Raw genomic sequence first — 57,671 nt, forward strand, 5'->3', positions numbered from 1 at the left:
CATTGCTTCAATGCGCGTCTTCGCCCGCCAGCTTCGGCGACCTGCGCGGCGACATAGGAGGCCAACGCCTCCCGCGTGACCATCCGGCGCCGACCAATTTTGAACGACTGTAACTGCCCCAGTTCGATCAGTCGGTAGGCATAGCTGAGGCCGATTCCGATCATTTGCGCGCCTTGCGATAGGGGGATTGCAAGGCGCTCATTGCTAGCCGGATCTTTCTTGCTGGTCATCTGGGGCTCCTTTGGGTCGACGGTTAGTCATTACGGTTCTATACCAACACGCGGTGCACTAGGTGCATGTGAACCGTGTCCCAGTGTATGCGTAAGCTTTCGCGCGTGCAAGCGGCGAATATTGGCTTGTCCTGGCCAATGATTTCGGTCGATCGTGGCTCTGACGATGGACGTGTCCGCGGGCTTTGTGGCCAAGCAAGCCGCGGGCGGGTGCGCTGGAGCTGGATTGGGTGGCGTCGCTAGTACTGCGTGAATCGGAGGTCACGGAGCGGTTGTGAGCGCCGGTGATTCAGATGATCTGCACGCCGGCCTCAGACTTAGCCTTGTCTTGCGGGCGCTACGCTGGGCTTCAATCTTGGCTTAGAAGATCCCCCTGCGCGGGAACTGGTCAGGGAGCTACACAAGATGAGAGAATCACAAGATTCAGTAAGTGCAAACGGTGCCAAGGGCAACGGTATGGGTAGATCGAAGGCGACGAACGCAGGAAGAAAGGCAAGCAAGACGTCGAGCGCGAACTCCAAGGCGCTACATGCGCTCACGATCCGCATGTCGCCGAAGTTGAGTTTTGGGTTAGAACTGCTTGCTCGGCTCCAAAATCGGTCGCTGAACCAAGCTGTCGAGTGGGCGCTTCAGTACGCATTGGTCAGCACGAAAGGAGATCATGAGCCTGAAGCAGCATCGCTGTGGACGGTGCTCTCTGAGGCTTGGGACAACTACCAGGGTTGGAAGCGGGTCTTGTCGCTTTTCTACTCAAACCCGACCCTTGTGTCCTTCGAAGAGCGGCACGCGTGCGTGTTGGTTACGCAGTCGATGGAGCATCAATTTCTGCAATCTCGAGTCGACGGTACGCCAGCGTCCGCAGATCTTGAGAAAAACTGGGATGAGATTATTGCGTGGGCTTGGCCAAAGCTCTTGAGAGATGCCGGGGCAATGGAGCTTACCCGGCTGCAGACAGTGGGAAATCGGCATCCGCTCTGCGCAGATCTTGGCATTAAACCGCCCGGGTATTCGAAGATGTCTATCGAGCAACTTCTGCCAGCCGCGGCGAGTTTCTGCCGCGAACATGCTGACGGCTTGGAACCCGGAATGCCAACGATCCGGGATGTACTCTTTGGTCAAAATCGGCCCAATTAAGTGGGTGGCGGGAGCGTGCCGTTCGACATGTCAGCATGCGCTGGAACCAATAGTTCGACCGCCGCAGCTGTGTCTCTCGGCGCAAGGTGCGCATACCGCAGCGTCATCGTGAGATCGGCATGTCCAAGCAGCGCCCTGACCGTGTTCAGCGGCACTCCGGCCTGGACTAGCTTGCTCGCGAAATGGTGACGCAGGTCATGGAACCGAAACGCAGTGATCTTAGCGGTCACCATCAGGCTCGCCCAAGCCGTCTTGATGCTCACGACCTCAAAAACGCGGCCGGTCGGCTTCTGCTTCTTCCAGCGCTGGAGCACGGAGACAGCCTCGGAATTCAGCGGTACATGCCTTGCGGTTCCGGATTTCGCATAGCCGGCTCGAACGGTTACCAGCTTGCGCTCGAGATCGACGTCCGACCAGATCAATTTGGTGAGCTCGCCTCGGCGTAGGCCGGTATTCATGGCCACGATCACCATGGGTGTCAGGTGGTCCGCGAAACCGTCGGCCGGAATGACAGTGAGCTTGTCATGCTGCGCGCGCCCGCCAGCAACGGTTCTGGTTCGCGCCTCGATTGCCTCAGCGTCACGTTTCGCCAGTGCGTCGCGAAGGCGCTTTTCTTCGCCCGCATCCTCCGAGCCGAGGTATCTCACCACTCCAGAGTGTTGATCCTTGGAAGGCTTCACCTTCGCAAGTGGATGACTGTCGATCAGCCCCCACTCGAGGGCTCGGGACAGGGCTGACTTCAGCACGACCAAGTCACGGTTGGTGGTAGCGACGCTCACGCCGGCCTTTCGACGTGCGGTCGTGTGCAACTGCACTTCGTCGGCCGTTATTTCGCCCATGGGCTTGTCCATCAGCGCAGACCAAGTTGACTTGAGCCTTGCAAGCGTAGCAGTGCCGCTCTTGTTGTGAACTGAAAGATGGTCTTCAAGCCGGTGCTCGATGAATTCCTCAAGTGTCCGAATGGTCTGGCCTGTGGCGCGCGCCTGAGCCTCATCGCGTGCGGATATCGCCTTGGGTGCGCCCAATTCCGAGATCTCCACCAAAGTGCGCCTTGCAGAAGCACGAGCGGCCTCTAGCGTCATTCCAGGATGCCGTCCCAAAATGATGCTCTTGGATTGGCGCGGGCCATAGCGCAGTTCAAAGAGTTTGCGTCCCGTCGGTTGGACGCGAACCTTTAGTTCGGGTACCTTGCGGTCCGCCAGCCGGTAGGCTTTTGCTGCCGGCAGCGCGCGCTCAATGTCGGTACCGGTCAGGTCTTTGTTGGCCATCTTCTCTTCCTGCATTCCCGCAATGTTCCCGCGAGATGGTAAACGTCTGCGGTCACTGCTGGAACCAACGGGAAGAAGAAACAGATACTTATTTGCAAGTGATTGAGTCGCAAAGGGTATTTTCTGGTCTCCGAAGGCAGGGGTCGTGGGTTCGAATCCCGCCGGGCGCGCCATCTGGCTGTGACTTTGCCGTGATGTCGCTTCGAGCGTCACCCACTCGATCTTGTGCGCTCCATGGTCGCCCTTGGACTCAATCCGGCTTGCCGCGATGGGCGTGGACCCACCGCAGCTGTCGTGAGGATGGTCGGCGATCGGCGGTGTGGACTTGCGTCATTGGCCGGTCAGCTTGCGACTGATGCCAATGATGCGCAGCTCGGCGTCGACCTCCACACCGTCTGAATTCGGCCTGGGGAACAAGCGTTCCCAGATGCTTGCGGCTCCTGATGCCACCGGTGAGCGCTGCACGAGCACCACGCGAGCGATCAGATCGGATTCGTCGGGATCTAGCGGCTCGGCTCCGCTGGCGGCTCTGAAGGATGTGGCGTCGACAATTTCAAGTATGGACTTCGGCAGTTCACTGATGATCGACCCCGCGCCGCTCTGGACGCGTCGCGTCACCAGCAGCCAGTGAAAGAGCCGTCGGCCATGGCCTTGATCATCATGCTCGGCGAGCAGTCCATGAGGCTGCAACTCGCCGTCGTCGTTCCGAAGCTGCCATGCCCCGCCATCGTGAACCAGGTGGAGCGGCTGGTCGAGTAACCCCAGCCTTGCGCCATCCGGCATCAGATGATCTCGCCGCGGCCAGAACTGGGTCCAGCGACTCTGGTTCCAACGCGAATAGCGTGGCGCCACGATGACGGCCGATTCCGTGCCGGGTGGCGCGACGACCGTCACCGCATCCGCGCGTGCAGGGAGCATCAGTTCCGCCGATGCCAGCGCGAGGTAGCGATGATCCACCAGTGCCTCCAATCGCAGGCTCCAGACGCCTGGCATGGCATCCGGGCGCAGGTCGAACTGACGCACCAGCGTCAAGCGATAGAGCCGCGAGGGTAGCGGTTTCCGGGCCAATGCCGCGACCTGGTTGCCGTCAACGGAAATGACGATCTGCGCTGGGTGGACTTCGATCTCGATCCTGGTGGCATCGATCTCGAGGGTCAACGGCAACCCGGACGGGCTCTGCTGACCGGGATAGACATCGAGGATCAGATTGCCGCTGTTGGCGAAGGCGCTGATCTCGTCTGGGGAAAGGGCGCGCCTGCCGAGGGCTGCTCGTGAATAACCGGCAAAGGCGCTTGGCTCAAGCGCTCGCCGCATGCGCAGCTTGGCCAGATCGAAAGCGCTGGCTCCGCCCACCGTGAATACCGTTCCAACCTGGCGGCGATTGTTGATCTCGCGATCGAAGGTCAGGCCGAAAGGACCGGCCACTTGCAGCGGCGGAAGTTCGCCGCTCTGAACCCTGATGTCCGCAGACAAGATCGGATCCGCGCCGATTTCGGCCCTGGCGACGCGCTCGGTTATCTCGCAACGCGGCTCGCCGCCAATCTCGGTGCAGGTGGGCAACCCTTGTCCATCGATCGGGCACAGGTCGCGAGCGATGGGCTCGATTTCCACTTGCAGTCCCTCTGCCAGACCTCGCTGGTACCAGGGCTCCTGGAGTACCAGCAGCATGTCACCTGCCGTGCTCTCGCCTTCGCCATCCAGCAAGGGCAGCATCAGGCCCAAGGCGGGTTGCGTCAGGGCTGACTCGGCCATGGCCGGAAGTCGCAAGCGGCGGTAGCGGTCGTCATCGTCGCCGATCTCAAGCGGCTCCACCCGCAACTGCGGGGCATAACGATGATGCGCAAGGAAAGTGGCACGCACGACATCCTCATGGCGATGTGGCTTCGGCCATTGGTGCAGAACGAGGCTCGCCACGCCGGCGGGCACCGGGCAGAGCTCGCTGACCGGTGAGGCGCCCAGGCGCTCGATGTAGTTCGATGTTTCCCACAGCACGCCGCTGGTTTCGGCGCTGTCGCCCTGTTGCGGCACCCGGTTCCAATCCGGCTCAGCCGCTCGCGGGGGAGTCTCGACACCACGACCATCCCAGCGCCAGTGCTGGCGGGATACGGCAATCTCGCGAATGTTCTTGGCCTTCCCTGCGTTCGGACCGGCCGGTGCCGTGTATGTCACGGTCACGCTGTCGTCGTCGTCGTCGGTCAGCGTCAGCGCCTGCAACAGATCGCCGGGGGCCGGAAGCGACTGGTCAGCCGATTCGATCATCAAGGAGCGCGGGCTCAGCCACACGTGATCCGGATCGGCGCCCTCAGGCGCATACATGGGTTGCAGATCCGCCACGCAGCGCTGCGTCCACAGCTGGCGCTCGACGCCGGCGTACACCCGCAGCTGCGCGCAGGCATTGGCTGGCATGCGGATGGTGACGCGATTGCCTGCTTGCTGCACGGACACCAGCTCCCCGCCAAGCTCGATGGTCAGGATCACGGCTTCCGACCAGGAGTTGCGGGTCTGATCGACGAGAATGGCACCGTCGTCCAGATCACGGTGTTGCTCCGCCCTGTGGAGTGAAACACGCCGGCTGTCGATGCGTCGGGTTGTCGGCCACACCTCGTGAAGCTCGATCAGCAGCGAGTCAACCGCAGGGTCACAAAAGCTGAGCTGGCTGCGCTCGCGCTGGGGCAGTTGCTCAAGATCGAGATCCCGCAGCCGCTCGAAGGCCACCCGATAGTCGGCACGCGCATCGATCGGACCTGATGCCCGCTCATCGGCCGCCAGCCACCGATCCAGCACCGAGTAGCTGGTAGCTGGCGCACGCAAGATCAAAGTTCGATTCGGCGCTCGGCCGTCCAGCAGCAGCAAGGAGGTACTTGGCTCCCGGTCAATCTTCAATGGAAAGTGTTGGGGTGGCAGCTCGTGTATCGCCAGATCAGCGCCTTCTGCCAGCAGCACCGGATCCTCGTCTGGACGCGGTGGTGCCAGGCTCAGCTTCGCAGGCGTGGTGTACAGCGCCGTGTCGAGCAGACAGGCTGCAACCGGTGAGCGTCGCAAGTAGCGTTGGCTGGCGATGGCGTGGGCTGGCGGATCGAAGGCGGCACCGCCAGCGTCGATATGCGCACGCAAGGCCGTGGGGTCGACGGGGTCCTGCAGATCTGCCGGCAACACGCCGGCATTGCCAACCAGCAGCAGCGCCGCCTCGACGTCAAATCCGTATCCCAGCGTAGGCTCGAAACTCCAGGGCGAGTCTGAATCGACCAGCGGCAACAAGGCCTCGCGATCGCTCTCAGATGCGTCGGACTCGCCTGTGTATTCGCTGGCCGCAAACAGACTGTCGCCCTGATAGGCGATTTCCACGCCATCGTGCGTATGCGTCTGCTGATCGCGTCTGACTTCGGTCAATGCCAGCGGTGAGGGGGCCAGACACAGTGTCTGATGACTCAACGCCTCGCTCAAGCAGCGCCATGCACGGGTCTCACCGGGGCCGTTGGTGCGCAGGAACAGGAGAGCGCCAGCGCTGCCTTCTGATTGTGCCTCGGTGGCAACGCCGGAGATGAAAACCGGTGCTGCTGTCGCTGTAACGGCGTCGTGGGGATCTTGTCCTTGCACGGTGTCGAGCTGCCGCGAGTACAAGGATGCGTGATCGAGCGTCGGCAGGATCCAGGTCGCGTTCTGGCGCGCGTCTACGCGCGAGCGCAGGAACAGGTTGGCTCCTTCGAATCTCACACCCAGATCCCAGCGGCGGGCGACGATGCCGTCGGCGCTGGCATCGGCGCCGGCGCCAGCCGGGTGATTCACGCTTGTTCCTGCAACATCGAAGGCGAGGGTGGCGATACAGTCGTCGCTGGTCACCGCTGCCCGCGCCAGCAACATGGTCTGGTACACCACCCGATTGAAGGGCGCGGGCTGCACCGCCAGGCCCGCCAGAAAGCGCGGCACAGCGAAGCGATCCTGATCGTCGATATCGTCTGCGCCGGTGAGCGCGAAGGTGGTGTTGCCCAGAAGGCCACGCTCGACCAGAAGCGCATCGAGCTGCCGTCGTATCGACTCTGCCGCCCTTATTGCCGGGCCCGTGATCTGCTGCGCCCGGGTCGGGATCTCGCCCGGTGCTCCGATGGCCAGGGACAGATTCCGGTAACGCCAGGGCGCAAAGATTCCGACACGATCGATCCCCTGCGCTGCCAGTGCCTGCCAGCTCGCATCCTCGTCAGCGCTCGTGGCCTGCACGCTGATGGCGACCGCAAAACCCAACTCGGCTCCGAGATCCAGTTCCGGCAGGCGAACCACGTCGGTGGTGATTTCGATGTCCATGGTCCGCGCTCCTATACCGCCCGCGCCAGCTTGGCGCGCGCTTCTGATTTCGACAGTGCTGATTTGCCGCCGCCCTTGGCGAAGGTGTACGTCACGCCGGTCGAGAACCTGACCTTGAAGAAGCGCGAGATGCGCACGGTGACGCTGATCCGGCCGGTGCCGATCAGCGAGCGGTTGGCGCCGTAAGTCAACACCAGCATCACTGCAACATCGATGTGCAGCCAGCCCCACACGGTGGCGTGACCGCGCAGCAGCAGGCTCAGCGCCAGCGTGAGCCCGCCCTGATTCGAGCGATAGCTGCCGCGCACGCTCAGCAACAGAACCACTGAACCGCGCATCGGGCCCAGGTTCAGTGCCGCGCCAGCGCCGGCACTGATGCCGAGTGTCACGGTGCTCGACAGCTGCTGGCTGCTCGGCACGTAGTCGACATCGACTTCGAGCCAGCCACCGCCGCCGAGAAAGGCGACAAAGATGGCAAAGGGCATGGATTCTCGGGCGAGGTTCAAGCCCACGCCGATCGAGAATTCGGGATGCACCCTGAGTTCGAAGCGCGCACCCAGGGCCAATCCAACGATGCTGACCGCACCCGCGCCGGTGGCCGGAATCGGCAAGTCGAGCAGCGCGCGCAAACCTACCGGACGGCCGGAATCGGTCAGCAGTTCGAGTCTGAACCCGTCCTCCTCGCTGCCGAAGGCGCGCACCGCATCGCCCATCCAGGCAATCAGCTGGTTCAGTTCGATCTGCTCGGGCTTCAAGTCAAAGCGCAGCCTGCCGTTCTCGAAGCGCAATGCGGTTTGTCTGAAGGTCAGCAGCGGTTGACCACTGATCTCCAGCTGCCAATCGGCGGTGATGGCGGCCGAGACGTTCTTCTGGCTGCTGCCATCGAGGGCGATGCGAAGCCGCGACTGCGCCTGGAATCGTGCGCGCTCCAGCAGCGAGAGTTTCAGCGGAGCGAACTCGAACATCGTGCCCTTGTCCGCGAGCTCGATGTCGATCGAGGCATTGAGCCACGCGCTTTGCGATTCCTTGTCGAAGCCGTGCGTGACGATCAGGTCCTCCGGCAGGACGTCCGGCATCGAAATGGCACGGAACACCTCGCGAACGCCGGCGAAGTCCGGAAGAATCTTGTCGAGATCAAACTTGGACAGGGCTTCAGGGATCAGCTGATCGGCCAACTCCGAGGTCGGCAGGCGCACGCCGAAGGCCTTCAGGTCGGCACCGGCGCGGTTGACCAGCGCTGCGATCGGACTGGTCTTGATCGCGTTGCGCGCATCGTCGAAGAAGTAGGCGATGCGATCGCGGTTGAAGCGCATTTCGGGCAGCAAGGGTCCCTCGCCCACGGCTCGGATCAAACGCAGAGTGCTGTCCGGGTCGGCGAAACTCGGCGCCTGGCCCAGGCGTCGCCATTGGTCCTCGGCTGCTTCGACCAGTTCGCGCGCGCCGCTGGCTTGATCGCCGATCCAGCGTTCAGCCCTGGACGCGATGCGCTCGATCTCCTGGGCCGGCTTGTCCAAGTCGATGGCGTCCAGATGCTGGCGGAGTCTTGCAATGGCGCTTCCCAGCAGGCGGTCGGCGGCGTCCTTGAGATCGCCGAGCGGTGCGAGCAACGCGACAAAGTCGCTGCACAGCGACTCGATGCGCACCAGGAGATCGGCAGTGCCGGCGACAAAGGCCTGATCGATTGCCTGCGCCAGATCTGCGCTCGCCGCGTTCATCGCCGCCCGCAGCTCGGCGATCTGGACCTGGCCGCCTTGTGCGACTGCCGTTACCTGCTCATTGAGGCGTTCGATGCTGCGCGCAGCCCATGCGTTCAACTCGAATCCGGGGGCAGCGGCGGACGCAATCCAGGCATCCGCGATCTGCTTGAAGCGCTGTGCCGCGGCTTGCGCGACGGCGAAAGGTCCCTTCGCTCCGAACCACACAAGCCGCCCGGCATCCAACGTCCGGCGGATGCTCGCTTCAGAGCCTGCGGGATCCAGCTGGTCCAGTTCCTGACGCACCGCGGCCAGCAACTGCTGCAGGGCGGCGATGGCGCGCCCGGCGAGCGGTGGCGGCGAGGGCAATGCCCGAGTCAACTGCTGGAGGCGGCTGTGCACCTCGGCCTGGAATCGCGTGATCTCAACGGTTCGCTGCGCGATGTCGCCAATCACGGCGAGAATTGCCTTCTCTCCTGCGTCGTAGGTCGTCAACGATTCCTTTTGCAGCGCATCGATGACTGTGCTGGCGTCGACGACCGCCACTTCGATGGCCTCAAGGCCGTGACCGACGGCGCGTTCCAGCGGCATCTGCAACTGTGCTCTGCGCGCTTCGTCCAGTGCGTTGATGGCCTGTTGAATTTCGCGATGGATGGTTTCAACGGCGATGCTTGCCTCACCGTCAAACAGCGCAAGAATGGCCTCGATGCGCGTCGCCAGGACTGTGCGCAGTTCCAGCCGCTGCCGGGCCAGATAGTCGGTGCAATGACGCTTCAGTGGCGCGCAGAGGCTCTGTCCCCCGGATTGGCCGGCGATCGCGCGCAGCTTCGCCGCTGCGTCAGCGATCGGCTTCGCGCTCTGGTCCAGCAGCCCGATCAGCGATCGCTTCTTCGCGTCAAAGTCTTCCTTCAGCCGAGTCGATCCGGCGCGCGCAGCGTGTGTGACCTCACCGGCCAGTTCGTGAGCCTGACGGATCAGATCGGCGGTGCGAGCCAGGGTGGTCGGCGTCGGGTCTGCCGCCGAGGGCCGCACGCGCCCACGCCCGATCGTCAGTGTCTGCAGCGGCGCGGCGAGGGTCGCCGCGCTGCGTTCGGCCAACAGATTGGCGGCGCGCTGGGCATCGATCCGGTGCGTGACGCGCTCGAATCCCGCCGGAACGAGCGGCGCGTTCGGCAGCGACTCGTCGCCGTTCTCGCCCATGTTCGGCAGGGTGTCCGGCAGAGGCGCTGGCCGGTCGATGTAGTCGATGCCGCTGAAGGCTGGCCAGCGATCGGTATCGGCGTCCAGTTGCGGATCGGTGGCGCTGAAGAAGTACAGGTTCTGAGGCTCGGTGAACGGCGCGCTGACCTCCGGGAGGTCGGCGTCCATGGGGCCGGCCAGGAGGGCCAGCACCTCGGGTTTCGGGTAAAGGCTGGGATCGGCGTTTTCGTTCCAGAGTGGAACCAGGGTGCCTTGCGCATCATCCTGACCCCAGCGACTGAGCACCGGGATACGCGTTGAGACAAAGCGCACGCCCCGGACCGGCCCGGTGGTGCGGAGATCGGCATCCGGATCTTCCGGAAATCGCCGTTCCGGTTGCAGGATCTCGATGTACTCGGCCACCTTCCTGAGGATGGGACGCCCCTCGTGGCGCGGTTGCTCGCAGCGCATCTGCTCACTGGGCAGGGTCGAGCGCTCGTAGACGATGACGTGCTTTGCCCGGTGCCAGTACACCGCAATCCGCCCGATGCGCTCAACGGCAACGATCTCGCTGCGACCGAGCGCGCTGCGACCCCGGATGATGGACTTGTCGAGCGCGAATCCTGCCTTGAACTCGCCGAAGCCACCGAGCGCCGTCAGCACCGGTTCGGCCAGCGAAGCCGAGGTCGAGTTTGGCTGGGCCCAGACTTCTTCGTAGACAGCGCGGCTTTCGAAGGGCCAGCCGACACCGCCCTTGAGTCCACCATCCGGCGCGTGGCTGCCTGCAGGCCGCGTGCCCACCGGATACTGGAGGTCGGCGCTGCTGCGCAGCATGAAGGAGACGCCGGCGTCGAGCACGGCGCGCGGCAGGGACTCACCGCTGGCAGCACGCGCACCATCGATGCCAAGCTCGAGAGCAGCTGGTCGTTGCGTCAGGATCGCACTGCCGGAAAGCCAGGATTCGGCACGCCGACGTCGTGCCAAGCGCCGAGGGTCGGCGTCTGCACCGCGTTCGACCAGATCGCTGTCGATGGGCGGGTTGAATTCGCCGCGCCGCGCGAAGGCTTCCACCCAACGCACACTGCTTGGCGTCAGACCGCCATCGATGCTCGCCTGCAAACCGTACAGCAGTTCGAAGCGACTCGAAACGATGGTGGCGCCGGGCGCGCGCTGACCCGGATAACCGAAAACCTGACGCCAGTTCCAGATCGCATCCTGCAGGTTCTGGTTATTGCCGATGGTCAGCGCGACGTGGGCCGGCGGGCTCAGTCGGTAGTCGAGCAAGGCGCCGGGGCTGATCGTCGGCGGGGTGCCGCCTTTTTCCATCTCCTCGCCCAGCACCTGTGGGGGCAATCGCAGGCTGCGCGCAAGATCCTGCTTGTCAAAGACCATGCGCCATCGCGGTCCCTCGACGCCTTCGCTGTAGTACGCCAGTTCCCCATCGACACGGCCACTTCTGCTGTTCGCCAGCTCGCTTGCCGGCAGCTCTGCAATGAACAGCCGCGATGGATCGATCAGCAGCAGGGGTTTGGCGGGCGCCGTCGGCGCGGCGACCGGTGTCAGAGAGATCTCGAAGCGTCGGTCCTTGCCGCGCTCCCAGTTCTCCTCGGATTGCAGCAGGGCGATGACCCGATCGTCGCTGATTGTCCCAGTGGGAAACAGCAATACGGGATCGTCATTGCCTGCGCCGGCCCGATCTTCATCGGGCAGCGGGTCGGAGGTGCCGGGCGTGATGGCCAGCACTGGCCAGTTGAACAGGACGACGCGCCCGGCCCGAAGGGCCAGCGGCTCGGTGGCTGGGGAGCCGATCTGGTAGCCCTGGAAATCGAGGCGCACCACGGCAGCGGCTTTTTTGGAAATTGCCAAGTTTTCGATCGAACCCAGGCGCAGGTCCATGCTGCCGATACGCACGGACTGCCGGGGAAGCATCGGCGCTGCGATGGCCAGATGCAGCGTCTGCGCATGGGCCGAATAGTCCTCGCTGGACAGCAGATCGCGCAACGCCACCTCCGGTGAGGTGGTCAGCAGGTCGCTCGGCGGAACCACCGCATCTGGGTCAGCAATAAGACCCTGGTACGAGACTTCCTTGCCATCGTGCGCACGAATCAGCGGAAATCGCCCGCTCCCGGCATCCACCGCCGCCAGATAGGGTTGCCGCAGCGCAAAGCCGGGCTCGCATTCGAACTCGTTCGCCTTGAGCTCGGTGCCCATGCTCAGCAAGCGTCGTGGTCGGCAGCGCCAGCGCAGGCGAGTCGTCGCCGACGTCAGCGCGGTGACGCTCGATAGCCCGCTCGACCCGCGCAGCGCATTCAAGGCCAGCGACAGAGGGGCAACGATGGCCTGATCGGCAATGTCAGCGGCGCTGTCTTCGGACTCGAACTCGATCCACTCAGTAGCCAGACCCAAGCGCTTGGGGTGATAGTCGAACAGCTCCGCCGATTGGATTTGCGTGATCGTTCGGCTGCGGATGTTGCGCAAGCGTTCGAAGCGATCCCGGATCCCGGCCACAAATCGGGTGTTCTCTCTCAGCAGCGCCGCCTGCAGGCCAAACAGCAGCGCCTCGCCGTCATCGCCTCGTCTCACAGATCTGGCGATCAGTACGACCCGGGTATTGGGTTCGCCCTGCGTGGTTTGCCAGCTGCCGTCGTACCCGGTCCCACTAAAGGAATCTGCGCCACACAGTGATGGTGTCAAGCGCCGAGCAAAGCCGCCGGGAGGGCGATAAACGTCGGCTTCATCGCCACTCCAATCCGCGCCTGCGCCCCTCGTCAACCCGAATGCCCTGGCCAAGCTCTCGATGCTCTCCAGACTGTCCGCCGCGATGCGGGTGCTGCCGGTTTCACGGGTGCGGCCCAGGGTGGCCAGCAAGGGGTGTCGATTGTCGTCGCTGGCGAAGCGCAACAGCGACCAGACCTTCAGCGCCAGCACGCCATCGCGCAGCGAGAGCGTGGAGTCGGACGCGTCCTCTTTCCCGAAGTAGGGCTCGATGACCAGGGCGAGGTTGCCGTTGGTTGTGTAGAACTCCAATCGACGCAGATTGGTGAGCGTGGACGGCGCGCCACTGATCGCAACAATGCTGCCACCCGTGACCTCGAAGGTGTGCTTGACCGGCGTCTTTCCTGCGTAAACAACCACTTGTCCACTCATGGCAAGCTCCCGGGATCAAAGATCGGTAATGGCGCGTTCAACCAGTCGTGCTTCGTCCTCACGGCGTCGTAACAGGCCGCCCAGACCCTGGCCCTGCCAGATTCGCTTCATCGACCGCAACTGTGCAGCGATGCCGCGAAGGCGGTCTGCGGCGTCCATGTCTGCATCACAGAGCACGCGAATCTCGCGCATCTCGCGGCGCCGATCGTCGCCAGGCTTGTCCACCAGCGAGGCACCGCGATTGAGCACCAGCGACAGCAGCGCGCCCTGCGCGCGTGACGGCAGCCGTCGAGCCTTGGGGAAGGCGCGCAAGGTATCGCTCCAGGCGGCATCGATCATGACTTCTACAAACACTGCCAGCGATGCCGATTGGCTGATCCGAATCGATTTCAGCGACAGCGCCAGCGCCTGCGCATCCGGGCCTATGCGACCGATGGCTACGCTCAGACGTTGCAACTCATCTGTCGCCAGATGGGGCTGCCAGGCACTCTCGAACTGATCGCGCGTGCGATAGCCGAGGTCATAGCCATAGCCAATGGTGATGCCCGAACGACCGCCAGGCCACTTGCCAGGCTGATTGACGCCTTCATGCTCGAGAATCAGCGCTTGCGCATCCGGGTGAAGCTCGTAGCTTGATGCAGATGGCGCAGCGCCAGGGGTAGCTGTCCCCATTGCTGCGACCACCAACGGGGCGACCGCCGGCGGCTTGGCCAGGGCGAGGCGCTCAGCGTCGTCGCGCACCACGCGCAGCAGATCATCGCCGCTGTCGCGAATCTTGATCCGAGCCGCCCTCGACAGAATGATGCAGCCATTCGAAGCCGTTCCCGGCGCCGCGATGCTGTCGCCGTGGATCAGAAAACCACTGCGCAGCGGCTTGCACATGAAATTGCCGGGATCAGGATCCAGCGGCAAGGTCACTGGCGTAGGGTTGTTTCGTTGGGCGCGGATGCGGTAGTCGCCGCGCGGTATTGGCCCCAGGTCCTTCACGCATTGCGAGTCCGGATGGTTCTTGTGCGGGTCCTTGCCCGCATAACCCTTCTCCAACTGGACGCCCTGCGGATCGAACATTGCGCCGGTGTCTTGCACATAGGTCCACATGAGCGGCTCCGCCTTGCCCTTTCGTGTTGGAAAGGAGAGTCGCGGAAGCGTTTTGTCACCGAGGACAATGTAAATCAAAGTATCGTTGGGACGGATTTGTCCTGCCCGATGGAGCCCTCCGATCGCCCCGGCGTCAGAGCCGCTGGGACCGGCCTCACCGGGTGTGGACGGCGTGGTATGGAAAGACACGGAAGCGCCAGCACGCCATACTTCGGCGCTCTCGTTGTCCGCTTGTCCTCCTGCGCATGGCCAAACTCTATTTCTATTACTCGGCAATGAACGCCGGCAAGACCACGGTGCTGCTGCAGAGTGCCCACAACTACACCGAGCGCGGCATGCGTACGCGGATCTATACGCCGCGTATCGACAATCGCTTTGGCGTGGGTCAGGTGCGCTCGCGCATTGGCCTGGTGGCGGAGGGCCATGTCTTTGATCGGGAGGATGACTTGTTGCAGCGGGCGCAGGCGGATATTGCCGAGCACGGGGCGCTGCACTGCGTGCTGGTCGACGAGGCCCAGTTCCTGAGCAAGGCCCAGGTCTGGCAACTGACCGATATCGTCGACAAGCTCAATATTCCGGTGTTGGCCTACGGCCTGCGCACCGACTTCCAGGGCGAGCTCTTCGAGGGTAGCCAGTACCTGCTGGCCTGGGCCGATTCGATCAGCGAGATCAAGACCATCTGCCACACCGGGCGCAAGGCGACCATGGTGGTGCGGGTCGATGACAACGGCCGCGCCGTCACCCAGGGCGCCCAGGTCGAGATCGGCGGCAACGAGCGCTATGTGTCCGTGTCGCGGGCCGAGTTCAAGCGCGTGTTTGACGGCGACGGCGCGATTCCGCTGAAGCAGGGCAATCTGTTCGGGGAAAGCTGATCGGCCGAAGCCTGTGGGCTCCGCCTGGGGCTAGGCTAGAAGCGGCTTTGAGGAGGGACGCGCGCCTGCGCGGCCGCTTTTGATCTTCAGACAGAACCAAAGCGACGCCGTGGCGCGGCGCCCTCCACTCCACAGCCGGCACACGCAGCAACAAGTTGCACCATGGCTTCGTCGAGAGCGCAGCGAAGCAGTCAGTAGCACAGTACCAGAGGCGCTTCGCTTCTCTCTATGAGCCCATATCGCAAGTCGTTGATTTGCTTGGTTCACATGTGGAAGCGCCCTTGCGCTGCGCCGCGACCGCTGCTTCGGACGTACGGCTTGCCGGTCGCGACGCGAGGTCGCTACAGGCGGGTTTGTGGTTCATGGCCCGGCCTTAACGTGACACAACAGTGGTTGTGTAAATCAGGGCGACCTTCGATTCCAAGTCATTGATTTGTCGACCGGGCGTTACCCAGGATGGGGTGAAAACAAAGACCGAACTGCGGAACTTGGGCTCGTTCATGGCCCGTGGGCAGTGTCGTGCCGAAACAGGTGGCTCGCAATGACGTATCAACAACCTATGACCTCGCTTAATCGGGGGGCGCCAGTTTCACGAAAACTGGGCGGTGACCCGGTTCTTCAGCTTTTCTCTCTATCAAATTGGCTGAGCAACTGACGATAATGTTCTGCTCTGGTTCTCAATGCTTCCGAGTCGTCGCGCCTTAGCCATTCGTCATACAGTCCGCAAAGCGCAGTCAGGCGAAGGCGCAAGTCTGATTTTGAAGAGCCGGGTACATTGGTCCATAGCGCATGTGCTTCCAGGAGAACCGGTTCGGCATTTTCAAAATCTCCTATCCCCGTTCTCGCAATGCCCAGATTCAATAACATTTGCGAAATCCGGCGTCGGTTTGAACCTGTACCGAAGGCGTTCCGTACCCGTTCTTCCGTCGGTTCCAGCAAATCTACCGTCTCCTGAAAGCGAGCCTGTTGATTGAGGATGTCCGAATAGTTGATTATTGTCTTCAACACAAAGGGGTGATCTGGGCCGAACAGTCTATTGCGCGTTGCCAAGACTTCAGTTACTGCTTCCTCTGCTTCGTCGAGCTTCCCTTGCCTCTCCCATATTATTGCCAACAAGCCGATCTGGGTTAATGTGTCAGGATGTTCGTTGCCAAGCGCTCGGCGACTCGCAGCGACGGACTTGACGGACACCTCTTCGGCTTCGTCCAATTTTCCGGCCTCCTTCAACACGGTGGATAGACCCATGTACGTATTGAGCATCTCGGGATGATCTTCGCCGAGGAATTTCCGAAGCCCCACGACAGCGCGTCTCATCATGGATTCGGCCTCGTCGAGCCGACCCAATCCGCGCATCAGATTTCCCATGTTGTTGTAGGACATCAATGTCATGGGGTGTTGTTCGCCGAGGACGCGCCGCCTCCATTCCAAAGATTCTTCGAAATATGGGTATGCTTCCTCAAGTTTTCCTAGCCCGAATAGGACAAAGCCTACATTGTTAATTGCGAGAACGGTCTCTGGATTTTCGTTTCCGAAAATTCTTCGCTTTCTATCCAGCGCGTCCTTGAAAAACGGTGCTGCTTCGTCGTATCTGCCCATCTTCTCCAGCAGCAGCGCTAGGTTGTTGGTTGCTTCGAGCGTCAACGGATCGTCATCGCCTAACAAGCGGCGAGCGACTTCAAGTGCATTCGTAAGAATCGATTTTGCTTCGGCCAATTTACCTTGAGACATGTAAACCGAACTCAGATCCAATTTGGCTCTCAACAATTGGGCTGAGTGGTCGCCGGAAGCGCGAACTAAGATTTCGACAGTACGTTCTGAAAGATTCTGTGCCTCGGCTAATTTTCCCAACCTAAGCAAAATGAGAACCATATTTGACGTCGACTCAAGTGTAGCTGCGTCCTTCTCGCCTAATATGGATTCGCGAATTTCGTAGGCGCGGCGATTGGGGGGTTCAGCTTCCTCGAATCTTCCGAGATCGCCATAACGGTTTGCCAAGACCTGATATAGCTTTGCTTCCAACAGTGGCTGGTCCACGAATCGTACGTGAATGGCTCTCATCGCGGGCGCGAGTATGGTCTGGTCAATCAAGTCCAGTGCCGCATCGGTGGCATTGATTTTTCGCCACTGTTCGGAAAAATTCCTGATTGACTCGGTTCGCTCGGCGTCAGCTAGGTGCTCATTGGCAAGTGCCTCTTTGAACTTCTTTTGAACGCTTTCACTGAGCAGCAAACCCGCCGCCGCCGGATCCACTTGGGCCAGCATGTCGGCCTGAAAGTTCGACACTGCCTCCAGTTCCTCCGCGCGCTTGTTGGCGACGTCGGCCTGCCAGGCAAAGGCGATAATGCCGACGATTAATGCGAACGCTGCCAGGGTGCTGGCCCAGACGGCGATCGCGTTGCGTGCCACAAACTTTCGAATTCGGTACCAGCGCTGACCGCCGCGTGCGCTGACGGGCAGGCCTTGCAGGTAGTTGTTGAGGTCCGCGTCCAGCTGCTCCACCGAGGCGTAACGTTCGTTGGCTGCCTTGCGCAGGCAGCGCAATACGATGCCGTCGAGGTCGCCGCGGAGCTCACGTTGCCACTTGGTCGATGCACCCTTGCTGGCGGCCATCTGGCTGGGCGGTGGGGGTGGGACCGAGGTGATCAGGCGCTCGATCTGACCGGCGCTGAGGTCGACAAAGTCGAAGGCCCGGGCATTGGCGAGCAGCTCGAACAACAGCAATCCCAGGGCGTAGACATCGCAGCCCACGCCAATGGGGGCGCCGAGTACCTGCTCCGGTGCGGCGTACTGTGGCGAAAAGTAGCGGTGCTGTGTCGCGGTCTGCTCGGCGGCAAGCTCCGCGGCGTTCGGAACCATGAGCTTGGCGATGCCGAAGTCGAGCAGTTTGGGCGCGCCGTCGGTGCTGACGAGGATGTTCCCGGGCTTGAGATCCCGGTGCACGATCAGATTGCGATGTGCCTGGGTCACGGCATCACAAACCAGACGGAACAGGGCGATGCGTTCGCGTATCGACATCTGCTTGCGTGCGCAGTAGTCGGTGATCGGCACGCCGTCTACGTACTCCATGACGTAGTAGGGCGTGCCGTCGTCCAGCTCGGCGGCGTCGATCAGGCGGGCGATATGCGGGTGGTCCATCGCTGCCAGTGTCTGCCGCTCCAGCTGGAAACGTCGGCGCATGTCGCTGTCGAGCAACTCGCGGCGCACCAGCTTGATCGCCACTTGTTGCTGCACGCTGCCATCCACGCGGTCGGCGCGGTAGACCACACCCATGCCGCCACGGCCGAGTTCCTCGCGCAGCTCATAGGGGCCCACTCTGGTGCCACTCAGCGATGGTGCCTCGGAGGATTCCGCCAACAGGCCTGCCAGCTCCGGCGCCAACGGGCGGACGGTGGTGCCCTGGACGCGTCGATCTTCTGCCAGCAGCGCCCGCAGCTCGTCAAGCAGCGCCGGGTCGTCTGCGCACTCACGCAGCAGCAATGCTTCTTGCTCGGCTGTGGGCAAATCCACCGCAGCATCAAAGAGCGCCATCAGGCGCGCGGCGTTCACAGCGGTCATGGATCCATCTCCAAGGAAAACGAGGTCTCAAGCGGCTGAGGGTTCGGCGCCCAGTTGCTTGCCCAGCCACGCTCGCGAAAATCGCCACTGACGGCCTACAGTCGCCACTGAACTGCCGAGTACTTCGGCGATCTTGTCGGTGGTCAGTCCGGAGAAGAACTTCAGCTCAACCACGCGCGCGCAATCACGATCCAGCTGAGCCAGGCACTCCATGGCCTCGTCGATGCTGAGCCAGTCGACACTCTCCTCGATCACCGGCACCTGGTCCTCGGACAATTCGTGCAAGGCAACCAGCGGCAAGGATCCACCGCGCTTCACGCGACCCTTCACGCGCAAGTGATCCACCACGACCCGACGAATCACCGTCGCGGCCACCGCATAGAAATGATTTCGGTCGGTCCAGTCCATCTGATCCAGGCGTACGAGCCGCTCGTAGGCTTCATGGGCCAACTCTGTTGCCTGCAGTGTCAACACGCCCGAGTTCCGCCGCGCCTGTGCTGCAGCCAACTCGCGCAGAACTGGATAGACCCTGGACATCAGTTCCTGCTCCACAGCCGGATCGCCGGCCCGCCATCGGCCCAGCAAATCGGTCAATGCAGGGCTGGATTCATTCTGCACACCGCGGCTCCGTTGACTCTCAAGCCGCGGATTGTAGAACCGAGCCCTGGTCGGCGCCACTTTCGGTCACAAGCGTGATCGAATGATGTTCGGGTTGAGGTCGGGAGTCGCTCAAGTGCGCGCTGGTCAGGTGCCTGGCCAGCGCCGTGACCGGCGCTATCACCAGACATGCCGTAGATCATTGATCTGAGGGCAGGATGGCGAGAGGGCACGAGGGCACACAAGATCAGAGGTTGCGGTGAGGCTGCCTCTTGCCGCCCTCGCGCCCTCGCGCCCTCCGACATTCGATGCGCGGATTGGCGCGCGCCGGAGGCAAGCGGGACTCCCACGGGTCAGCGGCGATCAGCAAGCCACTCGGGAATCAGCTGCCAGAAACGTTGCTGGGCTGATGTGGGCCTGGTTGGCGGACGCTGGGCCAGGCGCTGCAGGTCGTCCACGGTGTCGAGGTCACAGTGGCTTTCCAGTTGGATCAGCGGCAGGCCCGGGCCGACCTCGTCGAGGAAGCGCATGGCCGTATCCGGGGAGCCGTAGGGTACGCCGGACCAATCGTAGTGGGAGAGGTCGGCATTGCTGCCGAACAGCACGAATCCGCCGTCCTCGGCCAGCGAGATCACTCTGGCGAGATCATGTTCCAGCGCGCTGCTGGCATCGGCGATCTGCCAGGCATTGATGGCGGGTGCGTCGGCGCCGAGCAGGATGGCGCCCTGGTGCCGCTGCAGCAGGGCGTCGTAGACCGCGCTCATGCGAGCGCCCAGATCGCCCTCGGGTTGCACCAGCACCGGCCACTCGCCCCAGGAGCGCGCGCCTTCGGCTTCGGCTACCGCCCAATAGGGTTGCAGGGAACAGCGCGTCGAGGCCTGGCTGACACTCTCGCGCACGCAGGCCACGCTGGCGCGGTAGACCGACAGCGCGGCGTCAGCACCGATGGCCGCAGCCAATCGGGTCTTGACCGGACTCAGCGCCGAGGTCTTGACGAATACCGCCAGGCCGATGCTCATCGCGATCTGGACTCCTGCCAGGCTTGCACCCAGGTCAGTCGCTGGTGCCGCAAGGTGGTCAGCAACCAGCCCTGATCGCGATATCTGCGGGCGCTGGTGCCGAGCGCTGCCGGGATGCGCTTGATCGGGACGCCGCTGCGGCGCGCCTGCCAGATGAGCGCGTGATCCTCGCCGTAGGGCCGGGACTCGTCGAAACCGCCGAGTTCATAGAATCGATTGCGCGGCAGCACCAGCCCCTGATCACCGAAAGGCATGCCGAGCGTGCGACTACGCCAATTGGCGGCGGCGGCGGTCAGCCACATCAGGGCCGGGCCATCGTCGACAAACTTGAGGTCGAAATAGCCGATGGCGTCCTCGCCACGGCTGACAAATTCACCCAGGGCCTTGAGGGTGGATTGCTCGGGGCGGCTGTCGGCGTGCACAAACCATAGCCACTCGCTGTCAATGCCAGCGGCGCCGGCGTTCTGCTGGCGGGCACGGCCGCGACTGGATTCAGTCCATCGTTCGGACGGTGCGCGCGGACGCGACTGCAGATCGCCGTGGGCGAAGACCAGACGGCGTTCCAGCGTCGGCGCCAGTCGATCCAGTATGTCCAGCAGTGTGCGCCAGCTGCGATCACCCGGGCCTACCGGAATGATTACCGCCACGGACCCGAGTTCGGCCGGCGCTGTCCCTGTCGAATCGCGAGTCCCGTGCGCCGAGTCCCGCATGAGGCTTACTCCGGTCGTGCCAGTTCCTCGTCCGTGGGCAGTGGCTGACCAGTGTAGGCATGCAGGAAAGCCTCGGTCAGCAATTCCGAGATGGTTCCATGACGCAACTTCTTGATTTGCCGGCGTGTGCGCTCGTCCGTGAGGATCTTGAGCACGTGCACCGGGATGGTCACGGTGATCTTCTTCGTCGCCTCGGCGCGTTTGCCGCGCTCGATGTACGGATTGACGAACTTGTTCTTGGCCATTCCACCCTCCATTCGCGCCGAAGGCTACTGGCTTGAGGGGCTGCGGTCCAGCGGCGAGGCGATGTTCGGAAGGGCGGGCACCGTGAAACAACGCCAGCAGACCGTCGCGCGTGCCTGCGGGCAGCAGCTTCAACGCGGAGAACGCCGAGGACCGCGGAGAGCGCAGAGAAAAGCAACTTCAGATCCGCTTTGCTTCTCTCGGCGTTCTCCGCGTTCTCCGCGCTGCTCTGCGTTCTCTGCGTTGCTCTTCGGGCAACAACTAGCCGCGGTACCCGATCTTTGCCGCCGCGGTGTGAGATGACAGTCGCGACGCGAGGTCGCTCCTACTTGACGGGCTTTGCCGGCTCGCCTACGATTGCCGCTAACAGACGTCTAGACGTCTAAACATCTGCACCTCCAGACTGCCACGAGAGTATCGCCATGAGCCAGCAACCGGACTATCGATTCGAGACCCTGCAACTGCATGCCGGGCAGACGCCGGCGCCGGGTACCAATGCCCGCGCGGTGCCGATCTACCAGACCACCAGTTACACCTTCGATTCAGCCGAGCACGGGGCCAAGCTGTTTGCGCTGCAGCAGTTCGGCAACATCTACACCCGGATCATGAATCCGACGACCGATGTGTTCGAACAGCGCATCGCCGCGCTGGAGGGCGGTGTGGCTGCGGTGGCGACGGCCTCGGGTCAGGCGGCGCAGTTCCTGGCCATCACCACGCTGTGCCAGGCCGGCGACAACATCGTTTCCACCAGCCTGCTCTACGGTGGCACCTACAACCAGTTCAAGGTGACCTTACCGCGGCTGGGCATTCAGGTGAAGTTCGTCGAGGGCGACGACCCGGAGGCCTTCCGCGCCCTGATCGATTCCCACACCAAGGCGCTGTATGTCGAGACCATCGGCAATCCCGGCTCCAATGTGCCCGACTTCGAGAAGATCGCCAGAATTGCCCACGAACACGGCATCCCGCTGATCGTCGACAACACCTTCGGCGCTGGCGGCTATCTGGCCCGACCGATCGACTTCGGTGCCGACATCGTCGTCGCTTCGGCCACCAAGTGGATCGGCGGCCATGGCACCAGCATCGGCGGCGTCATCATCGATTCCGGCAAGTTCGACTTTGGCAATGGCAAGTTCCCGCTGTTCACCGAACCATCCCCGGCCTATCACGGGCTGAAGTTCTGGGAGGTCTTCGGCAAGGATGGTCCTTTCGGCAACATCGCCTTTGCCATCCGCGCCCGCGTCGAAGGTCTGCGCGACATCGGTCCGGCGGCGTCGCCCTTCAACAGCTTCCTGCTGCTGCAAGGGCTGGAGACACTGTCCTTGCGGGTGGAGCGCCACAACCAGAACGCCAATGCGCTGGCCCACTGGCTGCGTTCGCATCCGCAGATCAGCAACGTCAACTACCTGGGTTTCACCGAGCACCCCAGCCATCTGCGCGCCAAGCGCTATCTGCGTCACGGCTTCGGTTCGGTGTTCACCTTCGAGGTGCTCGGTGGCAAGGACGCGGCCGAGGGATTCATCAACAGCTTGAAGCTGGCCAGCCATCTGGCCAATGTCGGCGATGCCAAGACCCTGGTGATCCATCCCGCATCGACCACCCACCAGCAGCTGACCGATGCCGAACAGCGCAGCGCCGGTGTCACGCCGGGCCTGGTGCGGGTCTCGGTCGGCATCGAGCACATCGAAGACATCATTGCCGACTTTGCCCAGGCGCTGGAGGCGGTGGGGGTGCGCAAGTCTGCGTAATGCGGGAAAAGGGGAAAAGGAAAATGGAAAAGGGGAAGAGCCTGTACCCGCTTCGACTGCCTGATCCCTGCCCCCGGGCCATGAACTCGCCGACGTAGGTCATGTTGTCCGCGTCAGCGGACTACGTGACATCGAGATGCGTCACGTAGCTCGCTAGGCGAGCAACGTGACCTACAACGGCAAATCAATAACTGACGACATGGGTTCATGGAGAGGAGCGAAGCGACGAAGCAATCCAGTGCTCTTTGAAGCTGTGGGGCTGGATTGCTTCCCCCGGATCAAGTCCGGGGTCGCAATGACGCCTTTTCGAACTACTGCCGCCGGCATCGACGTAAACCCGCTCTTCCTTTTTCCTTTTTCCTATTCCCCTTTCTCCTTCCCCCAAGCCGCCATGACCTCGAATCTGCCGCTGCCACCCGCATTGCAAAGCTGGACTCCCGCCGCGCCGCTGCGTCTGGCCAGCGGGGAGATGTTGGCCGAGGCCACGGTGGGCTATCAGACCTGGGGTGAGCTCAATGCGGCCGGGGACAATGTGATCTGGGTTTGCCATGCGCTGACCGCATCCAGCGACGTGGCCAGCTGGTGGGCGGGAGCCTTCGGTCCGGGTCGAACACTCGACCCGACGCGCTATTACATCGTCTGCGCCAACGTGCTTGGCAGTTGTTACGGCAGCGCCGGGCCGAGCTCACTCGAACCGCAGGGCGGGCAGCGCTACGGAGCGGCTTTTCCGGAGCTGAGCGTGACTGATCTGGTCGAGCATCAGCGGTTGTTGGCCGATCATCTGGGAATTCGGCGTATTCAACTGGTGGTCGGCGCCTCGATGGGCGGTTTTCAGGTGCTGGAGTGGGCACGGCAGGAGCCCGTGCGGGTGCGGCGCATCGCCCTGATCGCCACCAGCTGGCGACAGCCGCCGCAGGCGCTGGCGCAAGCCCGTTTGCAGTGCGAATTCATCCGCAGGGATCCGAAGTTCAAGGGCGGCGACTACCCGCCGGATGATCCGCCGGCGGAGGGGCTGGCGCTGGCACGGCAGCTCGGTCATCTGACCTATCGCTCGGCGGGCGAGCTGGACCAGCGCTTCGGTCGCGAGCGTCGCGAGGACGGATATTTCCAGGTGCTGTCCTATCTCGATCATCAGGGCCAGAAACTGGTGCGGCGCTTCGATGCACTGAGCTATCTGCGGCTGACCGAGGCCATGAATCGCTTCGATTTCGCGGCGGGCACCACGGCCGAGGCGGCACTGGCAAGAATCCAGCAACCCGCGCTGGTGGTGGCACTGGATTCGGATCAGCTCTATTACCCGAGCGAACAGGAACGTCTGGCGCGGGCGCTGCCGCAAGGTCGGCTGCTGGGATTCGCCACGGCTTACGGCCATGACGGATTTCTGGTGGATGCCGAGCGCTTGGACCCGGCGCTGGCTGCGTTCCGAGACGAGCCGGTGGTCGAGTCGGTGCTGGCCAGCTGGCCGAAGGTCGCCCGCAGCAAACGGGCGGATGATCAGGGCGAGATCGCGCTGGCGCTGATCGGCGCCACCGGCAGGGTGGGGGCCGATCTGCTGCAGCTGCTGGCCTCTACACAGGTAGATCTGCCATTGCGGCTGGTGGCGGTGGCCAACTCACGTGCCGCAGTCTGGCAATCGGAAGGCTTGCCGCCAGGACTGGCCGGCGAGCGCCTCCGTGCGCAACACGGGGGACATGCCGATACGATCATCGACCAGTTGCTCGATGGCTCACGGCCGGCGGTCCTGGTCGACTGCACCGCGAGTGCCCAGATCGCCGCGCGCACTGGCGAACTGCTGGAGGCTGGCGTGGCCGTGGTCACCCCCAACAAGATCGCCTTCTCGGGCTCGCAGGCCGATTACACGCGTCTGAGTGTAGCCGCCAGAACGACGTCCGCCGGCTGGTCTGCAACCGTCGGTGCCGGCCTGCCAATCCTGTCGACGATACGCAGGCTGCGGGCGGCGGGGGATTCCTTGCTGTCCATCGATGCCGGTCTCTCGGGTACGCTCGGCCATGTGCTGACCCGCACTCAGGATGGCGCCAGCCTGCACCAGGCGCTGACCGAGGCGGTGCAACAGGGACTGGCCGAGCCCGATCCGCGAGCCGATCTATCGGGTGCCGATGTGCGACGCAAACTCGCCATCGTGCTGCGTGAAGCGGGTATGGCCATTGAGCCGGAGCACATCCGGCTGTCGCACTTGCTGACGCTCGCAGAGCAGATTCCATGGCAGCAGGCGCTGGTCGAACACGAAGACACCTGGGCGGCGCAGATGCAGGCGGCCGCGCGCGCCGGTGAACGCTGGGTTTATCGCGCCCGCTGGAGCCCGGCCGAGGGCGCTTCGGTGGCACTGGTCAGGTTGCCGCAGAGCGATCCGCTGGCCTCGGCGCGCGGCACCGAGAACCGAGTGGTCCTGAACAGCGAATTCCAGGCACCGACGCCCATCGTGATTTCGGGTTCAGGTGCCGGTGTGCGCGTCACTGCAGCGGCGGTACTGGCTGATCTGCAGGATTGTTGCCAGCGCCTGATCGGCCGCCGATCGGACCTTCAGGCGCCTGTTCTGCAGACGCGCAGCCGGCGCTTTGCCTGATCGGCCAAGCACCTGTCGATCACGCGATACCTAAGTTCGCTTGCCGTGCATGTCCCTTGGCGGACTACAATGACGTTCTATAGGAATCGCCCCCGAGTGTGATCGGCCCATGGCGGAACGCGAATTCGATACCTTGACCACACAGCGTGGCAGTCTGGCCAAGCTGGCCGAGGCGATCGCCACCAAGCAGAGTGCCTTTCTCACTGTGACCCAGGGCGAAAGCCAGGGGCGCAGGTTGAAGCTGGGTGATGTGCCGGTGACGATGGGTCGCTCGGCCGACTGCGATTTCCGTCTGCTCAATCGGGCCATTTCGCGTTTGCACTGCCGCGTCTGGCGTGACAACTCCGGGTTCTGGGTGCGCGATCTGAATTCCACCAACAAGACCTATCTGAATGATCGGCCGGTGGTGGAAGCGCGACTCAAGGACGGCGATTTCATCACCGTCGGTGGCACCGTGGTGCAGTTCACCCAGGAGAAGGATGTCGATCACGCCGCGCAGAGCGAGTTCTTCGATCTGGTCACTCACGATCAGCTGACCGGTTTGTCGCAGCGGCGCGTGTTCGAGCAGTCGCTGGAGCAGGAGATCGCCCGCAGCGTGCGTCGCGGCCGCGAGTTCGTGCTGGCCCTGCTCGACGTCGACGAGCTCTCCAGAATCAACCGCGAATGGGGCAAGGCCGCTGGCGACGATGTGCTCAAGCAGGTGGCGCGGGCACTCAAGGCCGGGCTGCGCGAAGAGGATCTGCTCTGCCGTTTCGGCGGCGAGGAGTTCGCCGCGTTGTTGCCGGAAACGGGCATGGAAGAGGCCGAGAAACTGCTCAACGCAGTGCGCTCGGCCATCGCCAATGTCGAGTTCTTCATCCAGGGCGAAAGCCGCAGCGCCAGCGTCAGCATCGGTGCCGTACTCTGGACCCCGGAGTTCAAGACTGCAGCCGCCACGCTCGAAGCGGCAGAGCAGAAGCTCAAGGCGGCCAAGGACGCTGGCCGCAACCGCATCGTCATCTAGCCCGCCGGGGTGGTGTGAGTGTTCTCGGCGCTGACCCGATTTCTGGATCGCCGTCGGCTGCGTGACCCACGCTTTCTGCCGCTGTTCGAGCCCTGCGCAGGTGGCGAAGTGGTGTCGCTGGATCTCGAAACCACCTCACTGGACCCGGCGCAGGCCGAGATTCTCAGTGTTGCCGCCGTGCCGGTGGATGCCCATGGCGTGCGCCTGTCACGGCGCTTTGTCCGCAGCGTACGAGGTCGTGGCGATTTCGGCATCGATTCCATCCGCGTACACCGCATTCTGCCGGGTGAATCGGCGCAGGGCGAGGGACTCGATGAGGTGATCGACGAGTTTCTGCTGTGGCTGGGCAATCGGCCCATCCTGGGTTACTTCATCGCCTTTGACCGTGGACTGCTGAGTCGGGAGACCCGACGACGCCACGGCTTTGCATTGCCCAACCGCAGCGTCGAGCTGGCCGAGCGCTACCGGCGCAGCCTGCCGGTACGTGAAGGCCACCCCGACCAGGATCTGCGCTTGGAAACGATTGCCGCCAAGGTCGGCTTGCCACTGATGGGCCGGCACACGGCATTGGGCGATGCGGTCAGCGTGGGACTGATCTACTGCGCCCTGCAGGCACGCGCGGGCCTGAGGCGGCAGGGTCCCGGTGAATGACCGCGGCCAGCGGCGATTCGCTGGCCAGGGCGTAGCTGAGCGGACCGCGGCGTCCATCGATCAGATGCAGTTGGGCGCGTTTGATCGGCACCCGGGCCAGTTGCCCCTGACGCAGAAAATGGATGGCGCCCAGCGCCGGCCACAGGCGCCAGTCCAGCGCCTTGACCACGGCCTCGGTGCAACAGAAACGGGTGCGCAATTGCTGCAACTGCTGTGCCGGTGCGCTGCGACTCCAGCAGGCGTACTCAAGGTCGCCGTAGAGCTTGCGCGCCAGACCTTGCGGATTGGCGAAGGGCCGGTCGCCGATCAGGTCCACGCCCAATTGCTCGACCGCCGCCACCGCCAGCACCGCAGCCTCGTCGTCATGGGACAGGCTGAACGCCAGATCCAGCTGCGGCGCCTGCGGTTTGCCGTTGGCGCTGCGCCGGATCTGGAGTTCGTGTTCGGCCAGCCCGGCGTATTCGGCCAGCCGCCGGCGCACCTGGGTCCAGGCCCAGCGTGAGCGCGCCAGCGCACCCGAGCGCTTCACTGCGGCGGGAAGGCGAAACCACCAGAGCTCGGCATGGCCGGGGTCGGGTGCAGGTCGAACCCAAATCTCCGAATTCAGCATCATTCAATCAGATCAAATTTCGACATTGTCGCCACCACCGTCAAAATCACGCCCGAGCCCCGAGCCCTCCCGCCCTCGTGCCATCGTGCCCTCCCGCCCTCGTGCCCTCCCGCCCTCGTGCCCTCCCGCCCTCGTGCCCTCCCGCCCCCGTGCCCTAGCGCCCACCGTGACGCCCGCAGCCTATCGGCGCATGATCGCAAGCGGCTGACCAGGAAAACACCCTCATGAAAATAGCTGTTTTGATTGTGCTCGCCGTGATTCTGCTGGTGATCGGATTGTTCGCCACCCGCAGCTATCTGTCGCGAAGTTCGCCGCCCACGCTGGATCTGGTGGCCGGCAAGCTCCGGCCGTGCCCGGCCAGTCCCAATTGTGTCAGCAGCGAAGGCGCAGACGCCAATCACGCCATCGAGCCCTTGCCCTATCGGGGTGACCGCACCGCCAGCGAAGCCGCCATGGTCCAGGCCTTGGCCAGCTTGCCGCGCACCGAGATCAAGCGTCGTCAGGGCGATTACTGGCATGCCCTGCAGATCAGTGGTCTGTTCCGCTTCATCGATGACATCGAACTGCGCTTCGATGACGCCGCCGGCCAGATTCAGGTGCGGTCCGGCTCACGCGTCGGCTATTCCGACCTTGGCGTCAATCGCAAGCGGGTGGAAGCGCTGCGCAAGGCCTATCTGGCCCAGCCCTGAGCGCAGTTCATGAGCTGGCGCCGCTACCTCAGCGCATTGCAGTTGCCGGCCACGGACGTCTGGCTGCCTGAGTTCTGTCAGGCAGCCACCGTCTACTCGGCGATGCTGCTGGCACAGATCGTGGTCATCATTGCTGTCCTTGCGCCGGGCTCCGCAGGTACCGACTGGTGGGCGGCCCTCACCACCGGAACCGTGCTCGCCCAGTGGATCGCGCTCTGCAATGTGGCCCTGCTGTGCTTGTTCCGACGCCATCTGTTGCGCATGCCCGCAGGCGTGGCCCTGACGCTCATGCTGGGTCTGCTGCTGACGACCACCTACTGCATGGCCTGGTTGGCGTTCATCGTCGACCGTGCGCTCAGCTTCGGTCTGATGGCATCGACCCAGACACTGGATCATTTTGCGCCTGGCATTGCCGCGGTCGCCTTGCTGATGGCACTGCTGGGTTTGCGCTACTCCTATGTGCACCTTCAATGGCGGCGACAGGTAGAAGCGCAGGCTCGGGTGGAGGTCGAAGCGCTCACGGCGCGTATCCGCCCGCACTTCTTGTTCAACAGCATGAACACCATCGCCGGACTGGTGCGGGTGGACGCCGATCTGGCCGAACAGATGATCGAGGATCTGTCCGAGCTGTTCCGGGCGGCACTGAATGCCGGCGCCGCCGAGCATTCGCTGCAGCGGGAATTTGAACTCTGTCGACATTACTTGGCGATCGAGCAGCTGCGCCTGGGCGAGCGTCTGCAGGTGCAGTGGGACGTGGATGCGGCACCGGCCGATCTGAAGGTGCCGCCGCTGCTGTTGCAGCCGCTGGTCGAGAACGCCGTCTACCATGGCGTTCAGCCGCTGCCGCAGGGCGGGCTGGTGAGCATTGCGGCGCGCATCAAAGGGCAAGATCTGGAGATCCGTATCCAGAATCCGCTGCCAGACAAGGCCGAGAGCGTTCCGGCCAGCGCCGCCAAAGGCCACGGCATGGCCCAGGAAAACGTGCGTCAGCGTTTGCATTACGCATATCGTGGTGCGGCGAGTCTGGCACTGGAGCAGCCGGGTGGATACTATGCAGTTACCGTGATCCTGCCCTTGACCACGTCACGCGAGAGCCGCACATGAAAGTGCTCATCGTAGACGACGAACCGCTGGCCCGGCGCCGTATGGCGAGCCTGTTGGCGGGCGTGGATGGGGTGGAACTGGTAGGCGAAGCCGCCGATGGCCAGGCGGCGCTGGTGGCGGTCGATCGTCACGACCCTGATCTGGTTCTGCTCGATATCCGCATGCCCGGTATCGATGGCCTGGAAGTGGCAAGGCGGCTGTCGCTGCGATCTTCGCCTCCAGCGGTGGTGTTCTGCACCGCCTACGACGAACACGCCCTCGCGGCCTTTGATGCCGATGCGGTGGACTACTTGTTGAAGCCGATCCGTCGAGAGCGTCTGCTGGCGGCATTGGAGCGGGTGCGGCGCTTCAACGGCGAAACGCCGAACAGCGCGGCAGCCGGCGAGGGCGGCGGCGGACGACACCGCAGCCATATCTGCGCCCGGGTGCGGGGCGAGATGAAGCTGATACCGATCAGTGCCGTCGCCTATTTCCTGGCCGATGCCAAGTACGTCGAGGTCCATTACGACGGCGGCGAGGTGCTGATCGAGGACTCGCTGGTCTCGCTGGAAGAGGAATTCGGCGAGCGCTTCGTGCGCGTGCACCGCAACTGCCTGGTGGCGCGCGAGCGCATCGAAGCCCTCGGCAAACTGCCCTCGGGCGAGACCACGCTACGGCTGCGCGGGCGCCCGGAAAACCTCGAAGTGAGCCGTCGCAACCTGCCGCAGTTGCGGCGTTTTCTGCGCGGTCTCTAGCCCGCATTTCTCACACCTGCGCGAGCAGATGCCCCCAATCTTCTAGTGGCACAAGACGATTCCGAGGCACGCGCCCGTCACACAGTGTTTGGCTGCATCTGCCCGCTTTGCGGACCTCGCTGGTTCTTTGCGACTATCGCTGCGTTGCTCCTCCTCGCAATGGAATCACCATTCCTCGTCGTCGCGCCTTGCGCTAGTCGCAAAGCCCTGCGCGATCCTCCGCAACAGGTGTGAGAAATGCGGCCTAGCGCGAGCTCGGGATACCGCGGCACAAAGCCGACCAGCGGTAGCTCCGCGCAAAATGGTACACCTTCAGCCCGACGGCCGCCGGTCCGGCTTCGCTCGGTATCGTGATCACCAACAGCGGGGGTGGCCCGGTGTCGCTGGTGCTGAACGGCACCGGCACCCAGGGTGCGTTGACCATCACGCCCACGGCATTGGCCTTCGGCAATCAGACGGTTGGCACCACCAGCGCTGCCAGCACCGTGACCCTGGCCAACACCGGCACGGTGGCGCTCAACGTGACCGCGCTGACCGCAGCCGCTGCGCCCTTTGCCCTGGCCGGTGGTACCTGCGGTGCGGTGCCGATCACGATTGCAGCCGGCACCAATTGCAGTCTCAACTACACCTTCACGCCGACAGCCACGGGTGCTGCTAACCAAACCCTGACGGTCACCGCGAACGCGCCGGGCAGCGGCACGATCACGCTCGGCGGTACTGGCGTGCAGGGCAATCTGACAATTACCCCAACCTCGATCGCCTTCGGCAACCAGAACGTGGGCACGACCAGCGCGGCCAGCACCGTCACCCTGGCCAATACCGGCAACGCATCACTGGATGTGACTGCATTGACGGCTGCGGCTGCGCCTTTTGCTCGCCTCGGTGGAACGTGCAGCGCAGTGCCGATCACGATCGCGGCCGGTGCCAACTGCACGCTGACCTACACCTTCGCACCAAGCGCAGCAGGCGCGGCCAACCAGACGCTGACCGTCACCACTGCCGCACCGGGTAGCGGCACGATCGCGCTGTCAGGTACGGGAGTGTTGAGCGCTGATCTGTCGATCGTTCAGACCGTCAACGAAGGGCTGATCTCGTCGGGGATGATTCAGTACACGATCACCGCGGCCAATGCCGGCCCCAGTGCCGTCACCGGCGCCACCGTGACCGACACCTTCCCGGCTCAGCTCAGTGGAGCAACCTGGACTTGCAGCGGTCTGCTCGGTGGCAGCTGCGCTGTCAGCGGCAGCGGCAACATCAGTCAGCTGGTGAATCTGCCGGTGGGTGGCAGTGTCAGCTTCTCGGTGACCGCGAACATCGTGTTGCCGCTGCCGGTCTCGATCAGCAACACGGCCACCGTCGCGGCACCGGCAGTACGACCGATCCGGACCCCGGCAACAACAGCTCTACCGTGACCACGGTGATCCTGTTGTTCGCCAACGGCTTCGAGGACGCCCCGCCACCGGCACCGGAGATGATCAAGCTCGGTGTCAGTCGGAATGGCGCATGGTCCGGACTGGCGCTGCCGCTGGATGAGCTACGCGGTCTGGCCGTGAGCGTGCATCCGACCGAAGTCATTCGCTTCCAGGTTGAGGACAGTCTGATCGTCGTCCAGACCCGTAGCTTCGGCGGCGTGGCCCAGGCGCGGCTGGTGCAGATCGATGCCCCAGGACGATGGACGGTCTCTGCCTGGAGCGACCTCGATCAGGCCCGCGGGCTGAGCCTGGACTGGTCTGCCCAGGCTGCCGAGGTGCCGATGGCGCGGTTGCGCCCGGTGCGCTGAAGCGTCGCCACCAGCGGCACGGAAACCGCCCCGATTCGGGGCGGTTTCCTGGTCAGGGATGGCGGGTTTGGGTCACGCCCGACCGTGCCTGATCAGACCGGCAGGTCTGGAAAGATCGCTGGCGCCATCTGCACCGCAAACTCCTTGAACAGCCTGAGCACCTTCGGAATGTGGCGGTTGCTGAGGTGGATCATCGACAGCGTTTCCGGTGCGAGACGCCAGTCTGGCATGACCTCTACCAGGCGTCCTGCCCTGAGCAGTTCGGGCCGCACGATGGGTGGCAGATCGCCAATACCGCTGCCGGACAGCAGTGCTTCTGCCAGTCCGGCGTAGTCATTCATGGCAAGTAAGGGAAGGTACTTGACCGTTTCCTTGCGTTTGCCCCGACTGAAGGACCAGCTGCGCTCATCGCTGCTGAAGGAAAAGGCCAACAACCGGTGCCGTCCGAGCTCACCTGGTTTTTTCGGCGGGGGATTTCTGGAGAGGTACTCGGGACTGGCGACCAGTTGCCGCCGGTAGCTGAGCAGCGTCTTTGCGACCAGCGACGAGTCCTTGAGCTTGCCCACCCTGAACGCAAGATCGATGCCTTCCGAAATATGGTCGACGAAGCGGTCGGTGACCAGGACGTGGACCCGGACGCCAGGATACGAGGACTGAAATGCGGTGATGATCGGGGCCAACAGGCTGTCGCCGATACTGGGCGGGGCTGAGAGGCGCAACAGGCCACGCACCTCCGACAGCTGATTGGAAACGATGCTGTCCACTGCCTCGTCGAGCTCAACACCCCGTTGGGCCTCGACCAGAATTTCTTCGCCGATGTCCGTCAGCCTGAGCCTTCGTGTCGAGCGTTCGAGCAGGCGCACACCCAGTGCGTCTTCGAGGTCTGCCACCTTTCTCGACACGGTGGAGATCGGCATGTTCAGGCGCCGCGCCGCTTCAGAGAAGCTCTTCGCCTCGGCCACTCGGGCGAAAACCAGCAAGGCGTTCAGATCTGTCATGCACTTTCCCAAAGACGGGATAATCTTTCCCGGAGTCTCCTACTAATCCCTTCGGTAGAAAAGTTCTACTTTTTCATCGCGGCGATTTGACCGCAACCGAAGGAGATATCCGATGACCCGTTTCTTGACCTCGGCATTGCTGGTCGCGGGTGTGGCCAGCGTCTCGGCGGGCTTTGCCGCCGAGTTTCCGGCGGGCGACCGCGCCGCAATCGAAACCGTGCTTTCCCGTTACGAATCAGCCTTGAACCAGGCCGACGTGGAGTCGGTGTTGTCGCTGTATGCAGAAGATGGCGTGTTCATGCCGCAACACAGCCTCCCCAGCGTGGGCAAGGACGCGGTTCGATCTGCCTATGAGGGCGTGTTCAATGCGATTTCGCTGGAGATCGCGTTCACGGTCGACGAAGTGGTGCAGCTGGCGCCGACCTGGGCTTTTGCGCGCACGCGTTCAGAGGGTTTCGTCAGCGTCCACGCCAACGGCGAGCGCGCACCTGAGGCCAACCAGGAGCTGTTCCTGTTGCACAAGTCTCCGGCTGGCGAGTGGCAGATCGCACGCTACATCTTTTCCACCACCAATCCGCCGCGGCAATAGTCCAGGCCAGGGGGAACGACCATGTTCGAGAAAATCATCCAATGGGCCGATCTGCCTGCGCGAGTGGCGATGTCGGCGATCTTCATCCTCTCCGGGCTTGGCAAGCTCAGCGCCTTTGACCTGACTCGGGGTTATATGGAGGCTTACGGTGTGCCGGCGGCGCTGCTGGTGCCAACCATTGCCTTCGAGCTCGGTGCCGGAGCGGCCTTGCTGGTCGGATTCGGCACTCGCTACGCTGCCCTCCTGCTGTCCGGCTTCTGTCTGGTCGCGGCCATGGTGTTTCATCGGGACTTCGGCGATCAGATTCAGCAGATCATGTTCCTGAAGAATGTGGCGATGGCGGGCGGCCTGCTGCTGCTGGCGAAAACCGGGGCGCCGGAACTGAGTCTGGAGAGGATGCTCTCGAAAACAAGGGGCATGCACTGATGGTACGCACCATGAAAGCCGTAGTCATCCGTGAGGCCGGCGGGCCCGAGGTGCTCAAGCTGGAGCGCCTTCCGGTGCCGACACCCGGGCGGGGAGACGTGCTGATCCGGGTCAAGGCCTTCGGCCTGAACCGCTCGGAGCTGTTCACGCGCCAGGGTCACTCGCCGAATGTGCAGTTTCCGCGTGTACTCGGCATCGAAGCGACCGGGCTGGTGGAGGCGGCACCGGGCGGAGAATTCGAGCCCGGCGACGTCGTGGTCACGGCGATGGGCGGATTGGGTCGCGCCTTCGATGGCGGTTATGCGGAATACACGCGGGTGCCGGCGGCGCAGGTGCAGAAGCTGGAGACCAGACTGTCCTGGGAGGTGCTGGGCGCGATCCCGGAGATGCTGCAGACGGCCTGGGGCTCCCTGTTCAAATCGCTCCGACTCCAACAGGGCGAAACCCTGCTGATTCGCGGCGGCACAACCTCCGTCGGGCTCGCCGCTGCCGCGCTGGCGAAGCGCCACGGTGCTGTGGTGGCGGTGACCACGCGCAATCCGGCGCGAGAGGGCGCGCTGCGGAAGAATGGGGCCGATCAGGTTTTCATCGATAACGGCGAACTCGCCCCGCAGGTGAGGGAGATCTTCCCCTGCGGCGTGAACAAGGTGCTCGAATTGATCGGGACCAGCACGCTGCTCGACTCGCTGCAGTCGACCCGGGCCGGTGGCGTGGTCTGCATGACCGGCATGGTCGGCAACCGCTGGTCCTTTGCGGAATTCAGTCCCATGAGCGCGATTCCCACGGCGGTGAATCTGACGACCTATTCCGGTGGATCGGAGGACTTCATGCGCACGCCGCTGCAGGAATTCGTGGAACTGATCGAAGCGGGAGCGTTCTCGCCGCAGATCGGCAGGACTTTCTCTCTGGATGAGATCGTCGAGGCGCATCGGTGCATGGAGGAAAACCAAGCCGTGGGCAAGATCGTCGTGCTGGTGTGACCGGTCGGGCGCATGCCATCCAGGTCTGGCAGCTTCAGCCCCGGGTCTCGCTGGGGATCACAGTCCGCTCAGCTTGAAGCGCTCGCTGAGGCTGTCCTTGAACTGGTTGACGATGCGCAGCGCGTCGCGCAGCAGTTCGCGATCAAGCGTGCGCAGTGCGCGCACGTCGATGTGATTGTCGATGGCCTGACCCTGGCGCAGGCGCCGCAGCTGATCGCCCAGGCGCAGACGCATGAACACGCTCAGGGCCTGCTGGACGTCGCTGGCATCGCTGGGGTGGAGCACCCCGGCGTCGACCAACAGCTCGGCGCGGCGAAAGCTGTTGGTCTCGGCAATGCCGGATTTCAGGGCCAGTGCGCGCAGCCCCTGCACGATCGGAAAGATGCCGCCCTTCTTGATGTCCAGACCATGCTCATCGGTCTTGACCTTGCCGAACAGCGTCAACGGCGTATGGAAATTCAACGCCGGTGCCGCGAACTGGCGCATCAGCGCGTCATTGCGGCCCAGACTGTGGATCTGCTCGGCCACGGGCTCGAACAGCCTGGCGTTTCCGGCAATGGGTCGGGCGTCGACGGTGATCGCCAGTTCCAGCATGGCATTCGAATCGTAGTCATCGGCGGCCCGGATCAGGCGTTCGCGCCAGGCCTGCTGCGGCAGCCGCCATTTCGGATTGTTGACCATGACCTTGCCCGGGCAGGGCGGATAACCGAGCTGGGCGAGGGCGGCGGAGAACTGTGCCGCGAAATCCTCCAGACCCGGCCATTCCAGATCATCGGCCAGGATCAGGGCATTGTCCTGATCGGTCTTCAGCAGTTGTTCGCTGCGGCCCTCACTGCCCAGCACCAGCAGGCACACCTTCGAATGCAACTCGCGCGGCAGCAGTTGTTCGAAGACCCTGGCCATCAGCCGCGAATTGAGCGCGCTGACCAGTTCCATCAGATAGCTCATCTTGGCACCCTGCGCGTGCAGCGTGGCCACCAGTTCGGTCAGGCCGCGCCCGGCCTCGGCAATCTCCTCGATGCTCTCGGCCCGCTCCAGGCGCATGCCGATCAGGTGCGAGTGGCTGGAGTAATGACTGAGCACTTCGGTCAGACCCAGGGTGCCGAGAATGCGACCCTCCTCGCGCACGACCACACGCTCCACGCGATGGCGGGTCATGCGCACCAGCGCCTGAAACAGCACGGCGTGGGCCTCGACCGCGATCAGCGGCTTGCGCGCCAGTGGCCCTACCGGTGCATCGGGACCGGCACCGGCCAGGGCCAGCGCGTAGAGGATATCGGTGCGGGTGGCGATGGCCGGATCGCCGCGCTCACCCACCAGCAGGCAGCTGACATGCCGTGAGCGCATCAGCCGCACGCATTCGGCCAGAGAGGTGGCGGGATCGACGAACAGCGCTGGCGCCAGCTGTGCTTGCCCGGCCCGGGTCAGCATCAGCCGACCGAGTTCCTCCGGCGCCTGCTGCTCGGCCAGCAGTTTGCGCTTGGCGCTGAGTCCGGCATGAAACCAGGCAGCAAAGCGCGGATGGGCTTCGATCAGTGCCTTGAATTCGGTGGCCGCGATGACGTGGCACAAGGTGTCTTCCAGCGCCACGTAGCGGTAGCGGGCGCGGCCCATGATCACCGCCAGTGCCCCCAGCACATCACCCGGGCCGTAGTCGGCAAAATGCTGCTCGACCTCGGCCCGGATCTGCACTGCCTGCACCCGTCCCTTGAGAATCACGTAGACCTTCTCGGAGGGCTGACCGGCTTCCAGCAGGCAGTCGCCCGGTGCCAGATAATGCAGATCGACCGCAGCGCGCAGTTGCGCACGGGCGGCCTCAGGCAGCAGATCGAAGGGCGGCAGCGTGGTGTCGAGTTCAACCTGGACGGCGGTATCGGTCATGGCTGGGCTTCAGGTCGGCACGCCGGGATGGTGGCATGAATGAGCTTGGGTATCAGCTGCCGGCTTTGGTAGGAGCGCCCTTGCGGCGCGATCGTGGTTCGTTTTTCGTGGCGGTGCGGGTCGCGACGCGAGGTCGCTCCTACAGTAGATAAAAGGGGCGGCGCATCAGCGCCGCCCCTTGCAGACCTCAGTGGGCGCTGGCGGCGCCGGCTCCGCGCGGCACCCGGATTTCCTCAACGAGTTGCTGCACATGTGCTGGCGGCGCGGCGGTCATCTTCGACACCGCCCAGGCGACCACGAAGTTGATCACCATGCCGACCGAACCGATGCCCTCCGGCGAGATGCCGAACAGCCAGTTCTCCGGCTTGTTCTCGGCCAGCGGCGTGATGAACACCCCCTTGAAGTAAAGGATGTAGCCCATGGTGAAGACCAGTCCGGCGACCATGCCGGCGATTGCCCCCTCCTTGTTCATGCGCTTGTTGAACACACCCATGATGATGATCGGGAAGAACGATGCCGCCGCCAGGCCGAAGGCAAAAGCCACGACCTCAGCGACGAATCCCGGTGGATAGATGCCGAGGAGCCCAGCCACGATCACTGCGCCAGCGGCGCCGATACGGGCGTACAACAACTCCTGTTTTTCGGTGATATTGGGCAGCACCACCTTTTTCAGCAGATCGTGCGAAACGGCGGAGGAAATCACCATGAGCAGGCCGGCTGCTGTCGACAGCGCCGCCGCCAGTGCGCCGGCCGCGATCAGCGCGATCACCCAGGCCGGCAGCTGCGCAATCTCCGGATTGGCCAGCACCATGATGTCGCGGTCGATGGTCATCTCGTTGCGCTCGTCCTTGGCGTAGAACATGCGGCCGTCACCGTTCTTGTCCTCCCACTTGATCAGGCCGGTCTTTTCCCAGCTCTTGATCCATTGCGGCGAGTTGACGTACTCGGTGCCCTGCATGTCCTTGCCGTTGATGGTCTCGATCATGTTGACGCGGGCAAAGGCGGCCACTGCTGGCGCGGTCAGGTACAGGAAGGAGATGAACAGCAGCGCCCAGCCGGCACTGGTGCGGGCATCCTTGACCTTGGGCACGGTGAAGAAGCGCACGATCACGTGTGGCAGACCGGCGGTGCCGACCATCAGCGCCAGCGTGATGCAGAACACGTCGATCATCGATTTGCTGCCATCGGTGTAGGGCGCGAAGCCGAGTTGCGTGCTCAGTCCATCGAGCTTGTCGAGCAGATACATGCCACTGCCGTCGCTGACGGTGCCGCCAAATCCGAGCTGCGGCAGGAAGTGACCGGTGACCAGAATCGAAATGAAGATCGCCGGCACCAGATACGCGAAGATCAATACGCAGTACTGCGCCACCTGGGTGTAGGTGATGCCCTTCATACCGCCGACCACCGCGTAGAAGAACACGATGCACATGCCGAGAATGACGCCGGTGGTGATGTCCACTTCCAGGAAGCGGCTGAAGACAATGCCAACGCCACGCATCTGACCGGCTACATAGGTGAAGGAGATGAACACGGCACAGACCACGGCCACCAGACGGGCGGCGTCGGAGTAGTAGCGATCACCGACAAAATCGGGCACGGTGAACTTGCCGAACTTGCGCAAGTAAGGCGCCAGCAGCAAGGCCAGCAGCACATAGCCGCCGGTCCAGCCGAGCAGGTAGACGGCGCCGTCATAACCCATGAAAGAGATCAGGCCGGCCATCGAGATGAACGAGGCTGCGCTCATCCAGTCGGCAGCGGTGGCCATGCCATTGGCGATCGGATGCACGCCGCCGCCGGCGACGTAGAAGTCCTTGGTCGAGCCGACGCGCGCCCAGAAGGCAATGCCGATGTACAGCGCGAAGGTCAGGCCGACCATGATGTAGGTCCAGGTTTGAACGCTCATGGCTGTCAGTCCTCGTGTACGTCGTACTTGCGCTCGTAGGCATTCATGATCTTGCCGTAGGCGAAGATCAGGATGACGAACACATAGATGGCGCCCTGCTGGGCGAAGAAGAATCCGAGCTTGAATCCGAAGAAGCGGATGTTGTTCAGCGCATCCACGAACAGGATTCCGAATCCGAACGAAACCACGAACCAGATGGCCAGCAACACCGCCATCAGCTTGATGTTTGCGCGCCAATAGGCCAATGCGCGCTCAGTTCCCGCTGCCATGAGCAATTCCTCCCCTCGCTGAACGGTTGCGCGACGACCACGCCATCGCGTCAGGTGCAGCTTGTGGCCAGCGGCACATCGCCACAATTCGACTTTGGTGGACACCGCGGTTGGAGGAATCGCCGAAGATTCAGGCGTTGACGCCGCGCAGGTGGGGAACTTCATGCCTGGCATGTCCCAGGGAGTTACATTTTCTTCACCTTTCAACTACATTTGCGGCGTCTGCGGGGTTGGGCCCCAGACCCGACACCTCAATCCCGCCCGGAGTACGCATATGCGCGTTTTTGCCCTGATGTTTGCCCTTGTGCTGTCGCCGCTGGTCTGCGCCCAGGAAGCCCCTGAGGCGGCGGACGACCCGGCGCAAGCTTTTGTTGATTCATTGCGCTTCCAGGACGGCGAGATTGCCTTGTCCTCGGCACGGGCGACGCTGAAGCTGCCGCCCAGTTTTCGCTATCTGGATGCCGCCGACGCCGAGCGCGTCTTGACCGAACTGTGGGGCAATCCTCCCGGCAGTCAATCGCTGGGCATGCTGGTGCCGGTGGCGACCAGTCTGGCTGATCCCGATAACTCCTGGGCCATCGTGTTGCAGTACGACAACGACGGCTATGTGTCCGATGAAGACGCCAAGGACATTGACTACCAGGAATTGCTCGAGGACATGCAGGAAGGCGCCAGGGACAGCAATCCCGAGCGCAAGCGCCAGGGCTATCCGGCCATCGAAATCGTCGGCTGGGCCGAATCGCCGCGCTATGACAGCGGCACCCACAAGATGCACTGGGCCAAGGAGCTGAGCGTGGATGGTGCATCCGAGCACACCCTGAACTATGACGTGCGCGTCCTCGGTCGCAGCGGCGTGTTGACCATGCGTGCCATCGCCGGCATCAGCCAGCTGTCTGCGATCAAGCCGGGGATGAGTGAGGCCCTGGGCGCCGTGGATTTCAACCAGGGAGCTCGTTATGCCGACTTCAACCCGAACACCGACCATGTCGCTGAGTACGGTCTGGCAGCCTTGGTGGCCGGCGGCATCGCTGCCAAGACCGGTCTGCTGTCGAAGCTGCTTGCCCTGCTGATTGCGGGCAAGAAGTTGGTGATCGGCGCCTTCGTTCTGCTTGCCGCCGGCGTCTCCAAGCTGTTCGGCAAGAAGACCGAGAGCTGAGACTGGGCGACGCCCGTACCCTGCGCCGATCAGTCATGGCCTGCTGCCCGATCCGGGCAGTGGGCCGGTGCTCGTTCAGATTTCTCGGTGCCGACCGTGGCATCATGCGCGTCCGCTGAAGCCGGACCGACGGTGCCCGGCAGGCTGCGGTGGCACCTGCACTTGATATCGCAGGCGTGATCCGCTATAAAGCACGGCTCTTTGTCGCCCCGCCGGGGCGAAGCTCAACTTGGACGAGGTGAACCATGGCGCGCGTATGTGCAATTACCGGGAAGCGCCCCCTGGCGGGCAACAACGTATCGCACGCGAACAACAAGACGCGTCGTCGCTACTTGCCGAATCTGCAGTGGCACCGTTTCTGGGTCGCTGGCGAAAACCGTTTCGTGCGTCTGCGCCTGTCGATGGCGGCTCTGCGTACGATCGACAAGAACGGCATTGAGGCAGTCATCGCCGATTTGCGCGCCCGCGGCGAAAAGGTCTGATCAGGAGCTTCAGTCATGCGTGACAAGATCAAGCTGGTGTCGACGGCCAATACCGGCCACTTCTACACCACCACCAAGAACAAGAAGACCACGCCCAACAAGCTGGAATTCAAGAAGTACGATCCGGTAGCCCGCAAGCATGTGGCCTACAAGGAATACAAGATCAAGTAAGTGCGGCGCCTGCCTTGCCCTTGCGGCAACGCATAAGAGATGAGAGTCGTCGCGCCCTGCAGAACGACAGCCAAGACCCGCCGCAAGGCGGGTTTTGTGTTTCTGGCGCCATGCTGATGGGCAGCCCATGGCCGCGACCGGTGTCGCCGTGAAGTCGGACACTGCGGAGGAGTGCGCCCAGAAGCGGGACACTGAGCACACACCGGAAAGGCAGAGAGCACACAGAGACAGGGATAGGTGCCAGCGACCCCGCACCACGGCCGGCGCCGGCATGGCCCGCCCGGAATGGCAGCGAGCGAGCAAGATTCTCAACGCGGAGAACGCAGAGAATCGCTGAGAACGCAGAGAAAAGCTGATTCAGGACTGTTCCGGCTCTTTCTCTCTGCTTTTCCTCTGCGTTCTCTGCGTCCTGCTCCTGGTTGCAGATCGGCTCCGGTTCACGGTTTTCGCGATGGCAGCGCTAGCCCGCATTTCTCACACCTGCGCGAGCAGATGCCCCCAATTTCCTAGTGGTTCAAGGCGATTCCGAGGCACGCACCAGTCACAGAGTGTTTGGCTGCATCTGCCCGCTTTGCGGACCTCGCTGGTTCTTTGCGACTATCGCTGCGTTGCTCCTCCTCGCAATGGAATCACCATTCCTCGTCGTCGCGCCTTGCGCTAGTCGCAAAGCCCTGCGCGATCCTCCGCAACAGGTGTGAGAAATGCGGGCTAGCCAAGGTCGGCGTCCGCACCCAGCATCTCGATCACCGGCGCCAGTTCCGCCTCCAGTCGCCGCCAGCGTGCCACTGAACTGCGATACAGCGGCTGGCGCACCTGCACCGAACTGGCGGTGGCCACCGGCGCCTGATTGCGGTGAAACTCGAGCACGGTCGGATCCCAGGGCAAACCGCAGTGCGCCAGGATCCGTCGCGCCTGGGCCTCCAGATCGTCCACCACCTGCTCGTAGCGGACTTCGAGCCAGGCCTCGCCCAGGGTTTGCGACCAGTGCCGGCACAGGCCGTCGAAGGCCTGCCAGTAGCGGGCGGTGTCGAGTAGATCGTAGGCGTAGTTGTAGTAGGCAAAGCCGGTGGCAAACAGTTGCCGGTAGTTGCTGACGATGGCGTCCAGCGGATGCCGTTTCAGACAGAGGATGCGGGCGCCCGGCAAGGCTCTGCGGATGATCCCGGCATAGAAGAAGTTCAGCGGCATCTTGTCGATGAAGCGCGGTGTGTGCCCGGTGCGCGGCCGGGTGCTGTCCAGGTACATGCGGCCGACTTCGGCCAGATCGACATCGGCAGCGGCCGCCAGAGTGTCAGCGTCGAGCACACGGGCGCCGTGGGTGCGGCTCACGCGCTTGAGCGCCAGCGAGAAATGGCTGAGCTCACCGGCCGCGTAGACCTGGGGATGGCTGGAGAGGATGCGTTCGACCAGCGTGGTGCCGGTGCGCGGCATGCCGACGATGAAGATCGGTTCATCGCTGGCGTGGCCACCGCCGGCCTCGCAGAAGGGGCGGGTGCAGACCTCGGTGACGCGCTCGAACAGCCGGGCGTCATCAGCGAATCGATAGTCCAGGCTGGCGCGCTTGGCCGCCTTGCCCAGGCCCAGCAGCCCCCAAGCCTCGGACTGATTGCCTTGATCCTCGCGCTGCTTGGCAAGCGCATGGCACCAGTGCAGCTGCGCGTCGGCGTCGGTCGTTGACTGGGCGATGCGCTGCCTCAGCCACTCGACCTCGGCCTCGCTGAAGGGGGCTTTGCGCAATTGAGCCAACGCGGACCAGACCCGCGGCTGTTCCGGATCCAGTGCCAGCGCCGAACGATAAGCCGTTTCGGCATCGCCGAACTCGCCGATGAACTGCAGGGCGGCGCCGAGATTGTAGAAATAGGCGGGTTTGCCCGGCTCCAGTTCGACTGCCCGTCTGAAGGCCGGCACCGCTTCGGCATGGGCGCCGGCGCGGGTCAGGACCACGCCCAGCGTGTCCCAGGTCCAGGCGCCGTCGACCCTGGCCTGCATGCCCAGCCGCGCCGCTTCCAGCGCCTCGCGCGGTCGACTCAGGGCCAGCAGGCAGCGGCCCTTCTGGGCGTGGTAATCGGCTCGATCCGGCGCCAGCGACAGTGCCCGATCGAGCACCTCGACGGCCTTGGCGTGGTTCTGATGCTCGGCCGCCAGCAGCGCCAGCAGGAACAGGGCCTGGGCCGAGCGCGGATTGCGCTGCAGCACCTCGGTACAGAGCGTGTGCAGGCGCCGGTAGTCGCGGGCGGCCAGCGCCTGTTCGGCTTGCCGCAGCTTGACGTTCTGCTCAGGGGGCACGGATGTGGGCGCTCGTCATGTCCAGCCCCGGATCGCGCATGAATGCGCTCCCACAGGACGCTTGCACCCCTGTGGGAGCGGACTTTGTCCGCGATCGCCTCCCGAAGGCAATCGCGTGACCTCGATTACAGCTCGAAGTCGTATGTGACCCGCAGACCAAACTCACGCGGCCTGAGCACGTCCTGATAGTAGCGGCGCACCACCACAGGATCGCCGTTCTCGTCGCTGACGGTCTGCACATAGGGGCGCGAGGAGCGCACGCCGGTCACGGCGTACTTGTTCCACAGGTTCTCGGCGTACAGCTGCAGCGTCCACTGACCCGTCTTCACGATGGCCGAGGCGTTGTGCACCGAGAATCCCCCGAGCTTCTCGCCGTCGGCGCGGTTGCCGGTGCGGGTCAGGATGTTGCCGATCGCCGAGACGCCGTAGTTCAGGCGCAGATCCCAGTTGTCCATGACCGTGGTGTCATAGCTCAGCACCAGATTGCCCTGACGTTCCGGCGAGCCGGGCAGGCGATCGCCGGCGCGGCCGTCGATGTCGATGCGCGGGCTGAAACCGGGGGCACGATGGTGTTGAGCAGGGCCGGCGCATCCTTGCTGAGTTCGGCATTGGTGAAGGCCACGCTGCCGCGCAGAGTCAGCTGATCGCTGAGCAGGGCATCGAAGGACAGCTCCAGGCCACGACTCTCGGCGCCCTTGCCGTTGAGCGTGATCGGCAGCGCCGCGTTGTCGGTGGTGCCGGCCAGCTGCGGGTCTTCCCACTTGATGTAATAGACCGCGCCATTCAGGGTCAGCCGGCGATCCAGCCACTGGCTGCGGATGCCGAGCTCGTAGTTGGTGGTCTTGTCCGGGAAGTACTGCAACTCGTCGGGCAGCGCGCAGGCGATCTGGTTGGAGGGCAGCGGGTCTGGACACGGGGCCACACCATTGGAATTGCCGATGCGGTAGCCCTCGCTGATGGTGGCGTAGCCCAGCAGATCCGGGGTGAACTGGTAGGAGGTGTTGATCTTGAACAGCGAGCCGGTGTCAGACTGGCCGCCGTTCTCGAAGTCCAGGTTGATGTCGTTGGGGCCGGCATCGCCGAAGATCGAGTTGAACAGCGGCAGATCGATGGCGTCCTGGGTCTTCAGCTTGTAGTCGTACCAGCGCGCGCCCACGGTGACCTGCCACTGGTCGGTGAACTCGTAGCCGACTTCGCCGTAGATCGCCTGCTCCTCCAGCTTGGTCTTGTTGACCGAGAAGTACTCGAGGTTGTCCGGTCGGTTGCCACCGAGGTACTCGGGGTATCCGGGCGTGAATTCGCGACTGGCCGAATAGGAATTGAGGCGATTGTAGAAGGCGCCGACGATCCAGTTCAGCGGGCCGTCGTCGGTGGAGACCAGGCGCAGCTCCTGATTGAAGGTGTCTTCGTTCTGATCCTCGCGGGTGAAGGCGCTGAAGCTGGGGAAGGCTTCGTAGCTGTATTCCAGCGTGATCAGCAGATCGGTCTGGTCGCGCTGGCCGCGCTCGTCATAGGTGGAATAGCCGGTGGCGCTGGTCAGTTCGGCAAAGCCGAGATCTGCCGTGATTTCCAGTGCGGCCAGGTCATTGGTGCGATCGTTCGGCTCTTCATAGCGATGCGCCGATTCATAGCGTCCGGTGCCGAAGGCAACGCGGTGATTCTGGGTGCGGCCGCCGACTTCCTGATCCTGATAGTAGTAGGTCAGGTTGGCATCGATGGCATCGCTGGGCTGCCAGCGCAGACCCACGCGTCCGCTCAGGGTCTGCTGGAAGTCGGCATCCTTCTTGCGACGCAGGTTGGCGGCCACATCGGCCGGGTCGCTGAAATCCGGATTGGGGGTGGAGACACCGGGTTCGCGCACCAGATAGTTGTAGTCGATGAAGCCGGGATCATCCAGATAGTCGACACTGGCGCGCAGCGCGAAGGTATCGGACAGCGGCAGATTGGCGGTGAAACCACTGGTATAGCCGACGCCATCGCTCTCGCTCAGGCCATAACCGCTGCCGCGAAGCTGCAGCTCCCTGCCATCGAAGGTGGGGCGCTTGGGGATATAGCGAATGGCGCCGCCGAGCGTGCCGGCGCCGTAGAGCGTGCCCTGGGGCCCGAGCAGCACTTCGACGCGTTCCATGTCGTTCAGGCGCAGGTCCACATACAGCGGAATTTCACCGACATAGGTGGCGACCGTGCCACCGCCGCCATTGCCCAGTGCTTCGGACGCGGCGACCGGATCGGCGTTGAGGCCGCGCACGATGATCTGGTTGCTGGAGCGACCGCCCTGATCGAGCACATACAAGCCCGGCACGGTGCGGCCGAGCTCGGCCAGGCTGCCGACGCCCTCTTCGCTCAGGGTGTCACCGGACAGTGCAGTGATGTTGATCGGCACGTCCTGCACGCTGGCAGCGCGGCGGGTGGCGGTGACGGTGATGGTGTCCAGCTGTGCCGCCTCGTCGACGGCTTGGGCCATCGCCGGGGCAGTGGCAAGCAGCGCTCCCTGGGTCAGCACGGCCGACAGGGCCAGTGCCAGACTGCGCTTGCGCGGCAGATGTCGGGCGCGAGCACGCGCCGTGTTCGATTGATTCATTCTCGGTCTCCAGCAAGTCGATCAGCGGGGCTACTCGGGGTGGTAGGGTTTACCCAATCTGAACCGAGTGTTCGCACAATATCCGATTCGTCGCAATTCACCCACCCTGTCTGAGGTCATCGGTCAGCTGCCTGTTCGCGCGGTCCGGCGCACTCGCGAGGAAAGTCCGACAGGCCGCTGGCCCCCTCCATGCATTCCGGGCTAGATTGCAGCTTCCACCATTCTGTTGGGGAAGCGTCATGCGCCGTCGTATCACTCGGGTTGATCCACTGTCTGCTTCGCGTGTACTGGCACTGTTGCTGTTCGTGCAGGGCTTCGTGATCGGGGCGCTGGCTTTTGCGCTGAAACTGTCCGGCCTCGATCTGCCGCTGCCGTTCACGCCCTTGCCCGGCGCCACCACGGTGACCCTGCTGTTCTGGACGCCGCTGGGCTTTGGTCTGGTGGGCGTGATCTCCGGCGGCATCCTGGCCTATATCTACAACTGGGTGGCCAGCCGCTTCGGTGGCATCGAGTACGAGATGGAAAAGAGCCCCTGAGGCGCTGAGCCTTGGAACGCCAGCGACTGATCGAACTGCTGTTTGCCGCTGCTGCGGTGAGCTTCCTGGTGGTGGGCTGCTTTCTGGTGTTGCGGCCCTTCCTGTCGGCGCTGATGTGGGCCGTCATTCTCTGCTACGCCAGCTGGCCCTTCTATCGCTGGCTGGTGCGCAAGCTCGGTGGCCGGCGTTCGCTGACCGCGATCCTGATGACCTGTGGGGTGGCCGCCATTCTGGTGCTGCCCTTTGTGATCGTCGGATTCACCCTCGCCGAAAACGTCAGCGACTGGGTCACGGCGGTCAAGGAATGGGTGGGCCGCGGGCTGCCGCCACCACCGGCCTGGGTTTCCGAGCTGCCGATGTTCGGCGCCGAGCTCGCCGCGCGCTGGCAGGCGTTGAACAGCGAGGCGGCCTTGGCCGATCTGGTCAGGCTGATCATCAATCCAATGCGCGATGCCGCACTCAGCGGTGGCGCCATGCTCGGGCGCGGCTCGCTGGAGTTGGGACTGTCGGTGTTCATCGCCTTCTTCGTGTTCCGACGCGGCGACGAACTGGCGCAAGGATTGCAGCAATCGCTGACGCGACTGATCGGATCGCGTGCTCGCCAGTTCATCGACGTGGCCGGCGGCACCATCCAGGGCGTGGTCTACGGCATTCTCGGCACGGCTTTGGTGCAGGGATTGCTGGCCGGTTTCGGATTCCTGATCGTCAGCGTACCCGGCGCCGTGTTCCTGGGCCTGCTGACTTTCTTCCTGTCCCTGGTGCCGATGGGCCCGCCGCTGGTTTGGGTGCCCGTGGTGGTCTGGCTGAGCACCAATCACCATATCGGCGCCGCCGTGTTCATGGCCATCTGGGGATTCTTCGTGGTCAGCGGCATCGACAACATCATCAAGCCCTATCTGATCAGCCGCGGCTCGCGGATGCCCTTTGTACTGGTCTTCCTCGGTGTGATTGGCGGCGTACTCGCCTTCGGCTTCCTCGGCGTATTCCTGGGGCCGGTCCTGCTGGCCGTGGGCTACACCCTGCTGCTGGCCTGGAATCGCGGCGAGGCCATCGATGACAGCGAGGAAGTACCGGTCAAGACGGTGGGCTGACCGACGCCAGGTGCCGCTGGGCCATGGCACAACGAACAAGGGCTTTCTGTCCGCAGATGTCGCCGATCAAGGCGGATAGCCTGCTGCGCGTAGCCCGATGTGCCGCGCAGTGGCTCACCGGGGCTTGTCGCATCACCGCCCGGAGAGCGCTACGCGCACGTCGGGCTACACCGGCCATCACCCCGCTTGAACACGGCGGCCATCGGCGTCATCTGCGGATAAAGGCTTCTGCCCGTCGCCGGTACCAGCCCTACTGGTCTGCCTGCGCCGCGCCCAGCGCGCGTTGGGCTGCGGGCAGCGCCCGTTCAGCCCAACGGCCATAGTCGATGGCGCTGGGATGCAGGCCATCGGCCGCCAGCAATTCGGGACGGCTCTCGGCTTCGCGGGTGAGGTCGGTGATATCGACAAAGCTGGCGCCGGCGCCTTGCGTCAACGCCAGCGCAGTGGCGTTGTAGGCATCAATCTGTGCGCCGACTCTGGCGGCGTCCCGATCATGTGCCCGGGCAAAGGGTGTGCGCCCCCAGTCGGGAATGGACAACACCACAACGCGTTCGGCATGGCCGCCGGCGTAGCTGATGGCACGCGCCAGCAGGGCTGCAAAGCCCTGGCGATAACTGTCTGGCGAATGCCCTCGGTACTGATCATTGACGCCGATCAGCAGCGTTACCAACGAATAGGGCGGGCTCGGCTTAAGGCCGAATTCGCCCTCGGCAAGTTCGACGCTGGCGCCACGCTCTGCCGCCACCAGCGCAGCTTCAAGCTCGCCCGTGGTCCAGCCTGTGCGGGCGAAGATCTGTGCCGGCAACAGCTTCAATCCACGCTTTCGCAGTTCCCCAGCCAGCTGATTGGGCCAGCGCGCCGTTGCATCCACGCTCTCGCCGATGCTGTAGGAATCACCCAGCGCCAGATAGCGCAGTGGCGGTTCCGGATCACCGACCAGCATGGACAAGGCCAGGATGGCGCCCGGATTCATGGCCTTGGGAGTGGTCTCAAGCCACCTGGGCCACGCGCGGCTGGGCCCCTTTGGCCAGCGTGCCGGCGAAGGCGTCGATGCTGTCGATGACCCGCTCCATCACGGCGGCCTCGGGCAGCAGCGTGATTCGGAAGTGATTGCGATAGGGCACATTGAAGGATGAGCCCGGCACGATCAGGATCTGACGCTGATCGAGCAGATCCAGCGCGAACTGTTGATCGTCGAACTGCGGCATGGCGCTGGTGTCGACACCGACGAAGCCGTACAGCGCGCCCATCGGCGCCACCACCCGCAGATGCGCACTGCGTGCAACCGACCGCAACATCGCGGCACGGGTCTCGTACAGACGCCCACCCGGCTGGCACAGCGCGGTGTGCGTATCCGGACCGCGCAGCGCCGCCGGAATAGCCCACTGGCCCTGGACATTGCTGCACAGGCGCAGGGCGGCGAGCAGGTCGAGGCTGCGCAGGTATTCACGCGCGGCCTGCACGCGGCCACTGGTGACCATCCAGCCCACCCGATAGCCACAGGCGCGGTGCACCTTGGACAATCCACTCATGGTCACGCACAGCGTGTCCTTCACCAGCGGCGCCATGCTGTGAAACCGGGCGCCGTCGTAGAGCAGTCCCTCGTAGATCTCGTCGCTGAACACCACCAGGCGGTGCTTCTCGGCCAGCGCTGCAATCTGCTGCAGCAGCGGCTTCGGATAGACCGCACCGTTGGGATTGTTCGGATTGATGATCACGATGGCGCGCGTGCGCGGCGTGATCATGCGCTCGATTTCGACAGCGTCCGGCAGACCCTGGCGCTCGGGCGGACAGGGATAGTGCACCGGCCGGCCATCGTTGAGGATGACCGCGGCAGTCCACAACGGATAGTCCGGCGCCGGCACCAGTACTTCGTCGCCCGGATTCAGCAGTCCACGCAAGGACAGATCAATCAGCTCGCTGACCCCGTTGCCAACAAAGACATGGTTGGTGTCGACGCCGGCACAGCCGCGTGCCTGCATGCTCTCGGCGATGGCATCGCGGGCTTCGGTCAGGCCCTGCTGGTGGCAATAGGCCTCGCTGTCGCGCAGATGTTGGGCGATGGCTTCGCGGATGTGATCGGGCGCATCGAAACCGAATCGCCCGGGATTGCCGATATTCAGGCGAATGATGGGCTTGCCCTGCTGCTCAAGTTCGAGCGCGCGGGCGTGCAAGGGGCCGCGTATGTCATAGCGGACATCGGCCAAACGCTCGTTGTGAGGGATCGGGCGAAGCATGGGTCGGCAATTCGTGAAGGTGGCTGCGAGCGTACCCCGCATTCCGTGGAGCGCTCAAGGGAGACAGCGGGCAAGGAAGCGGGTTTTCGCGGCAAATCCCGGGCAGGAGGTAGCATTCGTCGCCCGGCTACCGCCGCCGTGCACCGAGGGCCAGCGATGTTGCACATCATTCTCCACCAGCCCGAAATCCCGCCGAATACCGGTAATGTCATCCGGCTGGCGGCCAACACCGGCGCCTCGCTGCATCTGATCGAGCCGCTGGGCTTCGCGCTGGACGATGCCCGTTTGCGCCGCGCGGGTCTGGATTACCACGAATACGCCAGTGTGCGCAGCTGGCCGGATCTGAACGCCTGCATGGCGCATCTGGGCCAACCACGCTGCTTTGCCCTGAGCAAATTCGGCCAGGCTTCGCCCTATCAGACCCGCTTTGCCGACGGTGATGCGCTGCTGTTTGGCTGCGAGACCCGCGGCTTGCCGGACGAGGTGCGTGCGCAGTTTCCGCCCGAGCGTCTGTTGCGGCTGCCGATGCGACCCGGTTCGCGCAGCCTGAATCTGTCGAATGCCGTGGCGGTGGTGGTTTATGAAGCCTGGCGCCAGCTGGAATTTGCAGGTAGTGCCGTAGCAAACGACGGCTGAGCGTCGCGCATTTGCCAGATCTTGCGGCTGGCCGGAGGGCGCCAATCAGTGTCCGCGAAGGACGCAAAGGACGCCAAGAGAAGCTGCAGAAGAGAACGTAGGTCACGTTGCCCGCAGGGCTACTGACATGGTCATGCCGGTCGCGCCCATCCCCAAACGGCAAGACGCGAAGTGGCGAAGGGAAAGCTGACTGTGAAAAACAAGACCCCCGCGCGTCGGCCCCGGTGCGACGCGCGGGAGTCTTTCCCCAGCAGCAACGGCCCCCAGGCCCAGAACTGCGGGACATCTGTCGCAAGGCCTGTGCCAGCGGCTGAAAAGTGGATAAGGCATTGATTGAAATGAGCATTGCTGCAATCTGCGTTTGCTGCAGTGCACAAACGCGGTGCAGCTGAGAGCGGCATGCGCCAGTTGCGGGCATGTTTTCTTCGGTTGTCGGTTGTCGGTGGAGGGCGCTGAGCACAGGGCGACACACGAACACAGATTTGACCCGCGACAGCTTCATTGCGAGCGTAGCGAAGCAATCCAGGCTTGTCGGCGACGCTTCTGGATTGCTTCGCTGAGCCCGCCATGACCCAGGTTCCGCAACGCCCGCCCCTGTGGGAGCGGGCTCTGCCCGCGACAGCTGCTGCGCCAGACCGGAGTCGCCATTCGCGGCTGAAGCCGCTCCCACAGCAGCCTGCATGGCCCGGCATGCCTATCGCAACCAGCAACCGACCGCCGCGGCTATGCTCCACGCTGGCCCCATCAAGGCAACCCGCATGACTGATCCCTTTGCTCTGCCCGAATCCGCGTTGGCCGACTATCTGTCGCAGCAGGTGCCCGGCTTCGCCGGCCCGCTGCGCGCCAGCAAATTCAAGGGCGGGCAGTCCAATCCCACCTATCTGATCGAGGCAGCCTCGGGCAGCTATGTGCTGCGCCGCAAGCCGCCCGGCACGCTGCTGGCTTCAGCGCATGCGGTCGATCGCGAGTTCCGGGTGCTGAGCGCGCTGGCCGACACGCCGGTGCCAGTCGCGCGGCCGCTGCATCTGTGCAGCGACGACAGCGTCATCGGCTCGATGTTCTACCTGATGAGTCATGTACCGGGGCGGATCTACTGGGATCCGTCACTGCCGGAGCTGACGCCGGCGCAGCGTGGTGCCATCTTCGATGAAATCCTGCGCGTGCTGGTGGCGCTGCACGCGGTCGACGTGCAGGCCGTGGGTCTGGGCGAATACGGCAGGCCCGGGAACTACTTCGCCCGACAGCTCAAACGCTGGACCGAGCAGTACCGCGCCAGCGAAATCGAGCGGATCGAGGCCATGGAGGCGCTGATCGGCTGGCTGGAGGCGCATGTGCCGGCCGATGACGGAGCCGTGGCGCTGGTGCATGGCGACTGGCGTATCGACAACCTGATCTTCGATGCCCAGATGCCGACCATCCGCGCCGTGGTCGACTGGGAGCTGTCCACGCTGGGGCATCCGCTGTCGGATCTGGGTTATTTCTGCATGGCGCTGCGACTGCCGCGCAATCCGGTCATTCCCGGTCTGGCCGGCATCGATCGGGCCGAGCTCGGCTTACCTAGCGAAGCCGCCATCATTGCCCGCTATGCCGAGCTGAGTGGCCGCCAGCCCCAGCATTGGCCTTTCATCCTGGCTTTCAATTTCTTCCGCCTCGCCGCCATCGCCCAGGGCGTGGCCAAGCGCGCCACCCAGGGCAATGCATCGAACACCCGCGCGGAGGAAGTGGGGCGCATGGTGCCGGTGGTGGCGGCGCTGGGAATGGCAGCCGCGAGCGAGGGCTAGGTCTACGCCGGGTGCAAGCAAAGGCCAGCACGCGAAGGACACGAAGGAAAAGCAGAAAGGTCACGAAGGAAAAGCAAAAAGGTAACAAAGAACATTCCGTGAACGCTCTTGATTTCCTTCGCGTTCTTTCTGCTTTTCCTTTGCGTCCTTTGCGTCCCGCTTCTGGCCGCTACGTGCCTCAGTGGTGGCTGGTCGCCGTAGTGGGGCAGCGTGCGTCACGTAGCCCGCTGCGCGGCCAACGTGACCTACCTGACTGTAGCAGGCACCCTGGCCTTCCCCCGTGCCCCTTTCCCCGTGCCCCGTGACTCACGCCCGCGGATGATGCTTGCGGTGCATGGCTTTCAGCCCTTCGCGGGCGACGTGGGTGTAGATCTGGGTGGTCGACAGATCGCTGTGACCGAGCAGCAGCTGGACCACGCGCAGGTCGGCGCCGTGGTTGAGCAGATGGGTGGCGAAACTGTGGCGCAGCGTGTGTGGTGACAGCGTGCCCCGCACGCCGGCCAGCAGCGCGTAGCGCTTGATCAGCAGCCAGAAGCCCTGGCGGGTCATCGCCGTGCCGCGTTGGGTGATGAACAGCGCCGGCTCGGGGCGCGGATGCAGCACTGGCCTGGCCTCGCGCAGATAGCTCTCGATCCAGTGCTGGGCCTCGTCGCCGAGCGGCACCAGGCGCTCCTTGCTGCCCTTGCCGCGTACCCGCAGCACGCCCTGAGCCAGACTGATCTGCTCTCCGCGCAGCCCCACCAGCTCGCTCACCCGCAAACCGGTGGCGTAGAGCAGCTCCAGCATGGCCTTGTCGCGCAGACCCAGGGCGGTATCGAGGTCCGGTGCCTTCAACAGCGCTTCCACTTCCGACTCGGTGATGGCCTTGGGCAGCGAGCGTGGCAGCTTGGGCGTGGACAGGTCCAGCGCCGGGTCATCACTGCGCAGACCCTGTTCGACCGCCCACAGATAGAACTGTTTCAGCGTGGACACCAGCCGCGCGCCCGAGCGCGGTTTCATGCCGGCGCCATGGCGGACCGACAGATAGTCGAACAACAATCCGCGATCGGCCGTGGCCAGCGCGCTCCCGCGTGAGACCAGCCAGCCTGCAAGGCCGCGCAGATCGGCGCCGTAGCTGGACAAGGAGGCCTTGGCCAGGCCGCGCTCGGCCCAGGCCTGATCGAGAAAGCGCGCGATCAGCTTCTGATCGGAGACGCTCGGCTCACTGCTATCGTTGTCGGATTCTTTGTCCAAGATGCTGCGCATGCGTACTCTGGAATCAGCCCGTTGGTGGAAACGCCTGCTGGCCATCGTATACGACACGCTGATCCTTGCGGGTCTGCTGATGGTGGTCGGCTTCGCCGTGCTGGCGGCCAATGGCGGCAAGGCCGTGCCGCCGAGCACGATCTGGTATCAGCTGCTGCTGCTGCTGGTGATCTGGGCCTATTTTGCGTTGTCCTGGTGGCGTGGTGGCCAAACCGTCGCCGCGCGCGCCTGGAAGCTGGAAGTGCGCGACCTGGAAGGCAACTACCCGAGTCTGGGCCGCGCCAGCCTGCGCGCGATGCTGGCGTTGTTCTCGATAGGCCTGGGCGGACTCGGCCTGCTCTGGTGCCTGATCGACCCCGAGGGTCAGAGCGCCCACGACCGCTTGAGCCGTACCCAGTTGCTGCAGGAACGCCTTTAGAGCTGGTTGTCGGTTGTCGGTGTCGGTGTTGGAAGAAGCCTGCTCACGCTGAGACGCTGAGACGCGGAGACGCGGAGACGCGGAGACGCGGAGACGCGGAGAAAGCGGAGAAAGCGGAGAAAGCGGAGAAAGCGGAGAAGGTCCAACGCCAGCGGTGTCAGCCTTGGCAGGTGCCATCTTGCCCGAAGGGCTACGTGACGTGCTCTGCCGCTCGATTGATGAAGAGGAGGGGCGGGCTGGGCTCAGAAGCAGGACGCAAAGATCACGAAGGAAAAGCAGAAAGATCGCGAAGCAAATCCAACAGCGGCACTGGCCTTCCTTCGCGATCTTTCTGCCTTCCTTCGCGTCCTTTGCGTCCTGCTCTTGTGTGGACAAGCGAGCGGCGCAAGCTGAGCTACCGTCGCAGCTACAGCCCCAGGAGTTCGCCGGCGCCGGCGGCGAGCAGGGCGTCGGCGACGGTTTCGCCGAGCGCCACCGGTTCACCCAGCGGCCCGGTGCCCTGGGCGCGGACGACGCGGCCGCTGGCGGCGTGGCCGACCAGTCCTTGCAGATGCAACTGCTTTCCATCGATGGCCGCCAGTGCGCCGATCGGGACCTGGCAGCTGCCGCCCAGGCGTCGATTGAGCGCCCGCTCGGCATCGATCCTTGCCGCCGTGCCCTCATGATGCAGCGCGCGGACGCGCTTGATCGTGGCGAGATCGCCCGCTCGGGTCTCGATGCAGATGGCGCCCTGGGCCGCTGCCGGCAGCCAGTCCGGCACGCTCAGGCTGGCCCGGATGCGGGCATCGAAGCCCAGGCGCTTCAGGCCGGCCACGGCCAGGATGATGGCGTCGTAGTCGCCGGCATCGAGCTTGGCCAGACGGGTGTTGACGTTGCCACGCAGATCGCGCACCTGCAGATCCGGTCGTCGCGCCTTGATCTGGGCATGGCGGCGCAGGGAGGAGGTGCCGACGACGGCGCCGGGCGGCAGCGCGTCCAGATCGGCATGGCGGTTGCTGACGAAGGCATCAGCGGGGTCTTCGCGTTCGAGTATCGCCGCCAGTTCGAAGCCGGCATCCAGCTCCACCGGCACATCCTTCAGCGAATGCACCGCGATGTCGGCCTCACCGCGTTCCAGCGCCAGTTCCAGCTCCTTCAGGAACAGACCCTTGCCGCCGATGGCCGACAGCGAGCGATCCAGTACCTCGTCGCCGCGCGTCGACAGCGGCACCAGTTCCACCACCAGATCCGGGTCCAGCGCGCGCAAACGCGCGGCCACATGTTCGGTCTGCCACAGGGCGAGTTGACTCTTGCGGGTGGCGATACGCAGCAGCATGCGAGGGTTCCGGCAGGGATCAGAGCCCGGAGTAGAGAGCAAAACGGGCTCGGGGGAAAGTTCGGGGGCTGGAACTGCCTCGTCGAAGGCTTGATGGCCGGGCCATGCTCGCTTCACGGCAAGGCTGGAGCAGGGGCAGGACGCGAAGGACGCGAAGGAAGAGCAGCAAGGACGCGAAGTTTGGGCGGTTGTGGAAGGTGTCGTTTCGAGCCATCCAATTGGGCTGGATTCGAACACGGGCCATGATCCACGCGCAGCCTGCCTTTGTAGGTCCAGACTTGTCTGGACCCACAAAAGCCCGCTTTGACGCCCAAGTACGCCGGGTCCGCGCGCCCGGGTGCTTGGGGAAACACGCAATGCCAGCCAGCGCGCGGCGCCCGGCAGGGCTGGCCGCGGCCGCCGACGCGAACGACAACTGACGCACGATCTGATTCGTCGCGCGCCGGAGCCGCGCTACCTCACTTTGGAGGGCGCCGCGCCGCGGCGCCGCTCTGCTGCGGCAAGTGATCAAGAGCGGCCGCGCAGGCGCGCTGCCCTCCTCAAGACCGCTCCGATCCAGGCGAGTCGCGGTCACGTGCCCGCAGCTCAGCGCCGTCCCAGTGCCCCAAGCAGAGCCTCGACATCCTCGACCCGATGCGCCGCGCTCAGGCTGATGCGCAGACGCGCACTGCCGGCCGGCACTGTCGGCGGGCGCACGGCGGGGCAATGGAAGCCCGCGGCCTGCAGGCGTTCGGCGCACTGCAGCGTGGCTGCGCTGTCGCCGATCACCAGCGCCTGGATCGGCGTCGGCGACGGCAACAGCTGCCAGCCGAGCGCACTGGCGCCGGTCCGAAACTGGTCGATCAGCTGGCCCAGGTGGGCGCGCTCGGCGTCGGCCCCGCGGGCGAGTTCGACTGCAGTCACCATCGCCCGCGCCAAGGCTGGCGGCAGTGCCGTGGTGTAGATGTAGCCACGGGCGCGATTGATCAGCGTGTCGATGAGCAAGTCGTCAGCGGCAATCACCGCACCGAAGCCCCCCAGCGCCTTGCCCAGCGTGCCCATCCAGATCGAAATTTCGCTGGCGCCGAGACCGGCAGCGGCGCAGGCACCGCGCCCCTGTGGCCCGAGCACGCCCACCCCATGCGCCTCGTCGACCATCAGCGCGGCATGCTCGCGCCTGGCCAGCGCCGCCAGTTCGCTCAGCGGTGCGAGATCGCCGTCCATGCTGAACACCGCGTCGGTGACCAGCAGGGCGCGACGCTGCGACTTGGCCTCAAGCAGTCTGGCCGCCGCCGCCGCATCGGCATGGGCATAGCGACGCAGATCGGCACCGGCAAGTCGGGCGCCGTCGAGCAGGCAGGCGTGGTTGAGCTGGTCCTGCACGCACAGATCATGGCGACCGAGCACGGCACCGAGCGTGCCCATCGCGGCCATGTAGCCGGTCGAAAACAACAGCGCCCGCGGATAGCCGATCCAGTCCGCCAGCGCCTGCTCCAGCGCCTGATGATGATTACGATGACCGCCGAGCAGATGGGAGGCGCGCGCGCCCACGCCTTCGCCCGCAGCCCTGGCATAGGCCGCGATCAGGCGTGGATGTCCGGCCAGACCGAGATAGTCGTTGCCGCCGAAATCGACCAGTTCGCGGCCATCGAGGTGGATGTGTCCGGGTCGGCTGGCGCTGGCCGCGCGCACGCGCCGCTGCAGGCTGGCTTGCAGCCGCTGCTGATGTTGCTGGCGCAGGCGCGCGGCGAAGTCCGGGCGTGGGCTCGGATTCACGCGTATGGCTGCCGGCCAGCGGCATCTGGATGGGCCTGGTGGCATCCGAAGCGAGAGCAGCGGCGCAGGCGCGCCGCCCTCCAGGAGCCGGGAACGCGGCTCACCGGCTCAGCTGCAGTGTTCGGGGCGTTCGCCGCACGCAGCTGCAGGTGCAGTGGCCTCGCCCGGTGCGACACCGAGCCCCACCAGCCCCAGACGCTCGAACAACGTGCGGTCGGCCTCGACCTCCGGGTTGCCGGTGGTCAGCAGGCGCTCGCCGTAGAAGATCGAATTGGCACCGGCGAGAAAGCACAGGGCCTGCAGCTCGGCGCTCATCTGCTCGCGACCGGCCGACAGCCGAACCACCGAGGCCGGCATGGCGATGCGGGCCACGGCGATGGTGCGCACGAACTCGAAGGCATCGAGCTCGGCGGCATCACCCAGGGGCGTGCCGGCGACCCGTACCAGCTGGTTGATTGGCACCGACTCCGGGTGCCGTGGCAGCGTGGCCAGCGCCTGCAGCAGACCGACCCGGTCGCTGCGCGCCTCGTTCATGCCGACGATGCCACCACAGCAGACCTTCATGCCGGCATCGCGCACCGCGCCCAGTGTCTGCAGACGATCATCGAAGGTGCGGGTGCTGATGATCTCGCCGTAGTACTCCGGGCTGGTGTCCAGATTGTGGTTGTAGTAGTCGAGCCCGGCATCGGCCAGCCTGCGGGCCTGATCGCCACGCAGCATGCCGGCGGTGACGCAGGTTTCCAGACCCAGCTCGCGCACCGCCTCGACCATCTCGATGACCGCATCCAGATCCTTGTCGCGCGGGCTGCGCCAGGCCGCGCCCATGCAGAAGCGCGTGGCTCCCGCGGCCTTGGCCTGCGCCGCATGCTCGCGCACGGTCGCTAGCGGCAACAAGCGTTCAACCTCCAGCCCGGTCTTGAAGTGCGCACTCTGCGGACAATAGGCGCAGTCCTCCGGGCAGGCGCCGGTCTTGATCGAGAGCAGCGTCGA

General features: G+C 64.0%; 46 protein-coding genes (1 of these 46 running past the window's edge). 22 read left to right on the plus strand and 24 right to left on the minus strand.

Annotated features, from left to right (window positions below; genetic code table 11):
* Nucleotides 1-230, minus strand: a 230-nt coding sequence (locus tag H7A19_19310; protein ID MCP5476982.1) for a helix-turn-helix domain-containing protein, incomplete at its 3' end; no start/stop codon positions are given.
* 405 nt (nt 231-635) lie between these two features.
* On the opposite strand from H7A19_19310, the gene H7A19_19315 reads away from it, so the two are divergent.
* Nucleotides 636-1,364, plus strand: coding sequence for a hypothetical protein (locus H7A19_19315; GenBank protein ID MCP5476983.1), 729 nt, complete (start codon nt 636-638; stop codon nt 1,362-1,364).
* On the opposite strand, the gene H7A19_19320 is transcribed toward H7A19_19315, so the two are convergent.
* The 4 genes from H7A19_19320 to H7A19_19335 form a co-directional block, all read right to left on the minus strand.
* Complete coding sequence (locus tag H7A19_19320) at nt 1,361-2,845, minus strand: site-specific integrase (protein MCP5476984.1); 1,485 nt, start codon at nt 2,843-2,845, stop codon at nt 1,361-1,363. The genes H7A19_19315 and H7A19_19320 overlap by 4 nt on opposite strands.
* A 117-nt stretch (nt 2,846-2,962) precedes the next feature.
* A complete protein-coding gene (locus tag H7A19_19325; GenBank protein MCP5476985.1) occupies nt 2,963-6,931 on the minus strand; it encodes a hypothetical protein in 3,969 nt (1,322 codons plus the stop codon).
* A gap of 11 nt (nt 6,932-6,942) precedes the next feature.
* A complete protein-coding gene (locus tag H7A19_19330) occupies nt 6,943-12,951 on the minus strand; it encodes a hypothetical protein (GenBank protein ID MCP5476986.1) in 6,009 nt (2,002 codons plus the stop codon).
* Nucleotides 12,952-12,966: 15 nt separating this feature from the next.
* Entirely contained in the window at nt 12,967-14,049 is a 1,083-nt protein-coding gene (locus tag H7A19_19335) for a DUF2778 domain-containing protein (GenBank protein MCP5476987.1), read from the minus strand.
* A gap of 245 nt (nt 14,050-14,294) precedes the next feature.
* Here H7A19_19335 and H7A19_19340 point away from each other — a divergent pair, with 245 nt between their 5' ends.
* Nucleotides 14,295-14,921: a thymidine kinase gene (locus H7A19_19340; protein ID MCP5476988.1), complete on the plus strand. Its 627-nt coding sequence runs from the start codon at nt 14,295-14,297 to the stop codon at nt 14,919-14,921.
* A 618-nt stretch (nt 14,922-15,539) separates the two neighbouring features.
* On the opposite strand, the gene H7A19_19345 is transcribed toward H7A19_19340, so the two are convergent.
* The 5 genes from H7A19_19345 to metJ all read right to left on the minus strand — a co-directional run bounded on the left by H7A19_19345 (nt 15,540) and on the right by metJ (nt 21,047).
* A complete protein-coding gene (locus H7A19_19345; protein MCP5476989.1) occupies nt 15,540-18,476 on the minus strand; it encodes a serine/threonine protein kinase in 2,937 nt (978 codons plus the stop codon).
* A 27-nt stretch (nt 18,477-18,503) separates the two neighbouring features.
* Nucleotides 18,504-19,094: a sigma-70 family RNA polymerase sigma factor gene (locus H7A19_19350; GenBank protein MCP5476990.1), complete on the minus strand. Its 591-nt coding sequence runs from the start codon at nt 19,092-19,094 to the stop codon at nt 18,504-18,506.
* 332 nt (nt 19,095-19,426) lie between these two features.
* Nucleotides 19,427-20,092, minus strand: a complete 666-nt coding sequence (locus H7A19_19355) for a DUF2064 domain-containing protein (protein ID MCP5476991.1) — start codon at nt 20,090-20,092, stop codon at nt 19,427-19,429.
* On the minus strand, nt 20,089-20,802 hold the full coding sequence (locus H7A19_19360; protein ID MCP5476992.1) for a glycosyl transferase family 2: 714 nt from the start codon (nt 20,800-20,802) through the stop codon (nt 20,089-20,091). The genes H7A19_19355 and H7A19_19360 overlap by 4 nt, the downstream gene beginning before the upstream one ends.
* A 5-nt stretch (nt 20,803-20,807) precedes the next feature.
* Nucleotides 20,808-21,047 carry a met regulon transcriptional regulator MetJ gene (gene metJ, locus H7A19_19365; protein ID MCP5476993.1) on the minus strand — a complete coding sequence of 80 codons (240 nt, stop codon included), beginning with the start codon at nt 21,045-21,047 and terminating at the stop codon, nt 20,808-20,810.
* Nucleotides 21,048-21,467: 420 nt separating this feature from the next.
* Between metJ and H7A19_19370 the strand changes: the two genes are divergently transcribed.
* The 4 genes from H7A19_19370 to H7A19_19385 all read left to right on the plus strand — a co-directional run bounded on the left by H7A19_19370 (nt 21,468) and on the right by H7A19_19385 (nt 27,028).
* Nucleotides 21,468-22,790: an O-acetylhomoserine aminocarboxypropyltransferase/cysteine synthase gene (locus H7A19_19370; protein MCP5476994.1), complete on the plus strand. Its 1,323-nt coding sequence runs from the start codon at nt 21,468-21,470 to the stop codon at nt 22,788-22,790.
* A 391-nt stretch (nt 22,791-23,181) separates the two neighbouring features.
* On the plus strand, nt 23,182-25,374 hold the full coding sequence (gene metX / locus H7A19_19375; protein MCP5476995.1) for a homoserine O-acetyltransferase: 2,193 nt from the start codon (nt 23,182-23,184) through the stop codon (nt 25,372-25,374).
* A 109-nt stretch (nt 25,375-25,483) separates the two neighbouring features.
* Nucleotides 25,484-26,377: a GGDEF domain-containing protein gene (locus H7A19_19380; protein MCP5476996.1), complete on the plus strand. Its 894-nt coding sequence runs from the start codon at nt 25,484-25,486 to the stop codon at nt 26,375-26,377.
* Between the two features lie 18 nt (nt 26,378-26,395).
* Nucleotides 26,396-27,028: a 3'-5' exonuclease gene (locus H7A19_19385; GenBank protein ID MCP5476997.1), complete on the plus strand. Its 633-nt coding sequence runs from the start codon at nt 26,396-26,398 to the stop codon at nt 27,026-27,028.
* Here H7A19_19385 and H7A19_19390 read toward each other — a convergent pair.
* The gene (locus tag H7A19_19390; protein MCP5476998.1) at nt 26,958-27,641 is read right to left on the minus strand and encodes a hypothetical protein; all 684 of its coding nucleotides are present in this window, start codon (nt 27,639-27,641) and stop codon (nt 26,958-26,960) included. The two genes, H7A19_19385 and H7A19_19390, sit on opposite strands and share 71 nt — an antisense overlap.
* A 221-nt stretch (nt 27,642-27,862) precedes the next feature.
* On the opposite strand from H7A19_19390, the gene H7A19_19395 reads away from it, so the two are divergent.
* The 5 genes from H7A19_19395 to H7A19_19415 all read left to right on the plus strand — a co-directional run bounded on the left by H7A19_19395 (nt 27,863) and on the right by H7A19_19415 (nt 31,945).
* The gene (locus H7A19_19395; GenBank protein MCP5476999.1) at nt 27,863-28,327 is read left to right on the plus strand and encodes a DUF1499 domain-containing protein; all 465 of its coding nucleotides are present in this window, start codon (nt 27,863-27,865) and stop codon (nt 28,325-28,327) included.
* 9 nt (nt 28,328-28,336) lie between these two features.
* Complete coding sequence (locus H7A19_19400; GenBank protein MCP5477000.1) at nt 28,337-29,431, plus strand: sensor histidine kinase; 1,095 nt, start codon at nt 28,337-28,339, stop codon at nt 29,429-29,431.
* Nucleotides 29,428-30,165 carry a response regulator transcription factor gene (locus H7A19_19405; protein MCP5477001.1) on the plus strand — a complete coding sequence of 246 codons (738 nt, stop codon included), beginning with the start codon at nt 29,428-29,430 and terminating at the stop codon, nt 30,163-30,165. Before H7A19_19400 ends, H7A19_19405 begins: the two co-directional genes overlap by 4 nt.
* A gap of 350 nt (nt 30,166-30,515) precedes the next feature.
* Entirely contained in the window at nt 30,516-31,577 is a 1,062-nt protein-coding gene (locus H7A19_19410; protein ID MCP5477002.1) for a choice-of-anchor D domain-containing protein, read from the plus strand.
* Nucleotides 31,574-31,945: a hypothetical protein gene (locus tag H7A19_19415; protein ID MCP5477003.1), complete on the plus strand. Its 372-nt coding sequence runs from the start codon at nt 31,574-31,576 to the stop codon at nt 31,943-31,945. The genes H7A19_19410 and H7A19_19415 overlap by 4 nt, the downstream gene beginning before the upstream one ends.
* A 92-nt stretch (nt 31,946-32,037) precedes the next feature.
* Here the strand turns inward: H7A19_19415 and H7A19_19420 are convergent, their stop codons facing one another.
* The gene (locus tag H7A19_19420; protein MCP5477004.1) at nt 32,038-32,943 is read right to left on the minus strand and encodes a LysR family transcriptional regulator; all 906 of its coding nucleotides are present in this window, start codon (nt 32,941-32,943) and stop codon (nt 32,038-32,040) included.
* A 112-nt stretch (nt 32,944-33,055) separates the two neighbouring features.
* Between H7A19_19420 and H7A19_19425 the strand changes: the two genes are divergently transcribed.
* The 3 genes from H7A19_19425 to H7A19_19435 are packed head-to-tail and all read left to right on the plus strand — an operon-like array spanning nt 33,056 to nt 34,938.
* On the plus strand, nt 33,056-33,532 hold the full coding sequence (locus tag H7A19_19425) for an SgcJ/EcaC family oxidoreductase (protein MCP5477005.1): 477 nt from the start codon (nt 33,056-33,058) through the stop codon (nt 33,530-33,532).
* Nucleotides 33,533-33,553: 21 nt separating this feature from the next.
* Nucleotides 33,554-33,958 carry a DoxX family protein gene (locus H7A19_19430; protein MCP5477006.1) on the plus strand — a complete coding sequence of 135 codons (405 nt, stop codon included), beginning with the start codon at nt 33,554-33,556 and terminating at the stop codon, nt 33,956-33,958.
* Between the two features lie 11 nt (nt 33,959-33,969).
* Complete coding sequence (locus H7A19_19435; GenBank protein ID MCP5477007.1) at nt 33,970-34,938, plus strand: zinc-binding dehydrogenase; 969 nt, start codon at nt 33,970-33,972, stop codon at nt 34,936-34,938.
* 57 nt (nt 34,939-34,995) lie between these two features.
* On the opposite strand, the gene H7A19_19440 is transcribed toward H7A19_19435, so the two are convergent.
* The 3 genes from H7A19_19440 to H7A19_19450 form a co-directional block, all read right to left on the minus strand.
* Nucleotides 34,996-36,819, minus strand: a complete 1,824-nt coding sequence (locus tag H7A19_19440; GenBank protein MCP5477008.1) for a cyclic nucleotide-binding/CBS domain-containing protein — start codon at nt 36,817-36,819, stop codon at nt 34,996-34,998.
* A gap of 187 nt (nt 36,820-37,006) precedes the next feature.
* The gene (locus tag H7A19_19445; protein ID MCP5477009.1) at nt 37,007-38,722 is read right to left on the minus strand and encodes a cation acetate symporter; all 1,716 of its coding nucleotides are present in this window, start codon (nt 38,720-38,722) and stop codon (nt 37,007-37,009) included.
* A 5-nt stretch (nt 38,723-38,727) separates the two neighbouring features.
* Nucleotides 38,728-38,991: a DUF4212 domain-containing protein gene (locus H7A19_19450; GenBank protein MCP5477010.1), complete on the minus strand. Its 264-nt coding sequence runs from the start codon at nt 38,989-38,991 to the stop codon at nt 38,728-38,730.
* 274 nt (nt 38,992-39,265) lie between these two features.
* On the opposite strand from H7A19_19450, the gene H7A19_19455 reads away from it, so the two are divergent.
* The 3 genes from H7A19_19455 (at nt 39,266) to rpmG (ending at nt 40,800) form a co-directional block, all read left to right on the plus strand.
* Nucleotides 39,266-40,147 (plus strand): DUF2167 domain-containing protein, encoded by an 882-nt coding sequence (locus H7A19_19455; GenBank protein MCP5477011.1) that lies wholly within the window; start codon nt 39,266-39,268, stop codon nt 40,145-40,147.
* Between the two features lie 245 nt (nt 40,148-40,392).
* Complete coding sequence (rpmB, locus tag H7A19_19460) at nt 40,393-40,629, plus strand: 50S ribosomal protein L28 (protein MCP5477012.1); 237 nt, start codon at nt 40,393-40,395, stop codon at nt 40,627-40,629.
* 15 nt (nt 40,630-40,644) lie between these two features.
* Nucleotides 40,645-40,800 (plus strand): 50S ribosomal protein L33, encoded by a 156-nt coding sequence (rpmG, locus tag H7A19_19465; protein ID MCP5477013.1) that lies wholly within the window; start codon nt 40,645-40,647, stop codon nt 40,798-40,800.
* A gap of 708 nt (nt 40,801-41,508) precedes the next feature.
* Here rpmG and H7A19_19470 read toward each other — a convergent pair.
* From H7A19_19470 to H7A19_19480, 3 genes are all read right to left on the minus strand, one after another.
* Nucleotides 41,509-43,086, minus strand: coding sequence for a sulfotransferase (locus H7A19_19470; GenBank protein ID MCP5477014.1), 1,578 nt, complete (start codon nt 43,084-43,086; stop codon nt 41,509-41,511).
* Nucleotides 43,087-43,211: 125 nt separating this feature from the next.
* Nucleotides 43,212-43,565, minus strand: coding sequence for a TonB-dependent receptor (locus H7A19_19475; GenBank protein MCP5477015.1), 354 nt, complete (start codon nt 43,563-43,565; stop codon nt 43,212-43,214).
* The gene (locus tag H7A19_19480) at nt 43,559-45,667 is read right to left on the minus strand and encodes a TonB-dependent receptor (protein ID MCP5477016.1); all 2,109 of its coding nucleotides are present in this window, start codon (nt 45,665-45,667) and stop codon (nt 43,559-43,561) included. The genes H7A19_19475 and H7A19_19480 overlap by 7 nt, the downstream gene beginning before the upstream one ends.
* Nucleotides 45,668-45,906: 239 nt before the next feature.
* On the opposite strand from H7A19_19480, the gene H7A19_19485 reads away from it, so the two are divergent.
* Together H7A19_19485 and H7A19_19490 are read left to right on the plus strand one after the other, a co-directional pair.
* The gene (locus H7A19_19485; protein MCP5477017.1) at nt 45,907-46,203 is read left to right on the plus strand and encodes a hypothetical protein; all 297 of its coding nucleotides are present in this window, start codon (nt 45,907-45,909) and stop codon (nt 46,201-46,203) included.
* A gap of 26 nt (nt 46,204-46,229) precedes the next feature.
* The gene (locus H7A19_19490) at nt 46,230-47,294 is read left to right on the plus strand and encodes an AI-2E family transporter (GenBank protein ID MCP5477018.1); all 1,065 of its coding nucleotides are present in this window, start codon (nt 46,230-46,232) and stop codon (nt 47,292-47,294) included.
* A gap of 250 nt (nt 47,295-47,544) precedes the next feature.
* Here H7A19_19490 and H7A19_19495 read toward each other — a convergent pair whose 3' ends face one another.
* Together H7A19_19495 and H7A19_19500 are read right to left on the minus strand one after the other, a co-directional pair.
* Nucleotides 47,545-48,237, minus strand: a complete 693-nt coding sequence (locus H7A19_19495; GenBank protein MCP5477019.1) for an SGNH/GDSL hydrolase family protein — start codon at nt 48,235-48,237, stop codon at nt 47,545-47,547.
* Nucleotides 48,238-48,283: 46 nt separating this feature from the next.
* The gene (locus H7A19_19500) at nt 48,284-49,573 is read right to left on the minus strand and encodes an aminotransferase class I/II-fold pyridoxal phosphate-dependent enzyme (protein ID MCP5477020.1); all 1,290 of its coding nucleotides are present in this window, start codon (nt 49,571-49,573) and stop codon (nt 48,284-48,286) included.
* 114 nt (nt 49,574-49,687) lie between these two features.
* On the opposite strand from H7A19_19500, the gene H7A19_19505 reads away from it, so the two are divergent.
* Nucleotides 49,688-50,167 carry a tRNA (cytidine(34)-2'-O)-methyltransferase gene (locus tag H7A19_19505; GenBank protein MCP5477021.1) on the plus strand — a complete coding sequence of 160 codons (480 nt, stop codon included), beginning with the start codon at nt 49,688-49,690 and terminating at the stop codon, nt 50,165-50,167.
* Nucleotides 50,168-50,925: 758 nt separating this feature from the next.
* On the plus strand, nt 50,926-51,948 hold the full coding sequence (locus H7A19_19510) for a phosphotransferase family protein (GenBank protein MCP5477022.1): 1,023 nt from the start codon (nt 50,926-50,928) through the stop codon (nt 51,946-51,948).
* A 306-nt stretch (nt 51,949-52,254) separates the two neighbouring features.
* Here the strand turns inward: H7A19_19510 and xerD are convergent, their stop codons facing one another.
* A complete protein-coding gene (xerD, locus tag H7A19_19515; GenBank protein ID MCP5477023.1) occupies nt 52,255-53,193 on the minus strand; it encodes a site-specific tyrosine recombinase XerD in 939 nt (312 codons plus the stop codon).
* Between xerD and H7A19_19520 the strand changes: the two genes are divergently transcribed.
* Nucleotides 53,192-53,611, plus strand: coding sequence for an RDD family protein (locus H7A19_19520; protein ID MCP5477024.1), 420 nt, complete (start codon nt 53,192-53,194; stop codon nt 53,609-53,611). The genes xerD and H7A19_19520 overlap by 2 nt on opposite strands.
* A 406-nt stretch (nt 53,612-54,017) precedes the next feature.
* Here the strand turns inward: H7A19_19520 and hemC are convergent, their stop codons facing one another.
* The 3 genes from hemC to bioB form a co-directional block, all read right to left on the minus strand.
* Entirely contained in the window at nt 54,018-54,926 is a 909-nt protein-coding gene (gene hemC / locus H7A19_19525; GenBank protein ID MCP5477025.1) for a hydroxymethylbilane synthase, read from the minus strand.
* Nucleotides 54,927-55,511: 585 nt separating this feature from the next.
* On the minus strand, nt 55,512-56,726 hold the full coding sequence (gene bioF / locus H7A19_19530) for an 8-amino-7-oxononanoate synthase (protein MCP5477026.1): 1,215 nt from the start codon (nt 56,724-56,726) through the stop codon (nt 55,512-55,514).
* A gap of 63 nt (nt 56,727-56,789) precedes the next feature.
* Nucleotides 56,790-57,671 carry the 3' portion of a biotin synthase BioB gene (gene bioB, locus H7A19_19535; GenBank protein ID MCP5477027.1) on the minus strand. Its footprint extends 129 nt past the window's final position, so only the last 882 of its 1,011 coding nucleotides appear in the window; its start codon lies off the right edge, out of view — the gene reads right to left on this strand; the stop codon is at nt 56,790-56,792.

Source organism: Rhodanobacteraceae bacterium (assembly GCA_024234055.1).
Classification (GTDB): Bacteria; Pseudomonadota; Gammaproteobacteria; order Xanthomonadales; family SZUA-5; genus JADKFD01.

Coding starts and splice junctions, on each gene's coding strand:
- H7A19_19315 (MCP5476983.1), top strand. CDS start 636: ATGAGAGAATCACAAGATTCAGTAAGTGCAAACGGTGCCAAGGGCAAC.
- H7A19_19325 (MCP5476985.1), bottom strand. CDS start 6,931: ATGGACATCGAAATCACCACCGACGTGGTTCGCCTGCCGGAACTGGAT.
- H7A19_19330 (MCP5476986.1), bottom strand. CDS start 12,951: ATGAGTGGACAAGTGGTTGTTTACGCAGGAAAGACGCCGGTCAAGCAC.
- H7A19_19335 (MCP5476987.1), bottom strand. CDS start 14,049: ATGTGGACCTATGTGCAAGACACCGGCGCAATGTTCGATCCGCAGGGC.
- H7A19_19340 (MCP5476988.1), top strand. CDS start 14,295: ATGGCCAAACTCTATTTCTATTACTCGGCAATGAACGCCGGCAAGACC.
- H7A19_19345 (MCP5476989.1), bottom strand. CDS start 18,476: ATGACCGCTGTGAACGCCGCGCGCCTGATGGCGCTCTTTGATGCTGCG.
- H7A19_19355 (MCP5476991.1), bottom strand. CDS start 20,092: ATGAGCATCGGCCTGGCGGTATTCGTCAAGACCTCGGCGCTGAGTCCG.
- H7A19_19360 (MCP5476992.1), bottom strand. CDS start 20,802: ATGCGGGACTCGGCGCACGGGACTCGCGATTCGACAGGGACAGCGCCG.
- metJ (MCP5476993.1), bottom strand. CDS start 21,047: ATGGCCAAGAACAAGTTCGTCAATCCGTACATCGAGCGCGGCAAACGC.
- H7A19_19370 (MCP5476994.1), top strand. CDS start 21,468: ATGAGCCAGCAACCGGACTATCGATTCGAGACCCTGCAACTGCATGCC.
- metX (MCP5476995.1), top strand. CDS start 23,182: ATGACCTCGAATCTGCCGCTGCCACCCGCATTGCAAAGCTGGACTCCC.
- H7A19_19380 (MCP5476996.1), top strand. CDS start 25,484: ATGGCGGAACGCGAATTCGATACCTTGACCACACAGCGTGGCAGTCTG.
- H7A19_19390 (MCP5476998.1), bottom strand. CDS start 27,641: ATGATGCTGAATTCGGAGATTTGGGTTCGACCTGCACCCGACCCCGGC.
- H7A19_19395 (MCP5476999.1), top strand. CDS start 27,863: ATGAAAATAGCTGTTTTGATTGTGCTCGCCGTGATTCTGCTGGTGATC.
- H7A19_19400 (MCP5477000.1), top strand. CDS start 28,337: ATGAGCTGGCGCCGCTACCTCAGCGCATTGCAGTTGCCGGCCACGGAC.
- H7A19_19405 (MCP5477001.1), top strand. CDS start 29,428: ATGAAAGTGCTCATCGTAGACGACGAACCGCTGGCCCGGCGCCGTATG.
- H7A19_19420 (MCP5477004.1), bottom strand. CDS start 32,943: ATGACAGATCTGAACGCCTTGCTGGTTTTCGCCCGAGTGGCCGAGGCG.
- H7A19_19425 (MCP5477005.1), top strand. CDS start 33,056: ATGACCCGTTTCTTGACCTCGGCATTGCTGGTCGCGGGTGTGGCCAGC.
- H7A19_19430 (MCP5477006.1), top strand. CDS start 33,554: ATGTTCGAGAAAATCATCCAATGGGCCGATCTGCCTGCGCGAGTGGCG.
- H7A19_19435 (MCP5477007.1), top strand. CDS start 33,970: ATGAAAGCCGTAGTCATCCGTGAGGCCGGCGGGCCCGAGGTGCTCAAG.
- H7A19_19440 (MCP5477008.1), bottom strand. CDS start 36,819: ATGACCGATACCGCCGTCCAGGTTGAACTCGACACCACGCTGCCGCCC.
- H7A19_19445 (MCP5477009.1), bottom strand. CDS start 38,722: ATGAGCGTTCAAACCTGGACCTACATCATGGTCGGCCTGACCTTCGCG.
- H7A19_19450 (MCP5477010.1), bottom strand. CDS start 38,991: ATGGCAGCGGGAACTGAGCGCGCATTGGCCTATTGGCGCGCAAACATC.
- H7A19_19455 (MCP5477011.1), top strand. CDS start 39,266: ATGCGCGTTTTTGCCCTGATGTTTGCCCTTGTGCTGTCGCCGCTGGTC.
- rpmB (MCP5477012.1), top strand. CDS start 40,393: ATGGCGCGCGTATGTGCAATTACCGGGAAGCGCCCCCTGGCGGGCAAC.
- rpmG (MCP5477013.1), top strand. CDS start 40,645: ATGCGTGACAAGATCAAGCTGGTGTCGACGGCCAATACCGGCCACTTC.
- H7A19_19480 (MCP5477016.1), bottom strand. CDS start 45,667: ATGAATCAATCGAACACGGCGCGTGCTCGCGCCCGACATCTGCCGCGC.
- H7A19_19485 (MCP5477017.1), top strand. CDS start 45,907: ATGCGCCGTCGTATCACTCGGGTTGATCCACTGTCTGCTTCGCGTGTA.
- H7A19_19495 (MCP5477019.1), bottom strand. CDS start 48,237: ATGCTGGTCGGTGATCCGGAACCGCCACTGCGCTATCTGGCGCTGGGT.
- H7A19_19500 (MCP5477020.1), bottom strand. CDS start 49,573: ATGCGGGGTACGCTCGCAGCCACCTTCACGAATTGCCGACCCATGCTT.
- H7A19_19505 (MCP5477021.1), top strand. CDS start 49,688: ATGTTGCACATCATTCTCCACCAGCCCGAAATCCCGCCGAATACCGGT.
- H7A19_19510 (MCP5477022.1), top strand. CDS start 50,926: ATGACTGATCCCTTTGCTCTGCCCGAATCCGCGTTGGCCGACTATCTG.
- H7A19_19520 (MCP5477024.1), top strand. CDS start 53,192: ATGCGTACTCTGGAATCAGCCCGTTGGTGGAAACGCCTGCTGGCCATC.
- xerD (MCP5477023.1), bottom strand. CDS start 53,193: ATGCGCAGCATCTTGGACAAAGAATCCGACAACGATAGCAGTGAGCCG.
- hemC (MCP5477025.1), bottom strand. CDS start 54,926: ATGCTGCTGCGTATCGCCACCCGCAAGAGTCAACTCGCCCTGTGGCAG.
- bioF (MCP5477026.1), bottom strand. CDS start 56,726: ATGCCACCAGGCCCATCCAGATGCCGCTGGCCGGCAGCCATACGCGTG.